Here is a 57,382-nt window from a genome sequence, read left to right on the forward strand (position 1 = left end):
GCCCCTCCCCGTCCGCATCCGGGCCTGGGACGGATCACAGGCCGGCCCTCCGGGCGCCCCGACCCTGGTCGTCCGCAACCGCCGCGCCCTGCGCCACCTGCTTTGGAAGCCGGGCGAACTCGGCCTCGCCCGCGCCTGGGTGGCCGGTGACCTCGGCGTCGACGGCGACCTCTACACCGCTCTCGACCTCGTCGCCGGCCTCGTCTGGGAACGCGACGAGGACGCCCGTACCCTGACCCAGGCCCTGCGCGACCCCGACTTCCGCTCCGCCGCCCGCGGACTCCTCGCCCTCGCCGGCCCCCCGCTGCCGCCCGCCCCGCCCCGCGAGGAGGCCCGCCGCCCCCGCCGCGGACTGCACACCAAGCACAGCGACCGGCGCGCCATCAGCCACCACTACGACGTCGGCAACGACTTCTACGAGATCGTCCTCGGCCCGTCCATGGTGTACTCCTGCGCCTACTGGCCCGCCCCGCCCCCGCGGGGCACCCTCGAACAGGCCCAGCACGACAAGCTCGAACTGGTCGCCCGCAAGCTCGCCCTGAAGCCGGGGCAGCGTCTGCTGGACGTCGGCTGCGGCTGGGGCTCCATGGCCATCCACGCCGCCCGCGACCACGGCGTGCGCGTCGTCGGCGTCACCCTCTCCCAGGAGCAGGCCGCCTACGCCCGTAAGCGCGTCGCCGACGAGGGCCTGACCGACCGCGTCGAGATCCGCGTACAGGACTACCGCGACGTCCTCGACGGCCCCTTCGACGCCATCTCCTCCATCGGCATGGCCGAACACGTCGGCTCCGAGCGCTACCTGGAGTACGCCACCGCCCTGCGCCACCTCCTCAAGCCGGGCGGACGGCTGCTGAACCACCAGATCGCCCGCCGCCCGCAGCGCGACGAGTCGTCGTACCAGGTGGACCCCTTCATCGACGCCTACGTCTTCCCCGACGGCGAACTCGCCCCGCTGGGCACCACGGTGACCCTGCTGGAGCGCGCCGGGTTCGAGGTGCGCGACGTCGAGTCGATCCGCGAGCACTACGCGCTCACCCTGCGCCGCTGGGTGGAGAACCTGGAGGCCGACTGGGCCCGCGCGGTGGCCCTCACCAGTCCGGGCCGGGCCCGCGTCTGGCAGCTGTACATGGCCGCGTCCGCGCTCGCCTTCGAACGCAACCGCATCGGCGTCAACCAGGTCCTCGCGGTCAGGACCCCCGAGTCCGGCGCCTCCACCCTCCCGCTGCGCGCCCGCACCTGGAACTGACCCCCACACGACGGCGGGCCCCGCTCCGGAAGGGAACGGGGCCCGCGTCACGCCGTACGCCTACTCGGCCTTGATCGCCTGCAGCATGTTCAGGCGAGCCGCCCGCCGGGCCGGCCACAGCGCCGCCAGCACACCCACCAGCGCGGCCAGCAGCAGGAAGACGGCCATCCGGCCCCAGGGCAGGACCAGTTCGTACGTCGCCATCCTCGTGCCCATCAGCTCACCCGCGGCCCAGCCGAAGAACACGCCCAGACCGATTCCGAGCACCCCGCCGAACAGCGAGATCACCAGGGACTCCAGCCGGACCATCCGCTTGATGCCCTTGCGGTCCAGGCCGATCGCCCGCAGCAGGCCGATCTCCTGGGAGCGCTCGAACACCGACATCGCCAGGGTGTTGATGACGCCGAGGACCGCCACGATCACCGCCATCGCCAGCAGGCCGTAGAGCATGTTCAGCATCAGGGTGAACATCTGGGCGATCTCGTTGGAGAGGTCCTTCCTGTCCTGGACCTGGATCCCCGGGTTGGTGCCGAGGGCCTTCTCCAGGGACTCCTTCACCGCGCCGGACGCGCCGTCGGCGGTCTTCACCATGACCATCATGTCGGCCGGTTCCGACTCGTGCGGGGCGAGGGTCGCGGTGTCGATCATGATGCCGCTCATCATGTCGTTGCCCTGGTAGAGGCCGGCGACCGTGAGCTTCTGCTTCCGGCCGTCCTCGTAGGCGACGGTGAAGGACGAACCGGCCTTCCAGCCGTAGGACTTCGCGGTGGCCTCGTCCGCGACGACCCGCGTGCCGCCGACCTCGAAGGCACCGGAGAGGGTCTCGAACTCGGTCAGGTCGTCGAACGTGGCGCCGTTCACGCCGGTCAGGTACTCGGTCCGGCCGTCGATGCGGGAGACCGCGGTGCGCATCGGGCTGGTGGCGGTGACGCCGTCGGTCTGCCTCAGCTTCCTCTCGACGTCCGGCGACAGCGCGTTGCCGTTCCTCATGGACACCACGTAGTCCGCCTCGATCGCGGCGGCCGCCATCTTGTCGATGGACTTCTGCAGACTGCCCGCCGCCACCGTCATACCGGTGATCAGGGTGAGCCCGATCATCAGCGCGGACGCGGTGGCGGCGGTACGGCGCGGATTGCGCACCGAGTTCTGCCGGGCCAGCTTGCCGGGCATCCCGAAGACGCGCAGGACCGGAGCCGCGGCGGCGATCAGCGGGCGGGACAGCAGCGGGGTCAGGATGAAGACGCCGGTGATCAGCAGCACCGCGCCGATGCCCATGGGGGCCTGGCCGTCGGAGCCCTTCATCGTCGTGGCCGCGAGGACCACCGCGACACCGGCCGCCGAGAACAGCGCGCCCAGCGTGTTGCGCAGCACCAGGGACTTGGTGGTCGCCTTGGCGTGCACGGAGCTCATCGCCGCCACCGGCGGGATCTTCGCCGCCCGGCGGCCGGGCAGCCACGCGGCGAGCATGGTGACGAGGACGCCGACGGCGAACGCGGTGCCGATCGTGCCGGGCGAGACCACCAGCGGCCCGTCGGGCACGGTCGCGCCCAGCGTCCCCATCAGGGAGCGCAGCCCCACGCCGATGCCGACCCCGGCGAGCAGTCCGGCGACGGCGGCGACCGCGCCGACGACGAACGCCTCGATCAGCACCGACCGCGTGACCTGACGGCGGGAGGCGCCGACGGCGCGCATCAGCGCCAGCTCCCGGGTGCGCTGGGCGACCAGCATGGTGAAGGTGTTGGCGATGATGAACGTGCCGACGAAGAGCGCGATACCGGCGAACACCAGCAGACCCTGCTTCAGTCCGCTCATCGAGGAGGCGATCGTCTCCGCCTGCTCGTCGGCGAGTTCCGCGCCGGTCGTGGTCTCCACGACGCCGGACGGCAGCGCCTTCTCCAGCTGGGCCCGCAGCGCGGCCTGGCTGACGCCGTCCTTCGCCTTGACGGCGATCTCGTCGAACGTGCCCGCCTTGCCGAACAGCTTCTGCGCGCTCGCCGTGTCGAACAGGGTGAGGCTGCCACCGGCCGCGACATTGCCGTCGTCGGTGGTGAAGATGCCGGCGATCACCGGCTCCAGGACCGGACCGTCGACCGACATCCGTACGGTGTCGCCGACCTCGTAGCCGGTGCGCTCCGCGGTCGCGGAGTCGATGAGGATCTCGCCCTCACCCTTCGGCGCGTGCCCGCCGACCAGTGGATACCGGGGGTCCTCGGTGCCCCAGTAGTTGCCGCCCTGCGACTGGAAGCCGTTGCCGATCAGCTTGCCGTCCCGGTCGGCGATCGCGGTGAAGCCGGTGACGATCCCGATCGCCTGTGCGGCGCCGGGCACCCGGGCGCTGTCGTCGACCAGGGCGCGGGTCAGCTCCTGGACCTCGCCGACCTTGTCGCCCTCGGCCTCCTTGAAGTCGGGCGTGACGGCGACGTCGACGTGGTCGAAGCCCTTGGCGGACTGCTTCTCCAGGGCGGCGGAGAGGGTGTTGGTGAAGACCAGGGTCCCCGACACGAAGGCCACGCCGAGCATCACGGCGAGCACGGTCATCAGGAGCCGGGCCTTGTGCGCGAGCACATTGCGCAGGGCGGTACGGAACATGGGTGTCTACTCGAGTCCAGAGGAGGGAGGGAGCGCGGACGGAGGGCGGACGCGGGAGCCGCCGAGGGGTCAGCTGGTGCGGCCCTTGGCGTCGAACCGCTTCATCCGGTCGAGCACCGAGTCGGCCGTCGGCCCGTACACCTCGTCCACGATCCTGCCGTCCGCGAGGAAGATCACCCGGTCCGCGTAGGCGGCGGCCACCGGGTCGTGGGTCACCATGACCACGGTCTGCCCCAGCTCGCGCACGGAGTTGCGCAGGAAGCCCAGCACCTCGGCGCCGGAGCGGGAGTCCAGGTTTCCGGTGGGCTCGTCGCCGAAGATGATGTCGGGCCGGGAGGCCAGCGCCCGCGCCACGGCGACCCGCTGCTGCTGACCGCCGGACAGCTGCGAGGGCCGGTGGCTCAGCCGGTCGGACAGGCCGACCATCCGGATCACGGTGTCCAGCCACTGCTGGTCCGGCTTACGGCCCGCGATGTCCATCGGGAGGGTGATGTTCTCCAGGGCGGACAGCGTCGGGAGCAGGTTGAACGCCTGGAAGATGAAGCCGATCTTGTCCCGGCGCAGCCTGGTCAGCTGCTTGTCCTTCAGCGAGCCCAGCTCGGTCTCGCCGATGCGCACGGAACCCGAGGAGAAGGTGTCGAGGCCGGCCACGCAGTGCATCAGCGTGGACTTGCCGGAGCCGGAGGGGCCCATGATCGCGGTGAACTCGGCCTGCCGGAAACCGACGGAGACCCGGTCCAGGGCGACCACCTGGGTCTCGCCCTGGCCATAGATCTTCGAAAGGTCCGTGGCGCGCGCGGCCACGGCGGTGGTCCGGTCGGCGATGGGTGCGGTGGTCACGGGATGGACTCCTGTCGGGACGACGTGTTCTCGGGGGACGCCGTCCATCGTTCCGCCGCTTCGCCGCCGTGTAGTCACCCGCTGCTCCCGTTCCGGGGGGCGACCAGGGGCGGACCGCCAAACGCGCCGTCATACCTGGGGATGACGGCGGACCCTGACGCGGGGCGCGCCGGGAACGGGTGGAGCGCCCTTGTTCGGACGGTGAAATTCCGTCATTCCGCATGCGTGGCGGATCGTCACACGCAAGGCTGTTGGCACGTGCTGGGAGCGACTTCGGAGTGCTGATGCACCCTCAGGCGCCAATAAAATAAGACAAGATCGGTCCATCCCGCCGCTGCTCACGGCAGGGTCCCCGATAGGCTCGGCACCTCGAAGTGGAGCCCATGGCCTGCCCGGATGGTGGAATGCAGACACGGCGAGCTTAAACCTCGCTGCCCCTCAGCGGGCGTGCCGGTTCAAGTCCGGCTCCGGGCACCACTCGCATGTCGCTCTCGCTCGACGACGACGGCCTGTCACCGCCGCGTCCCGCGGGACCACGGCCGGGAGTACGGCCCTCTCCGCGTGCGCGCCCCGCATCTCGTCCCCGCCGCGACGCCCCTTTCTCCCACGCACCCGGCCGGACGGCCAGGGGAGCGCCTCACACCCTCGCGCCGCCGGAACCGACCTCGCCGAGGCCTGCACCGGGTTCCCCCCGGCGTGAGCAGGGCGCTCTCCGGCCGGTCGCGGGCGGCCCCGGCCGGGCTCCGGGCAGGTGCCGGGCAGGTACCGGGCAGGTGCCGGGGCGGTCACGGTTCGCTCACCGGCGGTGAAGGGAATCACCAAGCCGCGTAGCGTGTTGCGCAGCACAACGAGGGAAAGATCCTCCCCAAGCATTAGGGTCATTCCTTTGCCTACCTATTACTCTTGAGCCAAGGCCGCGCTGTGTGGCCATGGAGGAGTGAAATGAGGAGCAGAAACCCGGTCTTCTCGCGACGGGGGTTCAGCCGCGACAACGGCTACGCGGGCTTCAACACCGCGCCGCAGGCCGGGGGTCCCGCTGTCGCCACGCAGGCCAACCCGTACGCGCAGCCGACGGGCAACCCGTACGCGCAGAACCCGTACGCCCAGCAGGACCTGCAGCACGGCGCACCGCCGCAGGCGCCGGCCGTCACCGGCCGGATGACCATCGACGACGTCATCATGCGCACGGCGAGCACCCTCGGTGTGCTCATCGTCACCGCCGCGCTCTCCTGGGCCCTGCTGCCGGTCGACGACGCCAACATCAGCCGGTCCTACGGGATCGGCATCGGCGCCGCGCTGGTCGGCATGGTCCTGGCGCTCGTGCAGTCCTTCAAGCGCAAGGCCTCGCCGGCGCTGATTCTCACGTACGCCGCGTTCGAGGGTGTCTTCCTCGGCGTCATCTCCAGCATCGTCGACAACCGCATCGCCGACGGTGCGGCCATGCAGGCCGTGCTCGGCACCATGGCGGTCTTCGCCGGTGTGCTGGTGGCGTACAAGGCGGGCTGGATCCGCGTCAACCGCCGCTTCTACGGCTTCGTGCTGGCGGCGGCGCTCGGCTTCATCCTGCTGATGGCCGTGAACCTGCTGTTCGCGGTGTTCGGCGGCGGTGACGGCCTCGGCTTCCGCAGCGGCCCGCTCGGCGTCATCTTCGGCGTCGTCGGCATCATCCTCGGCGCCTGCTTCCTCGCTCTGGACTTCAAGCAGGTCGAGGACGGCATCGCCTACGGTGCGCCGCGCGAGGAGGCCTGGTTCGCCGCCTTCGGCCTCACGCTGACGCTGGTGTGGATCTACATGGAGTTCCTGCGCATCATCTCGATCCTCAACAGCAACGACTAGCGGACCGCACCAGCGGGACGCCGGCCGTACCGACAAGGGCCCCGGGTTCACCCGGGGCCCTTGGTCGTGCAGACGCGCGCTAGAGCAGTTTGCGCGCGGCCCTCCTCAGGTCGTATTCGTGGACGATCGCCTTGGCGTGGCCGTAGGCGAGGTCGTACTCGTGACGGAGCCAGCTGACCTTCTCCTCGAAGCGGAAGAGCGCCGGGCCTTCTTCGACGGTGCGCAGCCAGTCGGAGATCTCACGACCGGTGCAGTGGGGGATGCGGGCGAGCATGTTGCGATGGGTCTCTGCGGAGAAGACTTGGGACATCGGCGCCTCCGGACGCATGGGATGTAAGCCGGTCCTTCACGTCACCGTGCCTGAGCGTCCGCCCGTTGGCAACAGTCCTGCCGCGCCGCGTACGCTCGCCGCGTGGTTGATACGACGCCCTTCACCCGTGCAGTGGATCATTTCGCCGACCGCCTGCGGGCCGCGCCGCAGAGCCGGCTGCAACGGGGCGGGGCGGCCGAGGCCCTCGCCCTGGCCAGGGAGCTGGCGCGGCGCGCCCAGCGGGTCGAGGAGCCGGATGCCGAGCCCCGCGAGATGCCCGACGCCGGGATGTTCGCCGCCGCCGACCAGATCACCGTCGCCGGGCACGACCTGGCCCTCGTACTGAAGAACGACGACGAGGTGGAGGAAGCGGTACGGCTGGTGGAGGAGGCGCGAGAGCGCGCCGGGGTCTAGGGCCTGTCTGACATTCCCGCCTGCCTCGCGACGCCCCTAGCACCCCCGCACCTCCCCGGGGACGGTCGGCCGGGCGGTGGCTAGAGGGACGCGATGACGCGGTCCGCCAGGATGTAGACGTTCTCCTCGCCGCAGGAGAAGGTCAGCGTGTACGCCCCCGAGATGCCGGAGCCGCCCAGCAGGAACGGGGTCTCGCCCGCACACAGGGCGGCGGCCAGGCGCTCCGCGGTCTCGCGGTGGCCCGGCGTCATGCACAGCGTCGTACCGTCGGCGAAGACGTAGACGTCCAGGGTGCCCAGCGGGCCCGGGCGGACATCGGTCAGCTCGGTCCGGGAGGCGGCGAGCTCCTCGAGGGCGGCCACGGTGCGCTCGTGGTCGTTCACGACCGGCGAGGAGTTGGGTACGAAGTCGGGGTGCGAGGGGTGACGGCGGCGGGCCGCGGCCAGCTCCGGGGAGTCCCCGGAGTGCTCGTCGGCGTCGGCGCCCGGCTCGGTCACCGGCTCCAGACCCACGAAGTCGGTCTGCCGGGGCAGGAACAGCTCGCTGTCGGCCAGGCCCAGCAGGGACGGCGCGTCGGAGGCGTCACGCGACTCCTGGGCGGCCCAGAAGGCCCGCGCCTCGGCGAGCTCGCGCTCCCGCTCCTCGGCGAGCGCGTCCGCCACGGCGGCGCGTATCTCGTCGGTGTCGGCCGCGCGGGCGGAGGGCACGTGCGCGCGCGTGGCGGCGCAGCTCCCGGCCAGCTCGGTGTGCAGGGCCGCGACCTGTCGGCGCAGCACCATGATGCTGCGCAGGACAGCGACGCCCACGGCGCCGGTGGCGGCCGTGGTGATCAGCAGGGCGATCGGCATGGCGCTCACTGACGTACTCCCGGTTCAAAGTCGACCCCCGACTTCCTACATCAGCTTGAAGGGCGGACTAACCATCTGTCAGTGCGTAACATCACGAAACGGACAGGGCTTTGGTGTCGGGGGTGGTAGAGGTGTGACGTTGACCTGCGGTGATCCCTGCGGCACGAGGGATAGGTCACATCCTGAGGGAGATTGGATCACAAAACGGCCCGGAGCCCCGGGGATTCCGGGGTTCCGGGCCAGTGCCTCACGGACGGTGCCGGCACGGCTACGGCGTGGTGCTCAGCTGAGGCGCTCGATGACCATCGCCATGCCCTGGCCGCCGCCGACGCACATCGTCTCCAGACCGAACTGCTTGTCGTGGAACCGGAGGGAGTTGATGAGCGTGGTGGTGATGCGCGCGCCGGTCATGCCGAAGGGGTGGCCGACGGCGATGGCGCCGCCGTTGACGTTCAGCTTCTCCAGCGGGATGCCGAGGTCGCGGTAGGAGGGGATCACCTGGGCGGCGAACGCCTCGTTGATCTCGACCAGGTCGATGTCGTCGATGGTGAGACCGGCGCGGCGCAGCGCCTGCTTCGACGCCTCGACCGGGCCGAGGCCCATGATCTCCGGGGAGAGACCGGAGACGCCGGTGGAGACGATCCGGGCGAGCGGGGTGAGGCCGAGCTCGCGGGCCTTGGTGTCACTCATGATCACGAGCGCGGCGGCGCCGTCGTTGAGCGGGCAGCAGTTGCCGGCGGTGACCAGCCCGTCGGAGCGGAACACCGGCTTCAGGCCCGCGACGCCCTCCATGGTGACGCCGGGGCGAGGACCGTCGTCCTTGCTGATCACCGTGCCGTCGGGGAGCGTCACCGGGGTGATCTCGCGCTCCCAGAAGCCGTTCTTGATGGCCTCCTCGGCGAGGTTCTGCGAGCGGACGCCGAACTCGTCCATGTCCTGCCGGGTGATGCCCTTGGCACGGGCCAGGTTCTCGGCGGTCTGGCCCATCGCGATGTACGGGTCGGGCAGCAGGCCGTCCTCGCGCGGGTCGTGCCAGGTGGAGCCCTCCGACTCGGCGACGGCGGCGGTGCGGGCCTCGGCCTCGGCGAACAGCGGGTTGCGCGTGTCCGGGAGGCTGTCGGAGTTGCCCTTGGTGAAGCGGGAGACCGTCTCGACACCGGCCGAGATGAAGACGTCGCCCTCGCCGGCCTTGATGGCGTGCAGGGCCATGCGGGAGGTCTGCAGCGAGGAGGAGCAGTAACGGGTGACGGTGCAGCCGGGGAGGTGGTCCATGCCCATCTGCACGGCGACGATACGGCCGAGGTTGTTGCCCTGCTCGCCACCGGGCAGGCCGCAGCCGAGCATCAGGTCGTCGATGTCCTCGGGGTCCAGCTCGGGGACCTTGGCGAGGGCGGCCTGGATGATCGTGGCGGTCAGGTCGTCCGGGCGGAGGTCCTTCAGGGAGCCCTTGAAGGCGCGGCCGATGGGGGAGCGGGCGGCTGAGACGATCACGGCTTCGGGCATCACGGCTCCTGGGGGAAGGGGCGGCGCACAGCGCCTCGTCGAGGGGTGTGGTCGGGCGGCGGGAGGGCATACCGGGTGGTTGGTGCGGGACTGCTTGGGAAGTTACCCGGACGTATGAGCCGGGTCACGCCTGGCGCGGTGTGACATGGACCGCAACTGTCCAAGCGCTTGCTTGGGTGATGTGGTCGAGGGCAGTCGCGCCGCGGGGCGGCGCGGGCCGGCGCGACGGCACCCCGCCGGCGCCGGACCGCGCGACCCGCCCCCGCCCGACGGCGGCATCGGCCGCCTACGCGGCCGGCGGCGCCACAGGCTCCGCCTCCGGAACCCGCCTGCGCCTCCTGCGCTTCAGGAGAGCCCACGGCCCCCGAGGCCCCGCCGGCATCGCCGCCGTGACCTCCGTGCCCGCCTCCTCCGCCGCCTCCGCCGCGGCCCGCGCCACCGGCAGGAAGCCCTCGCGGCGAGCCGCGTCCGGCCGCTCCTCCTCCGCCGGCCACAGCCCCAGGGCCGCGCACACCGTCGGCAGGACCGCCATCGCGGCCGTCGCGTACCCCTCCACGGAGGGGTGGTAGCTGTCGGGGCCGAACAGCTCCCGCGGGTTCGCGGCGAACTCGGGGCCCAGCAGGTCGCCCAGCGACACCGTGCGCCCGCCCTGCTCGACCACGCCGATCGTCTGGGCCGCCGCCAGCTGGCGGGAGGCGCGGCGGGCCAGCCAGCGCAGGGGCTGCCGCACCGGCTCGATCGTGCCGAGATCGGGGCAGGTGCCGACGACCACCTCCGCACCGGCCGTCCGCAGCCGGCGCACCGCCGTGGCCAGCTGGCGCACGGAGCGGGTGGGTGGCGTGCGGTGGGTGACGTCGTTGGCGCCGACCATGATCACGCAGATGTCGGGCACCCGGGAGGGGTCCGCCAGCGCCAGCGTCACCTGACGGTCCAGATCGTCCGAGCGGGCCCCTGGCGCCGCGACCGTGCTCAGCCCCACCGGACGTTCCGCGACCGCCGCGACGCCCGACGCCAGCAGCGCGCCCGGGGTCTGCCCCGCCCGGTGCACGCCCTGGCCGGCGGCGGTGGAGTCGCCCAGCATGGTCAGCCGCAGCGCCGGTTCCCCGGGCACCGTGTAGGCCGCGCCGTACAGACCGTCCGCGTTGGGTACGTGAGCCGCCGTGCCGTTGCCCACGCGGCGCCGCGCCAGCCGGGCCTCGGCCAGCAGCAGACCCACGGTGGCCGCGCCGGCCAGGCCGATGCCCCCGCCGCCGTATGCCGCGCCGGCCGCGATCCGCCGGGCCACCCTCGCCCTCGACATGCTCGTCATGCCTAGCCGCCACCTCCTCGAGCCTTCACACCCAGTGCTTGCCCCGTACGGACCGTGCTCCAATCCCAACAGCGAGTGAACGACCCCGAGGGGTCCCGGCCCGAAAGGGCCTAGGCTGGCCAGACCACTAGGACCACATCTTTTGCAAGCATCCGGAGACAACGGTGCAATTCCACGACTCGATGATCAGCCTCGTCGGCAACACCCCGCTGGTGCGGCTCAACAGCGTGACCAAGGGCATCAGGGCGACCGTCCTGGCCAAGGTGGAGTACTTCAATCCGGGCGGTTCCGTGAAGGACCGCATCGCCCTGCGCATGATCGAGGCGGCGGAGCAGAGCGGGGAGCTGAAGCCGGGCGGCACCATCGTCGAGCCGACCAGCGGCAACACCGGGGTCGGTCTCGCCATCGTGGCCCAGCAAAAGGGCTACAAGTGCATCTTCGTGTGCCCGGACAAGGTGTCCATGGACAAGATCAACGTGCTGCGGGCCTACGGCGCCGAGGTCGTCGTCTGCCCGACGGCCGTGGCGCCCGAGCACCCCGACTCCTACTACAACGTCTCCGACCGGCTGGTGCGTGAGACGCCGGGGGCCTGGAAGCCGGACCAGTACTCCAACCCCCACAACCCGCTCTCCCACTACCACTCCACGGGCCCCGAGCTGTGGGAGCAGACCGAGGGGAAGATCACCCACTTCGTGGCCGGCGTCGGCACCGGCGGCACCATCTCCGGGACCGGGCGCTATCTGAAGGAGATCAGCGACGGCCGCGTGCAGGTCGTCGGCGCCGACCCCGAGGGGTCCGTGTACTCCGGCGGCTCCGGGCGGCCGTACCTGGTGGAGGGCGTCGGCGAGGACTTCTGGCCGACCGCCTACGACCGGACCGTCGCGGACGAGATCGTCGCCGTCTCCGACAAGGACTCCTTCCAGATGACCCGCCGCCTCGCCAAGGAGGAGGGCCTGCTGGTCGGCGGCTCCTGCGGCATGGCGGTCGTGGCGGCGCTGCGGGTGGCCGAGCGGCTCGGCGAGGACGACGTCGTGGTGGTGCTGCTGCCGGACAGCGGGCGCGGCTACCTCAGCAAGATCTTCAACGACGAGTGGATGGCCGACTACGGCTTCCTGGAGGACGCCGGCCCCAGTGCCCGCGTCGGCGACGTCCTGCAGGACAAGGCGGGCGGCTCCATGCCGTCCCTCGTCCACATGCACCCCGACGAGACGGTCGGCCAGGCCATCGACGTGCTGCGCGAGTACGGCGTCTCGCAGATGCCGGTGGTCAAGCCGGGCGCCGGTCACCCGGACGTGATGGCCGCCGAGGTCGTCGGCTCCGTGGTGGAGCGGGAGTTGCTGGACGCGCTGTTCAGCAAGAGCGCCTCGCTCGACGACCCGCTGGAGAAGCACATGTCCGCGCCGCTGCCGCAGGTCGGCTCCGGCGAGCCCGTGGCCGACCTGATGGCCGTCCTCGGCAAGGCGGACGCGGCGATCGTCCTCGTCGAGGGCAAGCCGACCGGTGTGGTCAGCCGTCAGGACCTGCTCTCCTTCCTCGCGGGCAACGGGAAGTGACGGGGCGTCCGGGAAACCGGAGGTGAAGCGGGGCTGAACGGCCGGGTCCCGCGGTGTTCGTGATCTTCGTGGACTTCGCGGAAGTGGTACGAGCGTGTCACGTCCGCGCAGCACGCGCTTAACACGGATCCGGCACATTGGTGGGTGTCGGCAGGGCGGGAGCGGCTCCCCGCCCCGGCCGGCGGCCAAACGGCGTCAAAGGACCTCCGGAGCGGCTCCCGGACCTCCATGGACGCCTCGGACGCGCAGCCGGTTCCGACCGGCCCGCGTCCCTCGCGGGGACCGCCGTCGTCCCGCCCCCCGGTCACGGGGGTGCGGCGGTCCCCGCGCAACTCCCCCCGCGCAACTCCCCCCGCGCAACTCCCCCGCGCGCCTGAACCGGCGCCGCTCTCGCGGACCGGGTCGCTCGCCGTCGCGGTTCGACGGCTGACGGCTGCGGCAGTCGTCGCCCTGGATCGCCTCGCGCTACGGCCTCAGTCCTCCCAGTCGCTGTCCCGGGTCGGCCGACGGCGGCCGAACAGGCCCGGGTTGGTGCGGACGGCCTGGACGACGTTCACGCCGACGATGCCGGCCCAGGCTGCCAGCAGGCCGGGCAGATCGGCCACGCCGCCGCCGATGGCGGACAGCGGCACCGCCAGGACCAGCGAGACGATCCCGAAGCCGAAGCGCTCGCCCCACGTGTCCGTCACCTTCGGCGACCGCGAGTCCCGGGCCACCGTCATCTGCTGCTCGGCGAGCTGCCGGCGCACCCGGCGCTCCACGGCGCCGTCGATCCGCTGGTCGACCTTCTCCAGGAACGAGTCGACCAGCGCGGACTCGTACTCCTCCCCCAGTTCCCTGCGGGCCTGCAGGGAGGCGTCGAGTTCCTTCTTCAGCTCGGTGTCCCGCGCGTCCATTCGGCTCATGCCGTCCACGGTAGGCAGCCGGTACGCCGGTGGCACTGGGGATAACCCCCCTCTCCGCCTCGGGTGCGCCGGGCCCGGGCGGAGGTCGCGGAGGTCGCGGCGATTTCGGCGGTCCCGGCGGTGACACCGGCGGCGGTCGGGGCGGTGGTCGGGCTGTGGTCTGCGGGCTACTTCCCGCACGCCTTGTCGTCGGCGCGGGACTGCTTGACGTCCACCTTCTTCGGTGGGGCGACGGGGACGCCGGCCTTCTTGAAGTCCCGCCCGAGAGTGAGGGTCATCGGCTCCGTCCCGGCGGCGTCCGTCGTGCCGGGCTTCAGCGCCGAGGCGGGCAGGCCCATCAGGTCGGCGAGCTTGCGGGCCTGGTCGGCCTGGTTCGGCGCGTACTCCAGCCGCGTCTTGTCGACGACGGCCGGGGCGTTGCCCCGGTTCGTGGACTTGAGCACGCCCTCGCCGGTCTGCAGCCAGGCCAGGGTCTCCTGCGCGGAACCCTGCGGACCGCCGCCGTTGAAGACGTCGACCCGTACGTCGGACGCCTCGGCCCGGGGGCCCTTGAGGAGTGCGGCCTGCTTGTCCTTGGCGTCCTTCTTCTCCTTCTCCACCGCGGTGAAGGAGACGTCGTTCTGCAGCATGCCGAAGACCTTGGGGGCCTCGACCGGGTCCAGGACGACGGTGACGGGCGTGGGCTCGTCCGGGTTGTCCTTCACCGGCACCGTCATCAGGGTGATGTTCTTCAGGTCGATCTTGGCGAGTTCCCTGGCGAGGGTGAGCAGCTTGCTGGGGCTGCCGATCCCCTTGTCCACGGTGAGGGACTTGGTGGCCGCGTCGGCGACGTCGAGCATCTTCGACGGGCTGTCCAGCGTGTCCTCCTTCAGCTGGCGGATCATGGACGCGACGAACTGCTGCTGCATCTCGATCCGGTCCAGGTCGCTCTCGTTCTTCAGCCCGTGCCGGTTGCGGAGGAACGACAGCGCGTCCTCGCCCTGGACCGTGCTCTCCCCGGCCGGCAGGTCGAGTCCGGACCCGCCGTCCAGGTCCTTGATGGGCTTCTCCAGGCACACCTTGACGCCGCCGACCGCGGTGGACAGCGTCTTGACCGCGTTGAAGTCGAACATCATGAAGTGATCGACCTCGAGGTCCGTGATGTTCTCGACGGTACGCATGGTGCAGCCCGGGTCACGGCCGTCCACACCGTAGGACTCGTTGAACCGGGTGGTGCCCGTCGAACCGGGAACGACCTCGGTCGAACCGTCGGACTGCTTGGTCTCGCAGTCCGGTATCTCGATCTTGAGGTCCCGGGGGATGCTCAGCACGGTCGCGTTGCTGCGGTCCTCGGAGACGTGGAAGAGGAGGGTGGTGTCGGCGTGACCGGTGACGTTGTCCCGGTTGCCGTAGTCCTCGTTGCCCTTGCCGGTGCGGACGTCGTTGCCGATGATCAGGATGTTGACCGGCCCGTCCGCCAGGACGGTGTCACTGCCCACGTCACCGATGTCGACGGTGCTGATGTTGCCGTAGAGGCGCTCGTACCAGTAGTACGCGAACGCCGAGCCGCCGACGAGTACCAGGGAGAGGGCGCCGCCCGTCCACATCAGCGCCTTCTTCCTGCCGCCCTTCTTCCGCTCCTCGCGCTTGCGGCGGCCGGAGCCGGGCGCGTCGTCCGGGGCGGATGCGGCGCGGTGGCCGCGCTGGCCGGGGACGCGGCCGGGGGAGGCGGAACCGGGGCGGGGGGCGCCGCGGGGGCGCGGTGTCCTCGGCTGCTCAGGGGAACTGCTCGGCCGCAGCTCGTACTCGCCGGTCTCCGGGTTGAGTACCCACTGGTCGGCAGGATCGGTCCCGTCCGCCTGTCCACGACTCCGCGCATCCACGCTAGTTTCCAGTCCTCCGTCGGGTGCCACATGGGCCGCCTGCGTCTCAAAACGCTTGATTGTTCGACGCGTTACGCTATCCGGCCCATCGGGCATGTGGTGACGTCGTAGCGAAATCGTCGAGGTTCGGCAGCGGTTCGAAGGCGGTTTCGGAGCGGTCCGGGACCGGTCCGCAGGGCCCGGAAGCGGTCCGGAGCCGGGCAGAGCGTGTGATCTCCCCCATCGCGACGCGCGTACGGCGCGACCCCGCGGTGGCCTGTATAACGGCATGCAGGAGTTGCGATGGGTGAATAGTCCGAGGGGGAGCCACGTCATGAGCGGCACCGAGAGCCCTGCCGCGCGCCTCCAAGCGCTCTTCGAGGGACACCGGCTGACGCCGACCCAGCGGCGCATCGCGCACAGCATGGTGCGGCGCGCCGCCGACGTGCCGTTCCTGTCCAGCGTGGAGCTGGCCGAACTGGCCGGGGTCAGCCAGCCCTCGGTGACCCGGTTCGCCGTCGCCCTCGGCTTCGACGGCTACCCCGCCCTGCGCCGGCATCTGCGCGAGGTCGCGCCCGCCGAGCCCGCGCCGGAGACCGGTGCCTTCAACGAGTACCAGCAGGCCGTCGAGGCCGAGATCGAGAACCTGCGGCATCTGGCGGAGGTGCTGGCCGACCCCCGGCCCGTGCGGCAGGCGGGCCGGGTGCTGGCCGGGAGCCGGCCGCTGCCGGTACTGGGACTGCGGGCCGCGGCGGCCCAGGCACACGGCTTCGCCTACTTCGCCGCCAAGGTCCATCCGGACGTACGGCTGCTCAACGAGGGCGGCACGATGCTCCACGACCGCATCGACGCCGCCGCCCGGGCCGGGGCGAGTGCCCTGCTGTGCTTCGCGCTGCCCCGGCATCCCCGCGAGGTCGTCGACGCCCTCACCCATGCCAAGGAGACGGGCCTGACCGTCGTCACCGTCGCCGACTCCCCGTTCGCGCCGGTCGCCAAGGTGTCCGACCTGCTGCTGCCCGCCGCCGTCGGCACCGGGCTCGCCTTCGACACGGCGTGCGCGCCGATGCTGCTGGGCCGGGTGCTGCTGGAGGCGATGTGCGACGACCTGCCCGACGCGCAGGCGCGGCTGGAGGAGTTCGACGCGAAGGCGGCGGCGCGCGGGCTGTTCGTGGAGTGACCGCCCCGGGCCGCCCCGCGTTCGTTCTCAGACTCGTCTCACCTTGCGCCGCTACGGTCCGTCCCCTAAGACACAACCTCAGGGAACGTCCTGAGACATCGGACGCAGCACTGACGTGAGACACGGGAGGCTGGACGTGACGCGCGGAGGACAGGGGCTGGCCCGGGTGGCCGTCGTCGTGCGGGCCGGGGCCGCGCCACTGTGGTGGCTGGGAGTTTTCGCGGCGGGCACCGGAGTGCTGGTGCCGGGACTGACCGGGCGCCGGATCGGTGTCCTGGCGGGCGCCGCGCTGTGTGTCGTGGCGGCGGCCGTCGTGGCGTACGGGCGGCGGGGGCCGTACCGGGCGCTGGCCCGCACGGCGGCGCGGGCGGGCAGGCACGACGTGCTCCAGGACCGCGCGGTGACCGCGCGCAACTGGCGCCGCGGGCACCGCTGGTGGCTGCTGCTCGCCTTCCTCGCCGCCGTGGGCGCGGCGTTCGCGGTGCCCGCCGCCGGTGGACTGCTGCTCGCCGGGTGCGGGGTGGGCCTGTGGCTGAAGGCGGCCTGGATCGGCCGCCTGGAGCAGGCCGACGAGGTCCTGCTGTGGGTGCGCGTCGACTGGCTCAGCGGCGGCGCGGGCCGCCCCGCCGGCAAGGCGGTCAAGGCCTACCGCACCACCGGTATCGCGGCGGGCGACGCCGCCCCGGGCGGCGCCCGGCGCCGGACCCCCTCACTGGTCTGACCGCCGCGAGGCACCGGATCCGTGCCTCGCCCCGTGCCTCGAAAGGGCAGGGCACCCGCCCTTGGCGCCCTCGGGTGTCCTACGGCCGGTGCGGGCGCCGGGCGGTGACGCGGACGCCCTCGACGGGGCGTCCGCGCCCCCCGTGTCCGCGCTCGGGGAACCGGGCCGGCGCCGGTCCGGAACCCGGAACCCTCAGGACGTGAGGCCCGCCGTCAGGGCGTCGGCGTGTTCGCCGCCCGACTCGGTCACGATCTCCTCGATCGTCTGGGCGCGGCGGACGACCGCGAAGGCGACCCCTCCCGCCCCGTCCGGCGCGAAACCGTGGATGGCGGGGCGGGGCAGCGAGTTGTACGCGTAGTGGTGGGCGAAGTAGTACGCGCCGGTGTCCAGCGCCGCCGCGTAGTCCCCCTGCTCCAGCAGCGGCAGCTCCTGCCCCTGCGCCAGCAGGTCGCCCGCGAAGCAGGCCGGGCCCGCCACGTCCTGCACGACCGCCGAGCCCTTCTTGGGCCGCCCCTTCGCGTCGTACGCGGCGATCCTGAGCGGCCACGACCCCGGCGCGTACACCGTGCGCGTCGCCACCTGCACGCCCGCGTGCGTCACCGCGACCGGACGCCCGCCCGCGCTCTTGGCGTACTCCACGCGCGCGACCACCGTGCCGTGCTTGGCCAGCAGCGACCGCCCGAACTCGGTGACCAGCCCGTACCGCCCGTCGAACAGCCCCGGCACCGCCTCGCTCAGCAGCCGCGCGTACCGCGTGTACGTCGGACTGCTCGCCTCGGAGGCGAAGTTCACCGGCAGCCCGCCGCCGATGTCGACGGTGTCGACCTGCTGCCGTCCCGCGCGCCGGTTGATCTCCTCCGCCAGCGCGTACGTCTCCGCCACCCCGCGCGCCATCAGCGACAGGGCGATGCCCTGGGAGCCGGTGTGCGCGTGCAGCCGGGTCAGCCACGGCCGGTCCAGATACGCCCGTACCACCCACTCCCGCGCCCCCTCGTCACGGAGCGCCACACCGAACTTCGACGTCGCCGTGGCCGTGGACAGCGCCTCGATGGAACCGCCGCCGACCTGAGGGTTCACCCGGATGCCGACGGGGGAGCGGACGTCGGAGCCGGCCGTCAGGGCGTCGATGCGGGCCAACTCCTGGGCGTTGTCCGCGTTGACGGCGATGCCCGCCGCCAGCGCCTCCCGCAGCTCGGCGGGTGTCTTGGCGGGCGAGTCGAGGACCGTCCGCGCCGGCTCCACCCCCGCCGCCCGCGCCAGCGCCAGCTCACCCGGGCTCGCCACCTCCGCGCCGATGCCCTCCTCGCGCAGCAGCCGCAGCACCGGCACCAGCGGGCTCGCCTTCACCGCGAAGGCGTGCAGCACGGGCGTGCCGGGCGCCGTCACCGCGTCGAACGCCGCCCGCAGCTCGGCCGCCGACTCCCGGATGCCGGTGACGTCGAGCAGGGCCACCAGGGGGGTGCCGGCGTCGAGGAGCCCCTGCCGCACGGCGGCCCGCACCGCCTCGTCCCGCCGGGCCGCCCGTCCGGCAGCCCGCGGGTCCCTCTCGTCCGTCCGGCCGTCGTCTGCCACGGCTTCCCCCGTCCCGCCGGTGTTCTCCGTGTCCGCGTCCATGTGTCCAGCCAAACACCCCCCGTCGCCCGAGGGCCGACACGCCGACCTCTTGACTAGTTCTATTCAGGGCCTGACGATGTGAATATCTGCAGTGACGTGGGCCGCCGGGCCCGCGGAGCCAGCCCGGAGCCAGCCGCCAGGAGGCAGACCATGTCCGGACCCCGCCCGCCCGTCTCCCGCCCCCCTCGGACGAGGCCCGACGGGCCGCCCCCCGGTCCTGTCCGGGCACCGCGCGGCACCCGGCCGAGCGCCCTGGGATGGCAGCAGGAGGCCGCCCTGCGGATGCTGCAGAACAACCTCGACCCGGAGGTCGCCGAGCACCCCGACAAGCTCGTCGTCTACGGCGGCACCGGCAAGGCGGCCCGTGACTGGCGCTCCTTCGACGCCATGGTCCGCACGCTGAAGACCCTCAAACAGGACGAGACGATGCTCGTCCAGTCCGGCCGTCCCGTCGGCGTCATGCAGACCCACGAGTGGGCCCCGCGCGTCCTCATCGCCAACTCCAACCTCGTCGGCGACTGGGCCACCTGGGAGGAGTTCCGCCGGCTGGAGGCCCTCGGCCTGACCATGTACGGGCAGATGACCGCCGGCTCCTGGATCTACATCGGCACCCAGGGCATCCTCCAGGGCACCTACGAGACCTTCGCCGCCGTCGCCGCGAAGAAGTTCGGCGGCACCCTCGCCGGCACCATCACCCTCACCGCGGGCCTCGGCGGCATGGGCGGCGCCCAGCCGCTCGCCGTGACGATGAACGACGGCGTGGCGATCTGCGTCGACTGCGACCCCCGCGCCATCGACCGCCGCATCGAGCACCGCTACCTCGACGTGAAGGCCGACTCCCTCGACCACGCCCTCCAGCTCGCCACCGAGGCCCGGGACCGGCGCGAGCCCCTCTCGATCGGCGTCCTCGGCAACGCCGCCGACCTGGTCCCGCGGCTCCTCGCCATGGGCGCCCCCATCGACATCGTCACCGACCAGACCTCCGCCCACGACCCGTTGGCGTACCTCCCCGTCGGCATCGCCTTCGACGACATGGCCGACGCCGCCGCCAAGGACCCGGCCGGCTTCACCACCCGCGCCCGCGAGTCCATGGCCCGGCACGTCGAGGCCATGGTCGGCTTCCAGGACGCCGGCGCCGAGGTCTTCGACTACGGCAACTCCATCCGCGGCGAGGCGCAGCTGGCCGGATACGACCGCGCGTTCGCCTTCCCCGGCTTCGTCCCCGCCTACATCCGCCCGCTGTTCTGCGAGGGCAAGGGCCCCTTCCGCTGGGCCGCCCTGTCCGGCGACCCCGCCGACATCGCCAGGACCGACAAGGCGATCCTCGACCTCTTCCCGGAGAACGAGTCGCTGGCCCGCTGGATCAGGTTGGCGGGGGAGCGGGTCCACTTCCAGGGCCTGCCCGCCCGAATCTGCTGGCTCGGCTACGGCGAGCGCGACAAGGCCGGCGAGCGGTTCAACGACATGGTCGCGAGCGGTGAGCTGGCCGCCCCGGTCGTCATCGGCCGCGACCACCTCGACTGCGGCTCCGTCGCCTCCCCGTACCGGGAGACCGAGGCCATGCTCGACGGCTCCGACGCCATCGCCGACTGGCCCCTGCTGAACGCCATGGTCAACGTGGCCTCCGGCGCCTCGTGGGTGTCCATCCACCACGGCGGCGGCGTGGGCATGGGCCGCTCGATCCACGCCGGGCAGGTCACGGTCGCCGACGGCACGAAGCTCGCGGGCGAGAAGATCCGCCGGGTGCTCACCAACGACCCGGGCATGGGTGTCATCCGGCACGTGGACGCCGGATACGACATCGCCGAGTCGGTGGCTCGGGAGCGGGACGTGCGGGTGCCGATGCGCGAGGGTGACGACGCGTGACCTTCCACGGGATGTGGGCGGAGCTGCTGCCGATCGGCCGCAGTTCCGCCTCCGGCGGCTACCGCAGGTTCGCCTGGACGGAGGCCGACGGCGACTGCCGGGCCTGGTTCGAGCAGCAGGCCCGCGGCCGCGGCCTGACCTACGAGACCGACCGCAACGGCAACCAGTGGGCCTGGCTCGGCGACCCCGCGCGGGGCGACGCGGTCGTCACCGGCTCCCACCTGGACTCCGTGCCCGACGGCGGAGCCTTCGACGGGCCCCTCGGCGTCGTGTCCGCCTTCGCCGCCCTCGACGAACTACGAGGCAGGGGCGCCCGGTTCACCAAACCGCTCGGCATCGTCAACTTCGGCGACGAGGAGGGCGCCCGCTTCGGGCTCGCCTGCGTCGGCTCCCGGCTCACCGCCGGGGCGCTCACCGTCGAGCAGGCCCACCGCCTGACCGACGCCGAGGGCATCACCCTCCCGCAGGCCATGGAGGCCGCCGGGTACGACCCCGACGCCATCGGCGCCGACCCGCACCGGCTCGACCGCATCGGCGCCTTCGTCGAACTCCACGTCGAACAGGGCCGCGCCCTCGACCTGTCCGGTGACCGGATCGGCCTCGCCGGCGCCATCTGGCCGCACGGACGGTGGCGCTTCGACTTCCGGGGCGAGGCCAACCACGCCGGCACCACCCGCCTCGCCGACCGGCGCGACCCGATGCTCCCGTACGCGCAGACCGTCCTCGCCGCCCGCCGCGAGGCCGAACTCGCCGGAGCCGTCGCCACCTTCGGCAAGATCGCCGTCGAGCCGAACGGGGTCAACGCCATCCCCTCCCTGGTGCGCGGCTGGCTCGACTCCCGCGCCGCCGACCAGGAGAGCCTGGACGTCGTGGTCGCAGAGGTGAAGAAGGCCGCCCGGGAGTACGCCGCCACCCACGGCGTCGACCTCGACGTCGAACGCGAGTCCTTCACCCCCGTCGTCGAGTTCGACCACGCGCTGCGCGACGAACTCGCCCGCATCCTGGACACCGGCACCGACCTCAAGGTGCCCGTCCTCGGCACCGGCGCCGGACACGACGCCGGAATCCTCTCCGGACGCGTGCCCACCGCCATGCTGTTCGTACGCAACCCCACCGGCGTCTCGCACTCCCCGGCCGAGTGCGCGGCCGAGGACGACTGCGTGGCCGGGGTGACCGCACTCGCCGACGCACTGGAAGGACTGGCCTGCACGTGACTGCCACCCAGCGGACGTACTGGCTGGAGCACGCCTGGCTCGGCACCCACGTCGGGCCGGGCGTCGCCGTCGAGGTCAGGGACGGCCGCATCACCGCCGTCCACCCGGACACCCCCACCCCGCCGCCCGGCGCCGAGATCCTGCGCGGACTGACGCTCCCCGGGCTGGCGAACACCCACAGCCACGCCTTCCACCGCGCCCTGCGCTCCACCGTCCAGGTGGGCTCCGGCACCTTCTGGACCTGGCGCGAGGTCATGTACGCCACGGCCGACCGGCTCACACCGGAGACCTACCACGCCCTGGCCCGCGCCGTGTACGCCGAGATGGCGCTGGCCGGCATCACCACCGTCGGCGAGTTCCACTACGTCCACCACGCCCCCGGCGGCACCCCCTACGCCGACCCCAACGCCATGGGCGAGGCGCTCGTCGCGGCCGCCGCCGAGGCCGGTATCCGCATCACCCTCCTCGACACCGCCTACCTCTCCTCCGGCTTCGGACAGCCGCCCACCACCCACCAGCTCCGCTTCTGCGACGGCGACGCGGACGCGTGGGCCGCACGCTGTTCACTTCTCAAGGAACGGGATCACGCACGGATCGGGGCGGCGATCCACTCCGTCCGGGCCGTACCGGCGGAGCAGTTGTCGACCGTGGCGCGGTGGGCCGAACAGCGGCGGTCCCCGCTCCATGTGCACCTGTCCGAGCAGACCGCCGAGAACGACGCCTGCCGGGAGGCGCACGGCTGCACCCCGACGCAGCTCCTGGCCCTGCACGGCGTCCTCGGACCCCGCACCACCGGCGTCCACAACACCCACCTCACCGCCGAGGACATCGCCCTCATCGGCGGCAGCGGCACCGGCACCTGCATGTGCCCGACGACGGAACGGGACCTCGCGGACGGCATCGGGCCCGCCGCGGCCCTGCAGAACGAGGGCTCCCCGCTCTCCCTCGGCTCCGACAGCCACGCCGTGATCGACCTGCTCGAAGAGGCACGCGCGATGGAGCTGAACGAGCGCCTGCGCACCCGCACCCGGGGCCACTGGACGGCCGCCGCCCTGCTGCGGGCCGCCACCGTCGACGGACACGCCGCCCTCGGCTGGGACGACGCGGGCACCATCGAACCCGGGGCCCTCGCCGATCTCACCACGATCGGGCTCGACTCGGTCAGGACCGCGGGGCCGCTGCCCCGGCTCGGCGCCGAGACGGCCGTATTCGCCGCGACGGCAGCGGACGTACGGCACACCGTCGTGGGGGGCCGGCACGTCGTACGCGACGGGGCGCACACGCTGGTACCCGATGTGCCCCGAGCTCTCGCGCAGGCAGTCGAAGCCCTGCGCGCCTGACGACCACCCACGAGGACGCCATGAGCAGCACCGCCATCACCAACATCGCCACGCTGGTCACCAACGACCCCTCCCTCGGTGACACTTCCCCCCTCGGCAAGGTCCGGGACGCGGCCGTCGTCATCGACGGCGACCGCATCGTGTGGACCGGTGAATCAAGCAAAGCACCCGCCACTGACAACCGGGTCGACGCCGGGGGCCGGGCGGTCCTGCCGGGCTTCGTCGACTCCCACTCCCACCTGGTCTTCGCCGGTGACCGCACCGAGGAGTTCAACGCCCGTATGTCGGGCCGCCCCTACAGCGCCGGCGGCATCCGTACGACCGTCGCCGCCACCCGGGCCGCCACCGACGGGGAACTGGAGGCGAACCTCACCCGTTTCCTCGCCGAGGCGCTCCGCCAGGGCACCACGACCTTCGAGACCAAGTCGGGCTACGGCCTGACCGTCCAGGACGAGGCCCGCGCCCTGCGCGTCGCCGCCGCCCACACCGACGAGGTCACCTACCTCGGCGCCCACATCGTCGCCCCCGAGTACGCCGAGGACCCGGCCGGATACGTGGCCCTGGTCACCGGCGAGATGCTCGACGCCTGCGCGCCGCACGCCCGTTGGATCGACGTCTTCTGCGAGAAGGGCGCCTTCGACGGCGACCAGGCCCGCGCGATCCTCACCGCGGGGAAGGCGAAGGGACTGCACCCGCGCGTCCACGCCAACCAGCTCTCCTACGGCCCCGGCGTCCAGCTCGCCGTGGAGCTCGACGCGGCCAGCGCCGACCACTGCACCCACCTCACCGACGCGGACGTCGACGCCCTCGCCCAGGGCTCGACCGTGGCGACCCTGCTGCCCGGCGCCGAGTTCTCCACCCGCGCCGAGTGGCCGGACGCCCGCCGGCTGCTCGACGCGGGCGTCACCGTCGCGCTGTCCACGGACTGCAACCCGGGGTCGTCGTTCACGTCCTCGGTGCCGTTCTGCGTCGCCCTCGCCGTGCGGGACATGGGCATGACGCCCGACGAGGCGGTCTGGTCGGCCACGGCGGGCGGCGCGGCGGCCCTGCGCCGCACCGACATCGGCCGGCTGACCCCGGGCGCCCGGGCCGACCTGACCCTGCTCGACGCCCCGAGCCACGTCCACCTCGCCTACCGCCCCGGGGTCCCACTGGTCAGCGGCGTCTGGCGGAGCGGCGTCCGTGTGGTCTGACCTCGTGCCGGTTCGGGTTCGGTGTTCGCGGGGTGAGTCTTCGTGCCGGTTCGGGTTCGGTGTTCGCGGGGTGAGTCCTCGTGCGGGTCCGGGTTCGGTGTCCGCGGGGTCAGCCCCTGCGCCGGTCCGGGTTCGGCCTCCGTGTGGTCGGTCACACGCGCCCGTTCCGGCCAGGGCGTCCGCATGCCCTCAGCGCCCGCGCCGGTTGCGGCCCGGCGAACGGGTCGCGCCCCGCGCCCGGCGGGCACCCGGTGCCCGGGGCGGGCATCCGGCGCCGACAGGGCGCGGGGCGCGGTCCCGTCGCTACGGGCGGGCGGCGTCCCGTCGCCACGCGGGGCGACGTCACGTCACTCCTCGACGGTCAACCCCCTGCGCAGCTTCACCAGCGTCCGCGACAGCAGGCGGGAGACGTGCATCTGGGAGATCCCCAGTTCCTCGCCGATCTCCGACTGGGTCATGCCCGCGACGAAGCGCAGGGAGAGGATCTTCCGGTCGCGCGGCGCCAGTTCGGCGATCAGCGGCTTCAACGACTCGACGTACTCGATGCCTTCGAGCCCGTGGTCCTCGTAACCGATCCGGTCCGCCAGCGCGCCCTCGGCGTCGTCCTCCTCCGGCTGGGCGTCCAGCGAGGAGGCGGTGTAGGCGTTCGACGCCGCCATGCCCTCGACGACCTCGTCGTTGCTGATGCCCAGACGCTCGGCCAGTTCGGCCACGGTGGGCGCCCGGTCCAGCTGCTGGGCCAGCTCGTCCCCGGCCTTGGCCAGGTCGAGCCGGAGCTCCTGCAGCCGGCGCGGTACGCGCACGGACCACGAGGTGTCACGGAAGAAGCGCTTGATCTCGCCGATGATGGTGGGCATCGCGAAGGTGGGGAACTCCACACCGCGCGACAGTTCGAAGCGGTCGATCGCCTTGATCAGGCCGATGGTGCCGACCTGGATGATGTCCTCCATCGGCTCGCTGCGCGAGCGGAAGCGGGAGGCGGCGAACTTGACCAGGGCGAGGTTCAGTTCGACGAGCGTGTTGCGTACGTACGAGTACTCGCGGGTGCCTTCCTCCAGCGACTCCAGGCGCTCGAAGAGGGTCTTGGACAGAGCCCGTGCGTCGACCGGGCCCACCTCGGCGTACGGGGGGATCTCCGGAAGACCGGCGAGTAGGTCGTCCGGAACGACACTCATGTCGTCCTGCTCGATGGGATCCAGATGTTCCGGAGGGGGTGTCGACGTCGCTTTCGGGGTAGGCGATGCGTCGAGCCGGGGTGACATGGTGTCCTCCATCGTTCTCGGCATATGGCTGCCGAAGCCGATACGTGCACTGCGGTGTGCGGCGCCTCCAAAGCCGGCCGTGTCGGGTACGTGTTCTTACTAGCCCTACCCGCTTTCCCGAGCCCACCGCAAGTGCGTTCTGTTTGCAAATGTCCGTTTGCGCGTGATTGTTCGGGTGTCGGAGTGCTGCCGGAAGGCGTAATGTTCGAGGGCGTCAGTAAGCAGCCACGACGTCGGGAGAGAGAGACGGCATGGACCGCGGGACGGTCGGCAGCGCACAGTCGGGCCGGCTTCTGGTCGAGGTGCGAGAAGAGGGCCCCAGTGCCGTCGTGACCCCGGCGGGTGAGTTGGATCACCACACCGCCGATCTGTTGCGGGAGCCACTGGAGGAATGCCTCGTCAAGGGATTCAAGCGGCTCGTCATCGACTGCTCCCGGCTGGAGTTCTGTGACTCCACCGGGCTGAACGTGCTGCTCGGTGCCCGGCTGAAGGCCGAGGCCGCCGGAGGTGGAGTCCATCTCGCGGGGATGCAGCCCGTGGTCGCGCGCGTGTTCGAGATCACGGGAGCGGACGCGGTGTTCACCGTCCACGCCTCTCTCGAGGCGGCGCTGGCCGACGATTCGGCGTGACCCGCGCGGGCAGGCCCGGCGGGGCCCTCCCGCCGCCGGAGGGGCCCTTCCGTCGCGCCTTTTCGCGCGAATACGGGGGTGTCCGCCCGGTCCGCTCGGGCAGGAGACATCCTGAGCGTTCCGGCTGGGGCGGTCGCGAGAGTGCCGAGAACCGGACGTGCCGTGCGCGCGTGACGGACCGAGGACGGAATTTTTTGAATCGTGAACTGGTGACACGGTGAGGTGAAGCGCTGATGAGCACCACCCGGCCCTACTCGCCGGGCGACCGCGGTCCGGAGGCCGGCGGCGCTTCCGGGGCGCCCGGGGGCGGCGCGTCGGCGGGGAGTGCGCCCGACGGCGACGTGGCCGCGTCGACCGCACCGTCGGGGACGTCCGGGCCCTCGGGGGCCTCGGGCGGTGGCCAGGTCCGCCGGCTGAGCTTCGACGGCCAGAGCGGCGTCGTCCCGCTCGCCCGCGACTTCACCCGCCAGGCGCTGTACGCGTGGGGCTGGCTGCCCGCCGCCACCGCGGACCAGCGGGCCGCCGCCGAGGACGTCCTGCTCGTCGTCTCCGAACTGGTCACCAACGCCTGCCTGCACGCCGAAGGGCCGGACCATCTCGCCCTCACCTGTGACAACAAGGTGATCCGGCTCGAGGTCACCGACCGGGGCACGGGCCAGCCGGCCCCGCGCACCCCGCACCGAGCGGGCCGGCCCGGCGGCCACGGCATGTTCATCGTGCAGCGACTCTGCCTCGACTGGGGCGTCGTACGGGCCCCGGACGTCGCGGGCAAAACGGTCTGGGCGGAACTCGGAGCCCCCGCGTAACCCGCCCTGGAGCACCCCCCTTGTTCCGTTCCAGGGCGCTCGCGGCCGTTCCGACCGCGGCCTTCCGTACCGCCGGCCGTTCCGACCGCCGCTTTCCGTACCGTCGGCCGTTCCGACCGGGGCCTTCCGTACCGCCGGCCGTTCCGACCGCCGCTTTCCGTACCGTCGGCCGTTCCGACCGGGGCCTTCCGTACCGTCGGCCGTTCCGGCCGCGGCTTTCCGTACCGCCGGCCGTCCCGCACGACGCCCGAGGGGCCTCGCATCCACCACCGGATGCGAGGCCCCTCGGCGTACCAGGGGGACGGCTCAGCGGACGTCGCCCATGAGCGCCTTGACCTTGTTGCGGTACATCCACACGGCCACACCGGCGACCACGGCGAGGGTGGCCTCCATCGCGACGATGCCCGTCTTGTTCAGGTCGACGCCGGCGATGGAGAGCAGGCCGGTCGTGGCGTCACCGGCGGTGACGGCCAGGAACCAGACGCCCATCATCTGCGAGGCGTACTTGGCGGGCGCCATCTTCGTGGTGACCGACAGACCGACGGGGGAGAGCAGCAGCTCACCGACGGTCTGCGTGAAGTAGATCGCCACCAGCCACAGCGCGGCGGCCTTGTGACCGCCCCCGGCGATGGACAGCGGGGCCAGGAAGAGGAAGAACGACACGCCGACCAGCACCAGGCCGGAGGCGAACTTCACGATCGTGCTCGGCTCCTTGCCGCGCCGGTTCAGCGCCAGCCAGATCCAGGCGAAGACCGGGGCCAGCGCCATGATCAGCACGGGGTTGACCGACTGGTACCAGGAGACCGGGAAGTCCCAGCCGAGGACGCTGTTCTCGGCCGACGAGTCGGCGAAGATCGACAGGGTCGAGCCACCCTGGTCGTAGATCATCCAGAAGATCGCGGCGGCCACGAAGAACCAGATGTACGCGGACATCTTCGACTGCTCGGCGCGGTCCAGGTCCTTGTCGCGCTTGATGCGGGCGATCACCATCACCGGGACGATCACACCGAGCAGCGTCAGCGGGACCAGGATCCAGTTCAGCGTGTAGTTGCCGGAGAAGCCGACGACGGCGTACGCGACGACGGCGATGCCCGCCCACAGCGCGGCCTTGCGCAGCGTCGAGGACCGCTCCTGCGCGGACAGCGGCTTCGGCACCACGCTGGACCGCGCGTCCAGGTGACGGCTGCCCAGCAGGAACTGCGCCACACCGAGGCCCATGCCCAGCGCGGCCAGCGCGAAGCCCAGGTGCCAGTTGACGCTCTCACCGATGGTGCCGATGATCAGCGGCGCGGCGAAGGCACCCAGGTTGATGCCCATGTAGAAGACGGTGAAGCCACCGTCCCGGCGCGGGTCGTCCGGGCCCTGGTAGAGCTGGCCGACCATCGTGGAGATGTTGGCCTTCAGCAGACCGGAGCCGATGGCGACCAGGCCGAGCCCGGCGTAGAAGGTGCCGGTGGACGGCAGGGCCAGCGTCAGGTGGCCCAGCATGATCACCCCGCCGGCGACGGCGACGGTCTTGCGGGGACCCCACACGCGGTCGCCGAACCAGCCGCCCGGCATCGTGAGCAGGTACACCAGCGAGAGGTACACCGAGTAGATCGCGGTCGCGGTGCCCGCGCTCAGGTTCAGGCCGCCCGGCGCGACAAGGTACAGCGGGAGCAGAGCCCTCATGCCGTAGTAGGAGAACCGCTCCCACATCTCGGTCATGAAGAGAGTGGCCAGTCCGCGGGGGTGGCCGAAGAAGGTCTTCTCGGAGCCGGGGGTGCCCGGAGTGACCGAGTCCTTCGTCAGGCTGGACGCCATGGTCGTTCCTTGCTGGTCGGGACGCGTCGCGCGAACGTGTACGCGCCCGGTGGGGGGCGGCCGGCACCGGCGGGTCGTCCGTCCGCCCCACGCCCGGGGGAGGCCGCCCCGGATCGCGGAGCGGTGGACGGCGACCACCGGGATCCACGCCTCGGCACGCGTCCACGCGCGGCGAGGCCCGGCCACAGGTCATTCCTTCCGGGGCCGGCGGAAAACCGGCCCGCACACAAAAGAGACCCCCGGCGTCAAATACCGCCGAAGGCCCCTGCGGTGCAACAGGCGTTGATTCACCATACGACAGGACTCTGCCGGATATGGAAGGACTTGAGACACGGATCACAGGTTTTCGCGGAACCGCGATCACTCATTCGAAGGTCTCTCCCAGGATCACACCCCACACCCGCAGGTCCGTACCGGGGCGGGCGCAGGTGAGAAGCGGGTATGCCGGAGGTAAGAATCAAGCGCGGCGATCACACCCCGGGGCGTGTCGCGGCGGGACTACCATCACTCCATGACCCGTGTACTGCTCGCCGAGGACGACGCGTCCATCTCGGAGCCGCTGGCCCGCGCTCTGCGCCGGGAGGGCTACGAAGTCGAGGTGCGTGAGGACGGACCCAGCGCACTCGACGCCGGAATGCAGGGGGGCGTCGACCTGGTGGTGCTGGACCTCGGACTGCCCGGCATGGACGGTCTGGAGGTCGCCCGCCGGCTCCGCTCCGAGGGGCACACGGTTCCGCTGCTGATCCTGACCGCGCGCGCCGACGAGGTGGACACGGTCGTCGGTCTGGACGCGGGCGCCGACGACTACGTCACCAAGCCGTTCCGGCTCGCCGAGCTGCTCGCCCGGGTCCGGGCCCTGCTGCGGCGCGGTTCCGCCGAACCCCAGCAGCCGCCCGCCACCCACGGGGTGCGCATCGACGTCGAGTCGCACCGGGCGTGGATGGGCGAGGAGGAGCTCCAGCTCACCGCCAAGGAGTTCGACCTGCTGCGCGTCCTGGTGCGGGACGCGGGCCGGGTCGTCACCCGTGACCAGCTGATGCGCGAGGTCTGGGACACCACCTGGTGGTCCTCCACCAAGACCCTCGACATGCACATCTCCTGGCTGCGCAAGAAGCTCGGCGACGACGCGGCCAACCCCCGCTACATCGCGACCGTGCGCGGCGTGGGCTTCCGTTTCGAGAAGAGCTGAACCCCCGCCGGGGTTCGCCAGTGAGTAAGAGAACATGCGCCGCCGTCTGATCCAGTCCACGCTCGCCGTGGTGCTCGTCGTGATCGCCGTCTTCGGCGTCTCCCTGGTGATCGTCGAGACCCGCACGATCAGCGAGAGCGCCCGGGAGCGCGTGGAGTCCGAGGCGGTGCGGCTGGCCAGCATCGTCGACAGCCGGCTGATCGTCGAGGACCAGGTCACCGCCGCGGTGCTGAGCGACCAGGTCACCGAGGACCGGTACGCCGTCGTCCGGATTCCCGGGAAGCCGCCCATCGAGGTCGGCACCAAGCCGGACGGCGACGTCATCAGCGCCTCGGCGCCCGGCGAGGAGGGCGAGACCGTCACCGTGCAGGAGCCGCGCTCCTCGGTGACCCGCGAGGTCGGCCGTACGCTGCTGATCATCGGGCTGGTGGCGCTCCTCGCGGTGATCGCGGCGGTGCTGCTGGCGATCCGCCAGGCGAGCCGGCTCGCCTCCCCGCTGACCGACCTCGCGGAGACCGCCGAACGCCTCGGCTCCGGCGACCCGCGCCCCCGCCACCGCCGCTACGGCGTTCCCGAGCTGGACCGGGTCGCGGATGTGCTGGACCGTTCCGCCGAGCGCATCGCGCGCATGCTGACCGCCGAGCGGCGCCTGGCCGCCGACGCCTCCCATCAGCTGCGCACCCCCCTGACCGCCCTGTCCATGCGCCTGGAGGAGATCACCCTCACCGACGACCCGGACACGGTGAAGGAGGAGGCCACGATCGCGCTGGCGCAGGTGGAGCGGCTGACGGACGTGGTGGAGCGGCTGCTGACCAACTCCCGCGACCCGCGCACCGGCTCCGCGGTCACCTTCGACCTCGACGAGGTGATCAAGCAGCAGCTCGCCGAGTGGCGCCCCGCGTACCGCAGCGCCGGCCGTGCGATCGTCACCTCGGGCAAGCGGCACCTGCGGGCGGTGGGCACGCCGGGCGCGGTCGCCCAGGTGCTGGCGGCGCTGATCGAGAACTCGCTGATGCACGGGGGCGGCACGGTCGCCCTGCGCACCCGGGTCACCGGCAACCAGGTCGTCGTCGAGGTCACCGACGAGGGCCCAGGCGTCCCCGCCGACCTGGGCGCGCGGATCTTCGAACGGGCGATCAGCGGCCGCAACTCCACCGGCATCGGCCTCGCCGTCGCCCGCGACCTCGCGGAAGCGGACGGCGGCCGGCTGGAGATGCTCCAGGCCGCACCGGCCGTCTTCGGCCTGTTCCTCTCCCGCACACCTCCGGAGAAGTCCCGGGACGAGGAGACCCGCCAGACGATCCGCTGACCGCGACCCGCGACCCGCTGACCGCGCCACCCGCTGACCGCGACCCCGATTCGCCAACCGCCGACCGCGCGACCCGCTGACCGCGCGACCCGCTGACCGCGACCCCGATTCGCCACCCGCTGACCGCGACCCCGATTCGCCACCCGCTGACCGCGACCCCGATTCGCCAACCGCCGACCGCGCGACCCGCTGACCGCGCCACCCGCCGACCGCGCGACCCGCCGACCGCGATCCGCCCATGCCGCCCGCCGGGACGGCTACGGCACGTGTTGCTTCGGGCGGCCGCCGCCGCCCTCGGGGAGCGGCCCCGACCCCGCCACCGGTTCACGCACCGGCAGCGCACGGAACACCCACGTGCGGTAGGACCAGAAGCGGAACAGGGTCGCCACGGCGATGCCGAAGAACTTGAAGATGTTGCTCTGCAGCGGGCTGTCCCAGCCGAAGCCGTACGTCGCCGTGTAGAGCACCCCGTTCTCGATCACCAGGCCGATCGCGCTGAACAGCAGGAACAGGGACATTTCCCTGGTCCGCCCGGACTTGTCGCGGTCCCGGTAGGTGAAGTAACGGAAACCGACGTAGTTGAAGATGATCGCCACGACGGTCGCGATGACGCTCGCCCGCACCACCTGGAGGTCGGTCACCTGCCGGACCAGGTTGAACACGAGCAGATTGACCAGCAGACCCGCTCCGCCGACCGCGCCGAACTTCGCGACCTCCCGGACGACCCGGTCGATGCGCTGCCGCACGGTGCCGCGCGGGGCAGGGGCCGGGGCCGTGGTCGGAGGCCCAGAGGAACCGCGTCCCATGGTCGTACCGACTCCCGTCCGTCGGTTGGCGTCAACCAGTCCATGCTAACCACCCGTCCTCGCGATCTTCCTGCCGACGGATGCCGTCACCGGGGACCGTGCGGGACGGAGGCCGGTAAACCGGCCACGGTGGCTCGGCCGATACCCTGGGGGCGTGACGTTTCCGGTAGTCGGCATGGTCGGCGGTGGCCAGCTCGCTCGTATGACACACGAGGCGGGCATCCCGCTCGGCATCAGGTTCAAGCTCCTCAGTGACACTCCGCAGGATTCCGCGGCGCAGGTCGTCGGCGATGTCGTCGTCGGCGACTACCGCGACCTGGACACGCTCCGCGAGTTCGCGCGCGGCTGTGACGTGATCACCTTCGATCACGAGCACGTGCCCACCGAGCACCTCAGGGCCCTGGAGGCGGACGGCATCCCCGTCCGCCCGGGTCCCGCGGCGCTCGTGCACGCCCAGGACAAGGGCGTGATGCGCGCGAAACTCGACGCGATCGGCGTGCCGTGCCCGCGGCACCGCATCGTCGCCGACCCGGCGGACGTGGCCGCCTTCGCGGCCGAGGGCGACGGGTTCCCCGTCGTCCTGAAGACCGTCCGCGGCGGCTACGACGGCAAGGGGGTGTGGGTGGTCGACTCCGTGGCGGAGGCCGCCGAGCCGTTCAAGGCCGGCGTCCAGGTCCTCGCCGAGGAGAAGGTCGACTTCGTGCGCGAGCTGGCCGCCAACGTGGTCCGCTCCCCGCACGGCCAGGCCGTCGCCTACCCGGTCGTGGAGTCCCGGCAGGTCAACGGCGTCTGCGACACGGTCGTCGCGCCCGCCCCCGGCCTGGACGAGACCCTCGCCCTGAAGGCCGAGGAGATGGCGCTGACCATCGCCAAGGAACTCGGCGTCGTCGGCCACCTCGCCGTGGAGCTGTTCCAGACCCACGACGGCCGCATCCTCGTCAACGAACTCGCGATGCGCCCGCACAACTCCGGCCACTGGACCCAGGACGGCGCGATCACCTCGCAGTTCGCCAACCACGTCCGCGCCGTGCTCGACCTCCCGCTCGGCGACCCCCGCCCGCGCGCGAAGTGGACGGTCATGGTCAACGTCCTCGGCGGCGACTACCCGGACATGTACTCCGCGTACCTGCACTGCATGGCCCGCGACCCCCAGCTGAAGATCCACATGTACGGCAAGGACGTGAAGCCCGGCCGCAAGGTCGGACACGTCAACACCTACGGCGACGACCTGGACGACGTGCTGGAGCGCGCCCGTCACGCAGCCGGATACCTGAGAGGCACGATCACCGAATGAGCCCTGTAGTCGGCATCGTCATGGGGTCGGACTCCGACTGGCCCGTCATGGAGGCGGCGGCCAAGGCCCTCGACGAGTTCGAGATCGCCTACGAGGTCGACGTCGTCTCCGCGCACCGCATGCCCCGCGAGATGATCGCGTACGGCGAGCAGGCCGCGGACCGGGGGCTGAAGGCGATCATCGCGGGTGCGGGCGGGGCCGCCCATCTGCCCGGCATGCTCGCCTCGGTCACCCCGCTGCCGGTCATCGGTGTACCCGTGCCGCTGAAGTACCTCGACGGCATGGACTCCCTGCTGTCCATCGTGCAGATGCCGGCCGGTGTCCCGGTCGCCACCGTCTCCGTGGCCGGCGCGCGCAACGCGGGTCTGCTCGCGGCCCGTATGCTCGCCGCCCACGACGAGGAACTCCTCGGCCGGATGCGTGAGTTCCAGCAGGAACTGAACGACCAGGCCACCGAGAAGGGCAAGCGGCTGCGCTCCAAGGTCGAGGGCTCCGCGGCCGGATTCGGTTTCGCGAAGTGACCGGGGCGACGTCCCTGGAGCGGGCCCGGGAGCTGCTGCGCGAGTTCCCCGTCGTCGACGGGCACAACGACCTGCCCTGGGCCCTGCGCGAGCAGGTCCGCTACGACCTCGACGCCCGGGACATCGCCGCCGACCAGGGCGCCCACCTGCACACCGACATCCCCCGGCTGCGGGCCGGCGGTGTCGGCGCGCAGTTCTGGTCGGTGTACGTCCGCTCGGACCTGCCGGGCGCGGTGACGGCGACGCTGGAGCAGATCGACTGCGTACGGCGGCTGCTCGACCGGCACCCCGGGGACCTGCGCGCCGCGCTGACCGCCGCCGACATGGAGGCCGCGCGCGCCGAGGGCCGGATCGCGTCGCTGATGGGCGCCGAGGGCGGCCACTCCATCGACAACTCCCTCGCCACCCTGCGCGCCCTCCACGCGCTCGGCGTGCGCTACCTGACCCTCACCCACAACGACAACGTGGCGTGGGCGGACTCGGCGACCGACGAGCCCGGTGTCGGCGGCCTGTCGGCCTTCGGCCGGGAGGTCGTGCGGGAGATGAACCGCGAGGGCATGCTGGTCGACCTGTCACACGTGGCGGCGACGACGATGCGCGACGCGCTGGACACGTCCGCCGCGCCGGTGATCTTCTCGCACTCGTCCTCCCGGGCCGTGTGCGACCACCCGCGCAACATCCCCGACGACGTCCTGGAGCGGCTGCCCGCCAACGGCGGCATGGCGATGGTGACGTTCGTGCCGAAGTTCGTGCTCCAGGCGGCCGTCGACTGGACGGCCGCCGCCGACGAGAACATGCGCGCCCACGGTTTCCACCACCTGGAGACCACCGCCGAGGCGATGAAGGTGCACCGCGCCTTCGAGGACGCCCACCCGCGCCCCGTCGCCACCGTCGCCGACCACCTCGACCACATGCGCGAGGTCGCCGGCATCGACCACCTCGGCATCGGCGGCGACTACGACGGCACCGCGTTCACCCCCGACGGCCTGAACGACGTCTCCACCTACCCGAACCTGATCGCCGAGCTACTCGACCGCGGCTGGTCGACGTCCGACCTGGCCAAGCTGACCTGGCAGAACGCGGTCCGGGTGCTGGGTGCGGCGGAGGACGTCTCCCGCGACCTCCGGGCGACCCGGGCGCCGTCCCACGCCACCCTGGAGTCGCTCGACGGCTGAGCCCCGTGCGAGCCGGGCGGCCGTACCGGCCCGGCGCCGCGTCGTACCCCCGAACGCCGCGTTCACCGGGAAGGACTCGGGGGCGGCGTGCGACGGTGACCGTATCGCGATCACGCGCCGAGGTCACGACGTACGGAGCCCGTTATGGCCGATCTCCAGGACGACCTGCACCCCGCCGCCGAGGTCGGCCGGGTCGACGAGCCCGCCCCGCCGTACCCGGAGGAGGCGGTGGCCGTCCCGCCGGAGGCCCCCGGGCCCGTCTCCGACCCGGACGACGCCCCGCTGACCCGCGCCCGTGCCATCCTCGCCGCCCATCCCGTCGCCGACGGCTACAGCGGGCTGCCCCGGGCGCTGCGTCAGCTGCCCTGGTACGACCTCGACCTCGGCGAGAGCGCCCTCGACGCGGACCTGCCCCGGCTGCGCAAGGGCCGGGTCGGTGCGGTGTTCTGGTCGCTGCACCTGCCCCCGGGCCATGACGGCGACCGGGCCGTCGGCGCCACCCTGGAGCAGCTGGACCTGGCGAAGGCGGTGGTCGCCGCCCATGACGAGAGCCTGAGCCCGGCACGCACCGCCAGTGAGACCGCCGACGCCCGCAACCGCGGCCGGGTCGCGGTCCTGTTCGGGCCGGCCGGGGCCGCCGCCCTCGGTGATTCCCTGAGCGTCTTGCGCTCGCTGCACACCCTCGGGCTGCGCGTGCTCACCCTGACCGACGCCGGCTGGGCGGGACCCGCCGGGCTGACCCGGTTCGGCGAGGAGGTCGTCCGCGAGATGAACCGGGCCGGCGTGATCGCCGACCTCTCGTACGCCTCCACCCCGACGATCCGCCGTGTCCTCACCGCCTCCAAGGCGCCCGTGCTGTTCAGCCGCTCCGCCGCCCACGCGCTGCGCCCCCACCCGGCCAACCTCCCCGACGAGCTGCTCGCCGACGTGGGCCGTGCCAAGGGCCTGTGCATGGTGCCGCTGACCGCCGAGCAGGCCGGCCCGACCGTCCGGGACGTCGCCGACCACCTCGACCACATCCGCGCCCTCGCCGGAGCGGAGTGCGTCGGCCTGTCCGGCACCTACGACACCGGCAGCGCCCATCCGCAGGAACTCGGCGACACCTCCTGCTACCCGAGGCTGATCGCCGAGTTGCTGCGGCGCGGCTGGGACGAGCCCGAGGTAGCCCTGCTGACCTGGGGCAATGTCCAGCGGGTGCTGCGCGGCGCCGATTTCACCGCCCACGCGGCCCAGCAGCGCAGGCCACCCTCGACGGCGACGATCGCCGACCTGGACGGCTGATCCACCGGCGGACGGTGGGGGTTGGCCGATGCGTCACCGGCGGACGGTGGGGGTTGCCCGATGCGTCACGGACGGTCGGGGCGGCCGGATCCGGCACGGGCGGACGGCCGGGGCTGCCCGACCGCGCACCGGCGGACGGTCAGGGCTGCTCGATCCGGCACAGGCAGAACGGGTGCCCGGCCGGATCGGCGTACACCCGGAAGTCCTTCGTCTCGTAATCCTCCCGGTCCAGCACCCGTGCCCCCAGCGCCAGCACCGCCTCCTCGGCCGCGTCGACCTCCTCCCACGTCCCCCCGGCGTCGAAGTCGAGGTGGAACTGCTGGGAGTCGTGGTCGGCGCGCGGCCAGTCCGGCGGGGCGTACCCCGGCGCCCGCTGGAAGGCCAGCCGCGGACCCGCGGGGATCTGGAGCACCACCCAGTCCGGACCCTCCTCCTCGGGCACGCCGCCGCCCACGGCCGCGTAGAAGACGGCCAGTTCACGCGGCTCGGGGCAGTCGACGACGACGGAACGCAGACGGGCCACGGCGGCCATGGGTCCTCCCGGTGTCAGCGGGCGCACGGCGAAGGGGTCAGCAGGCGCACAGGCAGAACGGGTGCCCGGCCGGATCCGCGTAAACCCGGAAGGTCCGCGAGCGGTCCTCCGCGTCCAGCGGCTTCGCGCCGAGCGCCAGCGCCTCCTTCTCGGCCGCGTCCAGGTCCTCGACGGTCAGGTCCAGATGGAACTGCTGCGAGTGGTCGGCCGCCGGCCACTTCGGCGGTACGTGCCCGGGGGCCGCCTGGAAGGCGAGTGACGGACCGCCGGGTACCCGCAGGTCCACCCAGTCGTCCTCCCCCTCCACCGTGCCGCCCACGAGGCCGGCGTAGAAACCGGCCAGCGCACGCGGGTCGGGACAGTCCAGGACGACGGAGCCCACCTTGGCCACGGACATGACTTCCTCCTCGAAGTCCGGGGTTACCCGTAGAACCGGGTAACCGGTAACGGTTACCGTATCCTGCCCCACAGGGGGTAACGCCGCAAGGGGACACGGGGACTTCGAGAGGTACGGTCCAGGCATGAGTGAGAGATCGGCCCCGCCCGGTGGGCTGGCCCTGGTCCAGGCCCTGGTCAACACGCTGGATGTCGCGGGGGGCGGCGACGCGCTGGACAGCGCGCAGGGACGCGCGCCCTTCGGGCTCACCGAGGACACCGTCGACTCCGCCCGCGAACTGCGCGAGTCCCTGCGCGCGACCCTGCTCGCCCACGCGGGCCACCCCCCGCACCGCGCGGTCACCCCGCTCGGCGACCTGCTCGCACGGGCGCCCCTGGTGATCACGATCGACGCCGCCGACGGCTCCGCCGCCCTCGCCCCCGTGGACGACGGGCCCTTGCTGTCCCGCATAGCAGCCGCCGTGGCCGAAGCGGTCACGGCGGGCACCTGGAACCGGCTCAAGGCCTGCGAGGCCGCCGACTGCCACTGGGCGTACTACGACCGCAGCCCCGCCGGCCGCGGCCGCTGGTGCTCCATGCAACTGTGCGGCGCGCGCGCGAAGATGCGCCGGTACCGGGCGAAGGACGCGTAGCCGCACCGGCCCCGCGCCCGGTGCGGCAGAATGCGGCGAGACGCCGGTTCGGCCGACTGAGCCTCGGCCGAACCGGCGTCACCCGGTCTCGCTCGCGGTGTTCCGTCAGGCGGTGGGCCGCCCCATCGCGCGGTAGCGCCACCCGGCCCGCCGCCACGCCTGGGCGTCGAGCGCGTTCCGCCCGTCCAGGACGAGCCGGTCCGTCACGACCTCGCCCAGCTCCGCCGGGTCCAGCTCGCGGAACTCCCGCCACTCCGTCAGATGCAGGACGACGTCCGCGCCCCGCACCGCCTCCAGCGCCGAGTCGGCGTACCCCAGGGTCGGGAAGATACGGCGGGCGTTGTCCATGCCCTTCGGGTCGTACACCGTGACCTGGCCGCCCTGGAGGTGGATCTGCCCGGCCACGTTCAGCGCCGGCGAGTCCCGGACGTCGTCCGAGTCCGGCTTGAAGGTCGCGCCCAGCACCGCCACCCGCCTGCCCAGGAACGGCCCGCCGCCCAGCGCCTGCCGGGTCAGCTCCACCATCCGGCCGCGCTGGCGCATGTTGATCGAGTCGATCTCCCGCAGGAAGGTCAGCGCCTGGTCGGCGCCCAGCTCACCGGCGCGGGCCATGAACGCCCGGATGTCCTTCGGCAGACAGCCACCGCCGAAACCGATCCCGGCCCGCAGGAACTTCGCGCCGATCCGGTCGTCGTAGCCGATGGCCTCCGCCAGCTTGGCCACGTCACCGCCCGTGGCCTCGCACAGTTCGGCCATCGCGTTGATGAACGAGATCTTGGTGGCGAGGAAGGAGTTCGCGGAGGTCTTCACCAGCTCCGCGGTCGGGAAGTCGGTCACCACGAACGGCGAGCCCTCCTCGACCGGTGTGGCGTACACCTCCCGCAGCAGCTTCTCCGCCCGCTCGCTCCGGACACCCACCACGATCCGGTCCGGGTGCAGCGTGTCCTGGACGGCGAAGCCCTCGCGCAGGAACTCCGGGTTCCACGCCAGCTCCGCGTCCTCGCCGGCCGGGGCGTGCTCGGCCAGATAGGCGGAGAGCCGGTCGGCCGATCCGACGGGCACCGTCGACTTCCCGACGATCAGCGCGGGGCCCTTGAGATGCGGGGCGAGCGAAGCGATCGCGGAGTCGACGTACGACATGTCGCAGGCGTACTCGCCGTGCCGCTGGGGCGTGTTGACACACACGAAGTGGACGTCGCCGAACTCCCCGACCTCGGCGAAGTCCATGGTGAACCGCAGCCGCCCGGTGGACCCCTCGAACCCGGCCACATGCCGCCGCAGCAGCTCCTCCAGCCCCGGCTCGTACATCGGGACCTCACCGCGCCGGAGCTTGTCGATCTTCTCCGGTACGACATCCAGGCCCAGCACCTCGAACCCCAGCTCCGCCATGGCCGCCGCGTGGGTCGCGCCGAGATAACCGGTGCCGATCACGGTGATCTTGAGGGCCATGAGTGCTCCAGGGGTATACGGCATGCAGTGCGGGCCCGAGCATATCCGGGGCCCGTGGAAGGCCCCCGCCCGGTGGCCCCGACGCTGTCGTCAAGCTCACCTATCCACGACCGCGGGCGAAGCCCTAAAATTCGAGTTACTTAACGGTAGTTAGCGTGATCAGCATCGCAGCGTTTTGGAGCGTGAGAGACCTTGGCCGGATCGGCTGACTTCGACCTGTACCGCCCGTCCGAGGAGCACGACATGCTCCGCGACGCCGTCCGCGCGCTGGCCGAGGCGAAGATCGCGCCGTACGCCGCCGCCGTGGACGAGGAGGCCCGCTTCCCGAAGGAGGCGCTCGCCGCCCTGGTCGCGAACGATCTGCACGCCGTCCACGTACCCGAGCAGTTCGGCGGCGCCGGCGCGGACGCCCTCGCGACGGTCATCGTGATCGAGGAGGTGGCCCGCGTCTGCGCGTCCTCCTCCCTCATCCCCGCCGTGAACAAGCTGGGCTCGCTGCCGGTCATCCTGTCCGGCTCCGAGGCGCTGAAGAAGAAGTACATGACGCCGCTCGCCAAGGGCGACGCGATGTTCTCGTACTGCCTCTCCGAGCCGGACGCCGGCTCCGACGCCGCCGGCATGAAGACCAAGGCGGTCCGCGACGGCGACACCTACGTCCTCAACGGCGTGAAGCGCTGGATCACCAACGCCGGTGAGTCCGAGTACTACACGGTGATGGCCGTCACCGACCCGAGCAAGCGCTCCAAGGGCATCTCGGCCTTCGTCGTCGAGAAGTCCGACGAGGGCGTCTCCTTCGGCGCCCCGGAGAAGAAGCTCGGCATCAAGGGCTCGCCGACCCGCGAGGTCTACCTCGACAACGTCCGCATCCCCGCCGACCGCATGATCGGCGAGGAGGGCACCGGCTTCGCCACGGCGATGAAGACCCTGGACCACACCCGCATCACCATCGCCGCCCAGGCCCTCGGCATCGCCCAGGGCGCCCTCGACTACGCCAAGGGCTACGTCCGGGAGCGCAAGCAGTTCGGCAAGCCGATCGCCGACTTCCAGGGCATCCAGTTCATGCTCGCCGACATGGCCATGAAGATCGAGGCCGCCCGCCAGCTGACGTACGCGGCCGCCGCCAAGTCCGAGCGCGTCGCCGCCGGAGGGGGAGAGAGGGACCTCACCTTCCAGGGCGCCGCGGCCAAGTGCTTCGCCTCCGACGTCGCCATGGAGGTCACCACGGACGCCGTCCAGCTCCTCGGCGGCTACGGCTACACCCGCGACTACCCGGTGGAGCGCATGATGCGCGACGCGAAGATCACCCAGATCTACGAGGGCACCAACCAGGTCCAGCGCATCGTCATGGCCCGCAACCTGCCGTAACTCCTGGTGAGCCAATACCGAAGGGTGCCCGGCGGTCGGGCACCCTTCGGTCCTTCAGGCCACCGCCCCAGTCGACACAGGACATGACATCCGACCCGAGGTCACGCCGCTGATCGCCGGGAACCGCCGGAAGCGAGAGAGGGCACGCACCGGGGTTCGGTCCGTCCTGTGGTGGTCTTGGGGTGGGGGGCGTAGGACGGAGGGGCGGGGGCCGATCGCCGGCCCTCGTCGGCCCCCTGGGAGGAATCATGACCCAGCAGCAACCCACGACCACGGCACCGATGAGCAAGGAGATGCAGGACTGCGTCAACGCCTGCATGTCCTGTCACGGTGTGTGTGAGGAGACCATGAGCTCCTGTCTGCAGATGGGCGGCCAGGCCCAGATGCGGATCATGCGGGCGCTCATGGACTGCTCGGAGATGACCCGCATGTGCGCCGACATGATGATGCGCCGCTCGCCGCTGGCGAACGAGATGTGCATGATGTGCGCGCAGGCGTGCGACATGTGCGCCGAGGCGTGTATGTCCATGCCGGACGACGACCGGATGCTGCGCTGCGCCGAGTCCTGTCGTCGCTGCTCCGAGATGTGCCGCGCCATGGCGGGCGCCACGATGTGACGCACCCGCCGATACGACCGAGGGGTACCCCGCACCGGGATGCCCCTCGCCGACGTCAGGGCTCAGTTGCCGGAGACGGTGACCTTCTCGTCGTTCTTCAGCTGGTTGACCAGCTGCTTCACCTTCGGCATGTCCCACTGCAGATTGCCGCCGGTGCTGCCCGAGATCGGCATGTTCATGGACGTGCCCTCGCCGCCGCTGACGCCCTTCATCGCCCAGAACATCCCGGCCAGGTCGAACAGCCCCATGTCCTTGTCGACGACCAGGGAGTCCAGGCCCGCACCCATCGTCGGGTAGAGCGTGAAGGGGTTGAGGACCGTGCTCGGCGTGGCCACCTGGTTGGCGAGGGCGGAGAGGAACTTCTGCTGGTTCTTCGTACGGTCCAGGTCGGAGCCGGCCAGCGCGTACCGGGTGCGGACGAAGGCGAGGGCCTCCTCGCCGTTCAGGGTCTGCTTGCCCTTCTTCAGGTCGGCGCCGGACTTGGTGTCCTTGATGTCCTGCGGGATGTCCATCTCCACCCCGCCGACCGCGTCCACGATGTTCGCGAAGCCGCCGAAGCCGATCTCGACGTAGTGGTCGATGTGCAGGCCGGTGTTGAACTCCACCGTCCGCACCAGCAGCGTGGGGCCGTCGACGGAGTACGCGGCGTTCAGCTTGTTCGCGCCCATGGCGGCCCTGGTCTTGCCGGACTCGGAGCCCTTGAACTCCGGGATCGTGACGTTGGAGTCACGGGGGAGGGAAATCAGGGTCGGCCCGTTGTCGCCGGTGTGCAGGATCATCATCGAGTCCGTGCGCTTGCCCTCGGCGGACCCGGTGTGCAGCTTCTTCTTGTCCTCGTCGGTCATGCCCTCACGGCTGTCGGAGCCGACGATGAGGTAGTTGGTGCCCTCGCCCTTCTCGGGCCGGTCGATGACCGTGGAGAGGTCGACGTCGCGGTTGAGCTTGGAGTCGGCCCAGAAGTAGGTGCCGACGGTCGTCACGACCAGCACGGTCACGACGGTGATCGCCGTCAACTTGATGCGGCGGCGCCAGTCCGGCGCGGGACGCGGGCCGTGACCGGGCCCACCGCCCTGCCCACCGGGTCCGCCGCCGCCGGGCGTGCCGTAGACCTGGCCGGTGTTGTAGCCGCTGTCGTAACCGTCGGGGCCGCCGTGGCCCCGGCCGTCCACGTACGACGGCTGTTGCGGGACACCGCCGTAAGCGCCCTGCCCGGGAGGGGCCGCCTGGCCACGGCGGACCTGCCGCATGACGCGGGCACCCTCGGGCTGCGCGCTCGCGCTGCCGCGTCCGTAGCGTCCGCCGCGGTTGTCGTCGGACCTTGCCTCGGGCCAATCAGTCATGGGAGACAGTGTGCAGGCCCGGGCTGTGTGTCATACAAGGGTCGTCGGAAAATCAGAGCGCCGCTGTTGCGAAGCTGACACAAATCACACCTATGTCACCTCGGCATAAGGTGGAGGCCATGACAGACCAGGCCCCAGCCGCACCGACGGAGAGTCCGGACATCCCGGGCAAGCCCACTTCGGCGTCCCGTACGACCCTCAGCCACATCATGACTCACGGCGACACCAACCTCCTGGGCACGGTGCACGGCGGAGTGATCATGAAACTGGTGGACGACGCGGCGGGAGCCGTCGCCGGCCGGCACTCCGGGGGGCCGGCCGTCACCGCCTCCATGGACGAGATGGCTTTCCTCGAGCCGGTCCGCGTCGGTGACCTGGTCCATGTGAAGGCCCAGGTCAACTGGACCGGGCGGACCTCCATGGAGGTCGGGGTGCGGGTGCTGGCCGAGCGCTGGAACGAGTCCACGCCGCCCACCCAGGTCGGCTCGGCGTATCTCGTGTTCGCGGCCGTCGACGCCGACGGCAAGCCGCGCCGGGTACCGCCGGTGATACCGGAGACCGAGCGGGACGAGCGCCGTTACCAGGAGGCCCAGATCCGCCGCAGCCATCGGCTGGCCCGCCGCCGGGCGATCATGGAACTGCGGGAGAAGCGGGCGGCGGAGGGCTTCGAGGACTGACCGGTCCGTAGGGGGCGCGGACAGCCGACCGGGCCCCGGGTTCGGGGAGGACCGACCGGGCCCCGGGATGCGGACCGCTGACCGGCCCCCGGCTCAGGAGCAGCTCACCTCGTCGCCCCGCACCACCCCGAACTCGTCCTGCCCGGGGTCCTGGGCCCGCACCGTGCGGACCTTCTCGAAGTCGGCGCCCGCGATCACCTTCAGCGTGGCGCCCTGGCCCTCCACCGCGCGCAGCTCGCTGCCCGGCAGGGCCGCCGCGAGGGATGTCGCGGAACGGCGGTAGCTCGGGTCGTAGACGACGATCGTGCGCTTCACGCTCCGGTCGGCCGCGTTGGCCGGGGCGTGGGTGGTGTCGAAGCCGGTCGCCGCCAGTGCCGCGTCCACGCGCCGGCCGAGGCCGGCCGTGTGGGTTCCGTTCTCCACCTGGACCCGGATCCGCCGGGGGTCGACCGGCACGCGCTGCGCCGCGTCGCGCGCGTGCCGCACGGTGAGCGGCTGGTCCCGGCGCAGCGCCTCGAAGACGTGCTCCGACTTCTCGGTGTCCCACTTCAGCGTCAGACCGACGCCCTCGACGACATGTCCCATCTCCGTGATCGGCACGGTCGTGAACTCGGAGGAGGAGGGCGAGAAGTTCCGCATCGCCCGGCCGAGGTCCAGCAGTTCGTCGGTGCCGAAGCCCTGGTCGGCGCGGACCGAGCCGAGCACCGCCCGGGTCACGTCCCGGAACCTCATCGGGTTCAGCAGGATCCCGGAGGAGGTGGCCCGCTCCACCAGCGACGCCATGAAGTGCTGCTGGCGCTTCATCCGGCTGAGGTCGGAGGCGCTGTCGACATGCCGGGAACGGACGTACTGCAGGGCCTGGCCGCCGCGGAGGGTGTGCCGGCCCGCCGGCAGGTCGAGGCCCGTGTGGCTGTCCGTGATCCGCCGGTCGGTGCAGATCTCGACGCCGCCGACCACGTCCACGGTCTTCATGAAGCTGGTGAAGTCGACCTCCAGGTAGTGGTCGATCTTCACCCGGGTCATCTTCTCGACCGTGCGCACGGTCAGCTGCGGCCCGCCCTCCGCGTACGCCGCGTTGAGTTTGAGGGGGTGCCCCTCGTGCCGCTCGCCGCTCACGCGGTCGGTGTGCGGGGGCGTCTCGGCGTAGGAGTCGCGGGGCAGGCTGACCACGCTGGCGCGGTCCCGGTCCGCAGAGATGTGCACGATCATGATCGTGTCGGTGCAGTGGCAGGGGGCCCCGCCGAGCCGGTACTTCTCCCGCTCCTCCCTGCCGATCCCGTCGCGGCCGTCGGTGCCGACGAGCAGGATGTTCATGCCGTGACCGGCCTCGGGGCGGTTCTTCATGTCGCGGAACGGGTCGACCCGGGCGATGTCCTCGTCGAGGCTGGTGATCACCGCGTGCCCGATCCCGGCGGAGGCGAGCACCACGACCGAGAGCGTGGTGACGGTGCGCATGGCCCAGCGCGGCTTCCGGCGCGCGGGCGCGGGCGGTCGCGGGCCCCGGCGGGGTGGCCGCGGAGGCTGCTGGGATGCGGTGCGGGGCCGGGGAGGCCGCGGCGGCGTGGACAAGGGGACACCTCCGGACGACGGCCGTGCGTGCGATCGTGAGCACCGTAGGCCGACAGGATCTGGCGCCCGGCGCAGCGCCCCCGGCGCGCGCACCGGTGTCCCCCGTTCGCGGTAACGTGAGCCCCCTATGAACGCCAATCCCGACGTGCGGCTCCCCGCCGTTTCCGTGATCATGCCCGTGCTCAACGAGGAGCGGCATCTGCGTGGCGCCGTCCGCGCGATCCTCGCCCAGGAGTACGCCGGCGAGATGGAGGTCGTGATCGCCCTCGGTCCGTCCACGGACCGCACGGACGAGATCGCCGCCGAGCTCGTCGCCGAGGACCCGCGGGTGCACACCGTGCCCAACCCGACCGGCCGCACCCCGGCCGCCCTCAACGCGGCGATCAAGGCCTCGCGCCATCCCGTCGTCGTCCGCGTCGACGGGCACGGGATGCTCTCACCGAACTACATCGCCACCGCCGTGCGGCTCCTGGAGGAGACCGGCGCGCAGAACGTCGGCGGCATCATGCACGCCGAGGGCGAGAACGACTGGGAGCACGCGGTCGCCGCCGCGATGACGTCGAAGATAGGCGTGGGCAACGCCGCCTTCCACACAGGTGGCGAGGCCGCCCCCGCCGAGACCGTCTACCTCGGTGTCTTCCGGCGGGAGGCGCTGGAGCAGCAGGGCGGCTACAACGTGGAGTTCATCCGCGCCCAGGACTGGGAGCTGAACTTCCGCATCCGTGAGGCCGGCGGGCTGATCTGGTTCTCGCCCGAGCTGAAGGTGTCGTACCGGCCCCGGCCGAGCGTGCGCGCGCTGGCCAAGCAGTACAAGGACTACGGCCGTTGGCGGCACGTGGTGGCCCGCTACCACGCCGGCTCCATCAACCTGCGCTATCTCGCCCCGCCGACCGCCGTGTGCGCGATCGCCGCCGGGATCGTGGTGGGCGCGGTGCTCACGCCGTGGGGCTTCGTGGTGCCCGGCGGTTACCTCGCGGCGATCGTGCTGGGGTCCGTACCGGCCGGCAAGGGGCTGTCGCTGAAGGCGCGGCTGCAGATCCCGGTGGCGCTCGCCACCATGCACATGTCGTGGGGCTGGGGCTTCCTGACCAGTCCGCGATCGCTGGCGCGGAAGGTCATCGCCTCCCGGCGCCCCGCCGTCCACGCGGACGCGCCCGCCGCCTGACGTTCCCGTCACGAGGGCCTCTCCCCGGCCGGGGAGAGGCCCTTCGCGTTCACCAGGTGTAGTCGGGGTTGACGTGCATGCAGGCCTTGTCGTCGGCCCCGTTGAGGGCCTGTGCCGACTCGGGGGTGGTGTTGTCCTCCTCGGGCACCTTGTACTCCGTGCCCTCGCGCCAGTCGGCGCCCACCACGAGCGTGACACCGGACACCTCGGTGGACCGTTTCACCGAGTCCGCCGGGATGCCGAGGGCCCGGGCGACGCGCCGGGCGTCGCCCTCCAGGTCGGCGCTCGGGTAGCGCACCACCGTCCGCTTCTCGCTGAGGGCGCTGGTGGTGTCGGCGGTCGTTCCGGTGAAGCCCTTCTCCTTCAGCACCCCGGCGACCGTGCCGGTCCGGCCGGAGGCGGCCTGGAGGGTGTCGGTGCGGGTGCCGTTGAGGACCTGGACGGCGATCTCGGCGTCGTCGGCGGCCGGGTCGGACGGCACCTTCTCCTCGGCCTTCGCGGGCTTCGCGTCCTTGCCGTCGAGGGCGATGTCGTCGCGCACCAGGCGGAACAGCTTCTCGGCGTCCTCGGTCGGCTCCACCCGGGCGCCCACGTACCGGTTGGGCATCGTGGTCATGGTGATGCGCTCCGGCTTCACCTTGCGCAGTTCGGAGCTCAGGTCGTAGAGCTTCTTCACGGTGTCGAGCCCGGGGTCGACGGTGAGGGCCTCGGTGGCCTTCTCGGCCAGCCTGCGCAGCTTGTTGGGGCTGCTCAGGGTGGCGTTCGCGCGCAGCTCCCGGACCAGCGAGTTCATGTACATGTGCTGCGCCTCGGCGCGGGCGAGGTCGCTGCCGTCCTCGAAGCCGTAGCGCGTGCGCAGCCACTGCAGGGCCTGCTCGCCCTTGATCGGGTGGGTGCCCTTGGACAGTTTCAGCCCGGAGCCGTGGCCCTGGCCGTCGCGCGAGTGGATGTTCGCGTCGACGCACACCGGGACTCCGCCGACCGCGTCGGCCATGGACACCACGCCCGCGAAGTCGACCATGACGAAGTGGTCGATGTGGATGCCGGTGAGCTCCTGCCAGGTGGCCACGGTGCAGCCGGGACCGCCGTGCCCGAGGCTCTGGTTGGTCATCGTGCGCCCGTAGCTCGCCGGGTACACCGTCCCGTCGTCCGGGTCGGTGCACTTGGGGATCTCGACCAGGGTGTCGCGCGGCATGCTGATCACGGACATGTTGGACCGGTCGGCGGACAGGTGCACCAGCATCTGCACGTCGGCGAGCGGGGTGGCGCCGAACGTCTCGCGGGCGCCGCCGAGTTGCTGGTTCTCCTCGGTGTCCCGCGCGTCGCTGCCGATGAGCAGGATGTTCAGCGGGGTCTGCCCGGCCGCGTTCGGCGTCGGCTCGGCGACCTTGGTGTCGCCCAGGTTCAGGGGGTCCTTCTTGATGTTGTCGTTCAGCTGCCGGTAGTAGAGGTAACCCGCCCCGGCCGCGCCGATTATGAGCAGTGCGAGGACGGCCGCGGACCACTTGAGCAACCGGCGTGCGCGGCGCGGGCGGGGGCTGCTGTCGCCGTCGGACGGGCCCTCGTTCCGGTCGTCCGGCGGCGGGCCCTCGTCCGGGTCGTCCTCGCGCTCGTCGTCACGGAGCGTCTCCCGCGCGGCGTTCTGCGTCACTGCACCCGGCCTCCCCACCCCTGGCAACTCCTCGCCTCGTCACGCAGGCCCGTCCTGCGTCCTGTTAGACGCACGACGAGCCCGTCAGTTGCCCCGAGAATCACACCGACTTCAACAAGTTTCGTCCGCCGCGAAACCGTCTTCGCCGAACGGAACGGAACCGTCCTCCGGACCGGCCTGAGTCCGCTACCAGCGGTAGGGCCCGTACACGTCCATGCAGGGGCCCTTCTCGGACCCGTTGAGCGCGTCGGCGTCCTTCGGCAGGTCACCGGCCTCGGGCGGCGACTGCTTCGGATAGGCCGTGCCCTCCCGCCAGTCCGCGCCGACCACCACCGTGACACCCCGGACGTCGGCGGACCGGCTGACCGAACCGGGCGGAATCCCCAGCGACTCGGCGACCCGCCGGGCGTCACCCCGCGACGCGGCGTCCGGATAGCGTACGACGGTCCGCTCCTCGGCGACGGCGCCGGAGGTGTCCGGCACGGCCCGCGTGAAGCCCCGCGCCACCAGCGACCGCGCGATCGCGCCCGCCCGGCCTCCGACCGGGCCGAGGGTCGCGGACCGGGTGGCGTTTCGCACCAGGACGCCGATCTCCCCGTCCGGTGCGGCCGGGTCCTCGCCGGCCGCCTTCCTCCCGCCCGTCTTCCCCCCGTCCCCCTTCTCGCGGCCCGCCGTGGCGCCCTTGTCGTCGAAGGGCACGTCGTCACGGAGCATGGTCCACACCCGCTCGGCGTCGGCACCGGCCGCGACCAGGTGGTTGCGGTTCCGCGGATCCTCGACCGTGGGCAGCGCCGTCATGGTGATGCGGTCCGGCGGCACCGTCTTCAGCTGCATCCCCAGGTCGTACAGCTTCTGCACCGAGCCGATCTCCTCCGAGACCTTCAGCGACCTGGTCGCCGCCTCCGCCAGGTCCGTCAGGCGGCCGGTGTCGGTGAAGACGTTCTGGTCCCGCAGGGTGCGGATCATCGAGTTCATGTACATGCGCTGCGCCCGGGTCCGCAGGACGTCACTGCCCCAGGCGTGCCGGGTGCGCAGCCACTGCAGCGCCTGCTCGCCCCCGACCTTCCGGGACCCGGCCTTCATCCTCAGGCCCGAGCCGCCGGGCACGCCGGGCAGCGGACGGTCCCAGACGTTCTGGTTGACGCAGACCTCGACACCGCCGACGGCGTCGGCCATGGTCACCACGCCGGCGAAGTCGATCGTCATCCAGTGGTCGACGTAGACGCCGGTGAGGTTCTGCCAGGTGGCCAGCGTGCAGCCGGCGCCGCCGCGGGCCAGCGAGGTGTTGATGGTGCCGTTGGTCGCCGGGTGGGTCTCCCCGGTCTTCGGGTCGGTGCACTCGGGGATGTCGACCCGGGTGTCGCGCGGAACGCTCACCACGGCCGCGCTCTCGCGGTCGGCAGCGAGGTGGATCAGCATCTGCACATCGCCCAGCGGCGGATTGCCGCGGGTGTCCCGGCCGCCGCCGAGCTCGACGTTCTCCTCGGAGGCACGGCTGTCCGAGCCGATCAGCAGGATGTTCACGGGCGTCTGCCCGGCCGCGTTCGGCCCGGCCCTGTGCGCCTTGGAGTCACCGCTGCTGCGCTCGCCCTTGTCGATGTTGCCGTTCAGGTGCTCGTAGTAGAGGTAACCGGCGCCGGCCGTGCCGAGTATCAGGACGGACAGGGTCGTCGCCGACCAGCGCAGCGCGCGCCGCGCCCGCCGCGGTCCGACGGGCCGGCGCGGGGCGGTCCCGGGCCGTGTCTCCTGCGTGCGCACACCGCTCCGCGTCATCGTCGCGTCTTCCCCCACCCCTCGTACCGCGGAACGGGCCTGTCCCGCGCCCCGTGGGACGCGGGACAGGCCCGTCAGGTCACTTGGCGCACTCGACCTTGTCCGCCGTGGACTTCTGGATGTCGTCGGGCGCCTTGTCCGGCGGCGTGAGCGAGACGCCGGCGCCCTTGAAGTCCTTGCCGAGGGTCAGTGACATCGCGGGCACGCCCTGGGCGTTGGTGACGCTCTCGCCGGGCTTCATCGCCGACCCGGACAGCCCCAGGATGTCGGCCAGGCGGCGTGCCTGGGCGGCCTGGTCGGGGGCGTACTCGAGCGTAGTCCTGCTCAGTTCCGCGGGTGCGTTGCCGGCGTTCTCGGACTTGTCGACGCCCTGGTCGACCTGGAGCCAGCTGAGCATCTCCTGGGCGCTGCCGCCGGGTGCGCCGCCGTTGAGGATGCGGACACGGACCTCGGAGGCCGGTGCCTTCTCGCCCTTCAGCCGGGCGGCGACTTCGGCCTTCTCCTTCTTCTTCTGCTTCTTGACCGCGGTGAACGACACGTCGTTCCTGATCAGGTCGAAGACCTTCGGGGCCTCGGTCTCGTTGAGGACGACGGTCGCCTTCACCTGTTCCGCGGGGTTGTCCTTCACCGGCACGGTGGTGAAGGACAGGTTCTTGACGTTGAGCTTGCCCAGCTCCAGGCCGAGGTCCCTGAGCTTGCCGATGCTGTCCAGCTGGGAGTCGACGGTGAGCGCCTCGGTGCCCGCCTCGGCGAGCTTGATCATCTTGGACGGGCTGGTGAGCGTGTCGTTCGACTTCAGTTTGCGCATCAGCGCGCTCAGGAACTGCTGCTGCAGCGCGATCCGGCTCAGGTCGCCGCCCAGGCCGACCGAGTGCCGGGTGCGGACGAACGCCAGGGCCTGTTCGCCCTCGATGGTGTGTGTGCCCCGGGACAGCTTCAGATGGGAGTCCGGGTCGTCGATGTCCTTCGCCAGACACACCTCGACGCCGCCGACCGCCGAGGTCAGCGTCTTGACGGCGTTGAAGTCGGCCACCATGAAGTTGTCCGGCTTGATCCCGGTCAGCTCGGTCACGGTCCGCATGGTGCAGCTGGGCGTGCGACCGCTCTGGCCCAGGCTGGTGTTGAAGCGGACGCCGGTGGAGCCCGGGATCACCTTCTGGCTGCCGTCCTCCTGCTGCGTCGGGCAGTCGGGGATGTCGACTATCAGGTCGCGCGGGATGCTCAGCGCGGTCGCGTTGGAGCGGTCCTTGGAGACGTGCAGCAGGATCGTGGTGTCGGCGTGCCCGGCACTGCCCGTGTCGCCGTAGCCCTCGTTGCCCGAACCGGTGCGCTTGTCGGTGCCGATCACCAGGATGTTGATCGCCTTGTCCTTGCTGAAGCCACCGGTGCCGGCGCCGTCGTCGGAGACGGACGTGATGTTGTCGTTCAGGTGCTCCAGGTACAGGTAGCCGCCCACGCCGGTGGCGAGCACCACGAACGCCATGGTGCCGCCGGTCCACAGCAGGGCCTTCTTCGCCTTCGGCTGCTTCTTCGCCGGCCGGCGCCCGCGCCGCCCCGGCGGCGGCTCCTCCGGCGCGCCCCGGCGCCTGCGCTGCGGCGGCACCTCCCGGCCGGGCTTCTCCGGCTCCGGTGCCCCACGGCCGGGCCGCTCGGGCGAACGGCCCGGTGACGCCGACCGGCCGCGCCGGGTCCTCGCACCCGAGGAGCGGGAACCGCGCGGACGGGGGACCGGTGACTGCGCTGCGGAAGGACTCAGTCGCAGTTCGTATTCACCGGTGTCCGGATTGAGTACCCACTGGTCTGCGGGGTCGATGTTCTCCGCCCGCCCACGGCCTTGCGCGTCCACGGTCGCTCGAATCCTCCGTCGGGGCCACGCGGCGCCTTTCCCCTCCCAAGGCGCTCGGGTCTCGGTCACACAGTGCGGGATCTCAGGAGGGACCTGAAGGAACGGACGCACCGGAGCGCTCACACTAACGGTCCTGGTCGCCCCCGGGCGACGCCGGTGACGAATTACACGTCCTCACAAGGGGCAATCCGCCCATTTCCCTGGATGAGAGTTCGCAGCCTTGGAGTTGGTTTGGTGGAGGCTTTACGCGCAGGTGTCCTCGGCGGCGGTGTTCCCCGAGAAGGTGGGGACGGGGGAAGCGCCGCCGGACGACTTCCCGGATTCCTTTTCCGTGGCCTTTTCGTCACCATCCGTACCGACCGCCACGGGCGCGTCCCTGCGCAGCCGCTCGAACAGTTTCTCCGCGGCGGGCTGCGCGAGCTGGTCCCGATTGACGTTCCCGGCGTACGGCTCCCGCGGAACGGTCAGGAATTGCACACCTTCCGTGGGGATCTCGCGCAGCCCCCGCACGAGTTCGTACAGCCCCCGCAAACTGGCCAGCCCCGGGTCGGTCATGAGCGACGAGGTGGCCGCGTCCAGAACGGGATACAGCTTCACCGGATTCAGCAGAACGTCATTGCTGCGCACCTTGCCGACCAGTGCGCCGAGGAACCGCTGCTGCCGCTCCATGCGGCCGGTGTCGCTGCCGTCGCCGAGGCTCTTGCGGGCGCGGACATAACCGAGCGCCTGCTCCCCGTTCAGCGTCACCCGGCCCGCCGGCAGCCTCAGTTCGGCGGCCTCGTCGTCGATGGGCTCGCGCAGGCACACGTCGACGCCGTCCACCGCGTCGACCATGTCCTTGAAACCGTCGAAGTCGACGACGACATGGTGATCGACGCGAATGTCCGTGAGTTTCTCGACGGTGCGGATGGTGCAGGCCGAACCGCCCACCTCAAAAGCGGAGTTGAACATCGTGAACATCGGTTCGGAACGTGATCCGTCCGGGCGGCGGCAGCCGGGAACGTTCACCATCAGATCCCGGGGTATGGACACCGCGGTGGCGCTGCGCCGGCCCGCCGACAGGTGCAGCAGGATCACGGTGTCCGACCGCTCCGTCCCCGGGTCCCGCCCGTAGCGCCCGTTCTCGTCCCCCGAGCGCGAGTCCGACCCGATCAGCAGGATGTTCCGGGCGTCCTTGACGAGCGAGGTGGGCCGCTCCTCCTCGAACCGTGCGAGCTCGGCCGCCGCCGCCTCGTCGGGGGTGATGTTCCCCTCCAGCTTCATGTACACCGCCCACCCGGCCCCGGCGGCCGCGACGAGTAGGGCGGTGACCGCGAGCGCCGTGCCGTGCGCCCAGCGCCGCCGCCGGCGCCGGGCCCGCCCCCGCCCGCTCGCCGAGGACCCCCTCCCCGGGCCGAGAGCACGCCGGCCCCCCGGCTGCGCGGAGGACGCGCCTGCGGTGTCGCTCATGACCGGGTCCACCCCTCACTGCGTACGGGACCGGGACGGCGTACGGAATGGCATACGGGCGTGTGGTGCGTACGGGTGTGGCCCGCGCGCGCCGGTGCGCGGGCCCGGGGTGGTCCCCGTGCGTACGGGAGTGCGGTGTGCGCGGCACGTGGCGTGTGCCGCTGATACGACGATGACCCGGGAGGGCGGCGCGGGGCGGGTGGTGTTGCGCCGAACGGGGGACGGGACGGGGCGGACGGGTGAGGTGGGAGGAGGGGAGCGGGGCCCTGGGGCCTGTCCGACAGTTCCCGCCCGCCCTGCGGGCGACGACGCGAATGGCCAGACAGGCCCTAACGGGAGATGACCGTCACCCGCTCGCTCTCCACCCGCTTGTCCAGCGCGTCGTCCCCGAGACGGTCCAGGTTCCGGCACAGCACCACGGAGCCGCCGGTCGCCAGCGGTCCGTACAGTCCCGTGTTCAGGCCCTCCCAGGTGTCGAACGGCAACGCCGACAGGACCCGCGAGCCCGGCCCGGTCAGACCGAGGTCCGCCGCCTCCGCCCGGGCCCGCTCGACCACCTCCGCCCCGGTGAACTCCCGCCCCGCCACGATCAGCGCCGGCTCCTCGGGGTCGACGGGCGCGTACGGCACGAACCGGTCGCCCTGCCCCGGCACCTCGACGGCGTAGTCGGCGAAGCCCTCCGGCGGCTGCGGGAAGCGCCCGCCGAGCGGCCTGAGCGCCAGCGCGACCCGGGCGCCCGAGCAGGCCCGCGCCGCCTCCAGCGACTCCGCCTCCGGACCGCTCACCACCACGTCCGCCGCCGCCGGGTCCCCGGCCACGTCCGCGACCACGCCCACCGACGCGCACGCCAGCAGCCAGACCGCCGTCTGCCAGTGCGCGGGGAGCAGCAGGGCCACCCGGTCGCCGGGTTCGACGGACAGTTCGTCCTGGAGGAGGTTGGCGGTCTTGGCCACCCAATTGGCGAAGGTGGCCACGGACAATTCGACGCGTTCGCCCGTGGCGTCGTCGTAGAAGGTCACCAGAGGGCGTCCCGGGTCCGCGGCCAGCGCGGAACTCAGCAGGTCGGCAGGGGTGCGGTCGGTCGCGTTCACCCGCGCAAGCGTACGCCGACCCGTCCGCGCGCACCGCCCGCGCGGGGCACCGGTTCGGAGGAACGGGCTCCGACGGCCCGTCAATTCCCCGGGTGGCAGATGTGTCTGACTGTGCCCAAGGTCGGTGGTATGCGTGGAATCCTTGCTTCCTCAATCGGTGTCACCTGCGCCGCCGCCCTCGCCCTCCCGCTCGTTCCGCCCGCCACCGCGGCGGCCGCGAGAACGGCGCCGACGGCAGATGCGGCCACGCGCGCAGCGGTGACAACCCCGCCCGACGTCCCCGGCAGCACCCAGTCGCTGCCCCTGCGGACCCTCACCCGCGACCGGGCCTCCGGCGCCGCCGTCCTCGGCCTCACCCCGCGGGCCGTACGGCACTTCTCCCTCCTCGGTGTCGTCTGGGACGACCCCGCCGCCGAACTCCACGGCCGCGTCCAGGTCCGCACCCGGGCGGCCGGCGCCGGCGCCTGGACCGGCTGGCAGGACGTGGAGACCCACTACGCCGACCACGCGGCCGATCCGGGCAGCGCGGAAGCCGCCTCGGACCGGGTCCGCGGCGCCACGGCACCGCTGTGGGTGGGGGAGTCGGACGGCGTGGAGATCCGGGTCCGGCCGGAGCCCGGCGCGTACGGGGCCGACGACCCACCGGCCGGGCTGCCCTCCGGGCTGCGGCTCGACCTCGTCGACCCGGGGTCGGCCGCTCCGCCCGCGGGTGACGCTGCGGACGAGGCCGTGGAGGAGGTCGTGGACGAGGCTGTGGACGAGGCCGTGGACGGTCGCACCGGTGTGATGAGCGCCGAGGCGACCGCCGCCTCCGCGGCCAACGACGGACTCGCACCGCTCGGCGCCACCGAGATCCCGGCGCTGACGGGCGAACAGACCCGGCAGGAACTGCTCACCCTGCGCGGGCCGGAACTGACCGAGCAGCAGCGGGCCAAGCCGTACATCGGGCCGCGCCCCGCCATCGTCACCCGGCGCGGCTGGGGGGCGGACGAGAGCCTGCGGGCGAGGCAGTTCGTGTACACCGGCAAGGTCAAGGCGGCCTTCGTGCACCACACCGCCTCCGGCAACAACTACTCGTGCGCGCAGGCTCCTTCACTGATCCGCGGGTTCTACCGCTATCACGTCAGGAGCCTGGGCTGGCGGGACATCGGCTACAACTTCCTCGTCGACAAGTGCGGGAGTATCTACGAGGGCCGGGCCGGGGGAGTGGCGAAGCCGGTCAGGGGCGCCCATACCTACGGGTTCAACACCGACACCACGGGGATCGCGGTGATCGGCTCCTACGGCTCCACGAAGCCGTCGTCCTCCGCGGTGAAGGCCATCGCCCGGCTCACCGCCTGGAAACTCGGACTGCACGGCATGAATCCGCGCGCGAAGACATATCTGAAGTCCGGTGGTGGCAATCTCTACCGAAAAGGTAAGAAGGTACGACTGAACGTGATCTCCGGTCACCGGGACGGGTTCAACACCTCGTGCCCAGGGGGGAAGCTCTACCGCAAGCTCGGCACCGCGCGTTCCACGGCGGCTCGTTACCAGGGCCGCTGAGGCGGCCCGTGCGTCCCTTCCTGCCGGAGGCACCACCGTCGCACGTGCTGTGGAACGGTCTGCATACACTGGCCGGCCGAAAGACAGTTCGGCCGGTCCCGGCAGGAAGCAGAGACGACAGGTGACAGAAGCGATCCTCCTGGTCGGCGGCAAGGGCACGCGACTGCGCCCCCTCACGGTGCACACACCCAAGCCCATGGTCCCGGCGGCCGGGGTGCCCTTCCTCACGCACCAGCTGGCGAGAGCGAGAGCCGCGGGCGTCGAACACATCGTCATGGCCACGTCCTACCTGGCCGAGGTCTTCGAGCCGTACTTCGGCGACGGGGCGGCCCTCGGGCTGCACATCGAGTACGTGACGGAGGAGGAGCCGCTCGGAACGGGCGGCGCGATCCGCAACGTCGCGTCCCGGCTGCACTCGGGACCGGACGAACCGGTACTGATCTTCAACGGGGACATCCTGACCGGACTGGACATCCGGGCGCTGGTGCGCACGCACGAGACGACGGGCGCGGACGTCTCGCTGCACCTGACGAAGGTGACGGACCCGCGCGCCTACGGGCTGGTCCCCACGGACGACACGGGACGGGTGCTCGCGTTCCTGGAGAAGCCCCAGACGCCGGAGGAGATCGTCACCGATCAGATCAACGCGGGGGCGTACGTCTTCCGCCGCTCGCTGATCGACACGATCCCGACGGGCCGGCCGGTGTCGGTGGAGCGGGAGACGTTCCCGCGGCTGCTGTCGGCCGGGGCCCATCTCCAGGGCATGGTCGACTCCACGTACTGGCTGGACCTGGGCACTCCCGCGGCCTTCGTACGGGGATCGGCGGATCTGGTGCTCGGCCGTGCGCCGTCGCCCGCGGTGCCCGGTCGCTGCGGTGACCGGCTGGTACTGCCCACGGCGACCGTGGCACCCGATGCGAAGCTCGCGGGCGGGACGGTGGTGGGCGAGGGCGCGTTCGTGGCGGAGGGCGCGCGCGTCTTCGGCAGCACGATCCTTCCCGGGGCGGTCATCGAGCCGGGCGCGGTCGTCACCGACTCGCTGATAGGCACCCGGGCGCGGGTGGGCGAACGCTCGGTCCTCACCGGCACGGTGATAGGCGACGGAGCGGTCATCGGCGCCCGCAACGAACTCCGCGAGGGCGCCCGCGTGTGGTGCGACGCCCGCATCCCGGCCGGGGCGGTCCGCTTCTCCTCGGACCAGTAGCGCAAACGCGCGGTGGGCGCCCCCCACCGCGCCACCAGCGGCCGGCCGCGCCGCCCCCACTGCGGTCAGTCACTGCCGCCCACTGCGGTCAGCCGCGCCGCCCCACTGCGGTCAGTCACTGCCGCCCACTGCGGGCAGTCGTGCCGCTCTCACTGCGGCCGGCCGCGCCGCGCCCACTGCGGGCAGTCGTGCCGCTGGGGCGGCACGGGTGGGCGCGGCGGCACCCCGCAAGCGCCGGGCTGCGCAACCACCCCCCCGGCCCACCCCCAGCACGGCCCCGGCCCACATCAGCACCGGCCCGTGCAACCCCCGCACCGGCCCCCGCGCAACCCCCGCACCGGCCCCCGCGCAACCCCCGCACCGGCCCCCGTGCAACCCCCGCACCGGCCCCCGTGCAACCCCCGCACCGGCCCCCGTGCAACCCCCGCACCGGCCCCTCGTGCCCCCCTCAACCGGCCCAACCAGCCTCACAGCCGCCCGATATCCCCGTACGGCATCCGCGGCGCCCGCCGCCCCGGCACCCGCCCGCTCAGCAGAATCAACCGCGCGGCCCGATGCCGCTGCCCCGCGTACGGCTCCAGCAGCGACAGCATCACAGCGTCATCCGCATGCCGGTCCCCCGCCAGCGCGAACCCCACGATCCCCGGCAGGTGCAGATCCCCCACGGTCACCGCGTCCGCCGCCCCA

Annotated in this window: 48 protein-coding genes and 1 tRNA gene (2 of these 49 only partly in view); 26 read left to right on the top strand and 23 right to left on the bottom strand. The window is 71.9% G+C overall.

All coding sequences use genetic code 11. The annotated features are described in order from the left end of the window. Window positions 1-1,246 carry the 3' portion of an SAM-dependent methyltransferase gene (locus IE178_RS26535; RefSeq protein WP_193514051.1) on the top strand. The gene continues 53 nt to the left of window position 1, outside the view, so only the last 1,246 of its 1,299 coding nucleotides appear in the window; its start codon lies beyond the left edge, outside the window; the stop codon is at window positions 1,244-1,246. Window positions 1,247-1,306: 60 nt separating this feature from the next. On the opposite strand, the gene IE178_RS26540 is transcribed toward IE178_RS26535, so the two are convergent. Both IE178_RS26540 and IE178_RS26545 read right to left on the bottom strand, forming a co-directional pair. Next, window positions 1,307-3,835 (bottom strand): ABC transporter permease, encoded by a 2,529-nt coding sequence (locus IE178_RS26540; protein WP_193514052.1) that lies wholly within the window; start codon window positions 3,833-3,835, stop codon window positions 1,307-1,309. 69 nt (window positions 3,836-3,904) lie between these two features. After that, window positions 3,905-4,675, bottom strand: coding sequence for an ABC transporter ATP-binding protein (locus tag IE178_RS26545; RefSeq protein ID WP_184765995.1), 771 nt, complete (start codon window positions 4,673-4,675; stop codon window positions 3,905-3,907). A 390-nt stretch (window positions 4,676-5,065) separates the two neighbouring features. Here IE178_RS26545 and IE178_RS26550 point away from each other — a divergent pair. Together IE178_RS26550 and IE178_RS26555 are read left to right on the top strand one after the other, a co-directional pair. Then, a tRNA-Leu gene (locus IE178_RS26550) sits at window positions 5,066-5,152 on the top strand. A 465-nt stretch (window positions 5,153-5,617) separates the two neighbouring features. Further along, window positions 5,618-6,511, top strand: coding sequence for a Bax inhibitor-1/YccA family protein (locus IE178_RS26555; RefSeq protein ID WP_193514053.1), 894 nt, complete (start codon window positions 5,618-5,620; stop codon window positions 6,509-6,511). A gap of 79 nt (window positions 6,512-6,590) precedes the next feature. Here IE178_RS26555 and IE178_RS26560 read toward each other — a convergent pair whose 3' ends face one another. After that, on the bottom strand, window positions 6,591-6,821 hold the full coding sequence (locus tag IE178_RS26560) for a DUF4287 domain-containing protein (RefSeq protein WP_184765993.1): 231 nt from the start codon (window positions 6,819-6,821) through the stop codon (window positions 6,591-6,593). 102 nt (window positions 6,822-6,923) lie between these two features. Here IE178_RS26560 and IE178_RS26565 point away from each other — a divergent pair, with 102 nt between their 5' ends. Then, the gene (locus IE178_RS26565) at window positions 6,924-7,235 is read left to right on the top strand and encodes a hypothetical protein (RefSeq protein ID WP_184765992.1); all 312 of its coding nucleotides are present in this window, start codon (window positions 6,924-6,926) and stop codon (window positions 7,233-7,235) included. Window positions 7,236-7,315: 80 nt separating this feature from the next. Here IE178_RS26565 and IE178_RS26570 read toward each other — a convergent pair whose 3' ends face one another. The 3 genes from IE178_RS26570 to IE178_RS26580 all read right to left on the bottom strand — a co-directional run bounded on the left by IE178_RS26570 (window position 7,316) and on the right by IE178_RS26580 (window position 10,895). Beyond that, entirely contained in the window at window positions 7,316-8,092 is a 777-nt protein-coding gene (locus IE178_RS26570) for a hypothetical protein (protein WP_184765991.1), read from the bottom strand. A gap of 273 nt (window positions 8,093-8,365) precedes the next feature. Further along, complete coding sequence (locus IE178_RS26575) at window positions 8,366-9,586, bottom strand: acetyl-CoA C-acetyltransferase (protein WP_184765990.1); 1,221 nt, start codon at window positions 9,584-9,586, stop codon at window positions 8,366-8,368. Between the two features lie 286 nt (window positions 9,587-9,872). Next, window positions 9,873-10,895 (bottom strand): SGNH/GDSL hydrolase family protein, encoded by a 1,023-nt coding sequence (locus tag IE178_RS26580; protein WP_184765989.1) that lies wholly within the window; start codon window positions 10,893-10,895, stop codon window positions 9,873-9,875. A 164-nt stretch (window positions 10,896-11,059) separates the two neighbouring features. Here IE178_RS26580 and IE178_RS26585 point away from each other — a divergent pair, with 164 nt between their 5' ends. Next, the gene (locus IE178_RS26585; protein WP_184765988.1) at window positions 11,060-12,448 is read left to right on the top strand and encodes a cystathionine beta-synthase; all 1,389 of its coding nucleotides are present in this window, start codon (window positions 11,060-11,062) and stop codon (window positions 12,446-12,448) included. Window positions 12,449-12,921: 473 nt separating this feature from the next. On the opposite strand, the gene IE178_RS26590 is transcribed toward IE178_RS26585, so the two are convergent. Beyond that, entirely contained in the window at window positions 12,922-13,344 is a 423-nt protein-coding gene (locus tag IE178_RS26590; protein ID WP_184766047.1) for a hypothetical protein, read from the bottom strand. A 176-nt stretch (window positions 13,345-13,520) separates the two neighbouring features. Continuing rightward, complete coding sequence (locus tag IE178_RS26595) at window positions 13,521-15,215, bottom strand: LCP family glycopolymer transferase (protein ID WP_193514054.1); 1,695 nt, start codon at window positions 15,213-15,215, stop codon at window positions 13,521-13,523. 313 nt (window positions 15,216-15,528) lie between these two features. On the opposite strand from IE178_RS26595, the gene IE178_RS26600 reads away from it, so the two are divergent. Next, window positions 15,529-16,371 carry a MurR/RpiR family transcriptional regulator gene (locus IE178_RS26600; RefSeq protein ID WP_184765986.1) on the top strand — a complete coding sequence of 281 codons (843 nt, stop codon included), beginning with the start codon at window positions 15,529-15,531 and terminating at the stop codon, window positions 16,369-16,371. Window positions 16,372-16,507: 136 nt separating this feature from the next. Then, on the top strand, window positions 16,508-17,092 hold the full coding sequence (locus IE178_RS26605) for a hypothetical protein (RefSeq protein ID WP_184765985.1): 585 nt from the start codon (window positions 16,508-16,510) through the stop codon (window positions 17,090-17,092). Between the two features lie 192 nt (window positions 17,093-17,284). Here the strand turns inward: IE178_RS26605 and IE178_RS26610 are convergent, their stop codons facing one another. Beyond that, window positions 17,285-18,706, bottom strand: coding sequence for a type III PLP-dependent enzyme domain-containing protein (locus IE178_RS26610; RefSeq protein ID WP_193514055.1), 1,422 nt, complete (start codon window positions 18,704-18,706; stop codon window positions 17,285-17,287). 150 nt (window positions 18,707-18,856) lie between these two features. Between IE178_RS26610 and hutU the strand changes: the two genes are divergently transcribed. The 4 genes from hutU to hutI are packed head-to-tail and all read left to right on the top strand — an operon-like array spanning window position 18,857 to window position 24,319. Continuing rightward, a complete protein-coding gene (gene hutU / locus IE178_RS26615; protein WP_184765983.1) occupies window positions 18,857-20,572 on the top strand; it encodes a urocanate hydratase in 1,716 nt (571 codons plus the stop codon). Continuing rightward, window positions 20,569-21,786 carry an allantoate amidohydrolase gene (locus IE178_RS26620; protein WP_184765982.1) on the top strand — a complete coding sequence of 406 codons (1,218 nt, stop codon included), beginning with the start codon at window positions 20,569-20,571 and terminating at the stop codon, window positions 21,784-21,786. Before hutU ends, IE178_RS26620 begins: the two co-directional genes overlap by 4 nt. Continuing rightward, the gene (locus IE178_RS26625; RefSeq protein WP_193514056.1) at window positions 21,783-23,126 is read left to right on the top strand and encodes a formimidoylglutamate deiminase; all 1,344 of its coding nucleotides are present in this window, start codon (window positions 21,783-21,785) and stop codon (window positions 23,124-23,126) included. The genes IE178_RS26620 and IE178_RS26625 overlap by 4 nt, the downstream gene beginning before the upstream one ends. Before the next feature lie 20 nt (window positions 23,127-23,146). Beyond that, window positions 23,147-24,319, top strand: a complete 1,173-nt coding sequence (hutI, locus tag IE178_RS26630) for an imidazolonepropionase (RefSeq protein ID WP_193514057.1) — start codon at window positions 23,147-23,149, stop codon at window positions 24,317-24,319. Between the two features lie 347 nt (window positions 24,320-24,666). On the opposite strand, the gene IE178_RS26635 is transcribed toward hutI, so the two are convergent. Then, complete coding sequence (locus IE178_RS26635) at window positions 24,667-25,581, bottom strand: RNA polymerase sigma factor SigF (RefSeq protein ID WP_193514079.1); 915 nt, start codon at window positions 25,579-25,581, stop codon at window positions 24,667-24,669. A 251-nt stretch (window positions 25,582-25,832) separates the two neighbouring features. Here IE178_RS26635 and IE178_RS26640 point away from each other — a divergent pair, with 251 nt between their 5' ends. Next, window positions 25,833-26,210 carry an STAS domain-containing protein gene (locus tag IE178_RS26640; RefSeq protein WP_184765979.1) on the top strand — a complete coding sequence of 126 codons (378 nt, stop codon included), beginning with the start codon at window positions 25,833-25,835 and terminating at the stop codon, window positions 26,208-26,210. Between the two features lie 233 nt (window positions 26,211-26,443). Then, complete coding sequence (locus tag IE178_RS26645; protein WP_184765978.1) at window positions 26,444-27,016, top strand: ATP-binding protein; 573 nt, start codon at window positions 26,444-26,446, stop codon at window positions 27,014-27,016. Between the two features lie 306 nt (window positions 27,017-27,322). Here the strand turns inward: IE178_RS26645 and IE178_RS26650 are convergent, their stop codons facing one another. Then, window positions 27,323-28,819, bottom strand: coding sequence for an oligopeptide:H+ symporter (locus tag IE178_RS26650; RefSeq protein ID WP_184765977.1), 1,497 nt, complete (start codon window positions 28,817-28,819; stop codon window positions 27,323-27,325). Window positions 28,820-29,330: 511 nt separating this feature from the next. Between IE178_RS26650 and IE178_RS26655 the strand changes: the two genes are divergently transcribed. After that, window positions 29,331-30,008: a response regulator transcription factor gene (locus IE178_RS26655; RefSeq protein WP_184765976.1), complete on the top strand. Its 678-nt coding sequence runs from the start codon at window positions 29,331-29,333 to the stop codon at window positions 30,006-30,008. A 34-nt stretch (window positions 30,009-30,042) separates the two neighbouring features. After that, a complete protein-coding gene (locus IE178_RS26660; protein WP_184765975.1) occupies window positions 30,043-31,317 on the top strand; it encodes a sensor histidine kinase in 1,275 nt (424 codons plus the stop codon). A gap of 257 nt (window positions 31,318-31,574) precedes the next feature. Here the strand turns inward: IE178_RS26660 and IE178_RS26665 are convergent, their stop codons facing one another. Then, window positions 31,575-32,123 carry a GtrA family protein gene (locus IE178_RS26665; RefSeq protein ID WP_184765974.1) on the bottom strand — a complete coding sequence of 183 codons (549 nt, stop codon included), beginning with the start codon at window positions 32,121-32,123 and terminating at the stop codon, window positions 31,575-31,577. Between the two features lie 154 nt (window positions 32,124-32,277). Between IE178_RS26665 and IE178_RS26670 the strand changes: the two genes are divergently transcribed. From IE178_RS26670 to IE178_RS26685, 4 genes are all read left to right on the top strand, one after another. Further along, the gene (locus IE178_RS26670) at window positions 32,278-33,417 is read left to right on the top strand and encodes a 5-(carboxyamino)imidazole ribonucleotide synthase (RefSeq protein ID WP_184765973.1); all 1,140 of its coding nucleotides are present in this window, start codon (window positions 32,278-32,280) and stop codon (window positions 33,415-33,417) included. Next, window positions 33,414-33,938, top strand: a complete 525-nt coding sequence (gene purE / locus IE178_RS26675; protein ID WP_184765972.1) for a 5-(carboxyamino)imidazole ribonucleotide mutase — start codon at window positions 33,414-33,416, stop codon at window positions 33,936-33,938. Before IE178_RS26670 ends, purE begins: the two co-directional genes overlap by 4 nt. Further along, on the top strand, window positions 33,935-35,113 hold the full coding sequence (locus IE178_RS26680) for a dipeptidase (protein ID WP_193514058.1): 1,179 nt from the start codon (window positions 33,935-33,937) through the stop codon (window positions 35,111-35,113). Before purE ends, IE178_RS26680 begins: the two co-directional genes overlap by 4 nt. A 144-nt stretch (window positions 35,114-35,257) precedes the next feature. Beyond that, window positions 35,258-36,394 (top strand): dipeptidase, encoded by a 1,137-nt coding sequence (locus IE178_RS26685; protein ID WP_193514059.1) that lies wholly within the window; start codon window positions 35,258-35,260, stop codon window positions 36,392-36,394. 139 nt (window positions 36,395-36,533) lie between these two features. On the opposite strand, the gene IE178_RS26690 is transcribed toward IE178_RS26685, so the two are convergent. After that, window positions 36,534-36,926, bottom strand: a complete 393-nt coding sequence (locus IE178_RS26690; RefSeq protein ID WP_193514060.1) for a VOC family protein — start codon at window positions 36,924-36,926, stop codon at window positions 36,534-36,536. A gap of 37 nt (window positions 36,927-36,963) precedes the next feature. Further along, window positions 36,964-37,323 carry a VOC family protein gene (locus IE178_RS26695; protein WP_184765968.1) on the bottom strand — a complete coding sequence of 120 codons (360 nt, stop codon included), beginning with the start codon at window positions 37,321-37,323 and terminating at the stop codon, window positions 36,964-36,966. Window positions 37,324-37,447: 124 nt separating this feature from the next. On the opposite strand from IE178_RS26695, the gene IE178_RS26700 reads away from it, so the two are divergent. Then, on the top strand, window positions 37,448-37,954 hold the full coding sequence (locus tag IE178_RS26700) for a CGNR zinc finger domain-containing protein (protein WP_193514061.1): 507 nt from the start codon (window positions 37,448-37,450) through the stop codon (window positions 37,952-37,954). Window positions 37,955-38,059: 105 nt separating this feature from the next. On the opposite strand, the gene IE178_RS26705 is transcribed toward IE178_RS26700, so the two are convergent. Continuing rightward, window positions 38,060-39,403: a UDP-glucose dehydrogenase family protein gene (locus IE178_RS26705; protein WP_193514062.1), complete on the bottom strand. Its 1,344-nt coding sequence runs from the start codon at window positions 39,401-39,403 to the stop codon at window positions 38,060-38,062. Between the two features lie 192 nt (window positions 39,404-39,595). Here IE178_RS26705 and IE178_RS26710 point away from each other — a divergent pair, with 192 nt between their 5' ends. Then, a complete protein-coding gene (locus IE178_RS26710; RefSeq protein ID WP_318280259.1) occupies window positions 39,596-40,768 on the top strand; it encodes an acyl-CoA dehydrogenase family protein in 1,173 nt (390 codons plus the stop codon). Window positions 40,769-41,016: 248 nt separating this feature from the next. Next, window positions 41,017-41,385 (top strand): four-helix bundle copper-binding protein, encoded by a 369-nt coding sequence (locus IE178_RS26715; RefSeq protein ID WP_184765965.1) that lies wholly within the window; start codon window positions 41,017-41,019, stop codon window positions 41,383-41,385. A 62-nt stretch (window positions 41,386-41,447) separates the two neighbouring features. Here the strand turns inward: IE178_RS26715 and IE178_RS26720 are convergent, their stop codons facing one another. Further along, window positions 41,448-42,725 (bottom strand): LCP family protein, encoded by a 1,278-nt coding sequence (locus tag IE178_RS26720; RefSeq protein WP_318280260.1) that lies wholly within the window; start codon window positions 42,723-42,725, stop codon window positions 41,448-41,450. A 119-nt stretch (window positions 42,726-42,844) separates the two neighbouring features. On the opposite strand from IE178_RS26720, the gene IE178_RS26725 reads away from it, so the two are divergent. Next, window positions 42,845-43,402 (top strand): acyl-CoA thioesterase, encoded by a 558-nt coding sequence (locus tag IE178_RS26725; protein ID WP_229876141.1) that lies wholly within the window; start codon window positions 42,845-42,847, stop codon window positions 43,400-43,402. A 93-nt stretch (window positions 43,403-43,495) separates the two neighbouring features. On the opposite strand, the gene IE178_RS26730 is transcribed toward IE178_RS26725, so the two are convergent. Continuing rightward, the gene (locus IE178_RS26730; RefSeq protein ID WP_438874415.1) at window positions 43,496-44,971 is read right to left on the bottom strand and encodes an LCP family protein; all 1,476 of its coding nucleotides are present in this window, start codon (window positions 44,969-44,971) and stop codon (window positions 43,496-43,498) included. A gap of 127 nt (window positions 44,972-45,098) precedes the next feature. Between IE178_RS26730 and IE178_RS26735 the strand changes: the two genes are divergently transcribed. Then, window positions 45,099-46,136: a glycosyltransferase family 2 protein gene (locus tag IE178_RS26735; RefSeq protein ID WP_193514064.1), complete on the top strand. Its 1,038-nt coding sequence runs from the start codon at window positions 45,099-45,101 to the stop codon at window positions 46,134-46,136. A 49-nt stretch (window positions 46,137-46,185) separates the two neighbouring features. Here IE178_RS26735 and IE178_RS26740 read toward each other — a convergent pair whose 3' ends face one another. The 5 genes from IE178_RS26740 to IE178_RS26760 all read right to left on the bottom strand — a co-directional run bounded on the left by IE178_RS26740 (window position 46,186) and on the right by IE178_RS26760 (window position 53,946). Continuing rightward, window positions 46,186-47,787, bottom strand: coding sequence for an LCP family protein (locus tag IE178_RS26740; protein ID WP_193514065.1), 1,602 nt, complete (start codon window positions 47,785-47,787; stop codon window positions 46,186-46,188). Window positions 47,788-47,973: 186 nt separating this feature from the next. After that, window positions 47,974-49,560, bottom strand: a complete 1,587-nt coding sequence (locus tag IE178_RS26745; protein WP_193514066.1) for an LCP family protein — start codon at window positions 49,558-49,560, stop codon at window positions 47,974-47,976. Window positions 49,561-49,639: 79 nt separating this feature from the next. Continuing rightward, window positions 49,640-51,406, bottom strand: a complete 1,767-nt coding sequence (locus IE178_RS26750; RefSeq protein ID WP_184765959.1) for an LCP family protein — start codon at window positions 51,404-51,406, stop codon at window positions 49,640-49,642. A 243-nt stretch (window positions 51,407-51,649) separates the two neighbouring features. Beyond that, window positions 51,650-52,855, bottom strand: coding sequence for an LCP family protein (locus tag IE178_RS26755; protein WP_193514067.1), 1,206 nt, complete (start codon window positions 52,853-52,855; stop codon window positions 51,650-51,652). A 329-nt stretch (window positions 52,856-53,184) separates the two neighbouring features. After that, window positions 53,185-53,946 (bottom strand): TIGR03089 family protein, encoded by a 762-nt coding sequence (locus IE178_RS26760; protein ID WP_184765957.1) that lies wholly within the window; start codon window positions 53,944-53,946, stop codon window positions 53,185-53,187. Between the two features lie 129 nt (window positions 53,947-54,075). Here IE178_RS26760 and IE178_RS26765 point away from each other — a divergent pair, with 129 nt between their 5' ends. Together IE178_RS26765 and manB are read left to right on the top strand one after the other, a co-directional pair. Next, window positions 54,076-55,491: a peptidoglycan recognition protein family protein gene (locus IE178_RS26765; RefSeq protein WP_193514068.1), complete on the top strand. Its 1,416-nt coding sequence runs from the start codon at window positions 54,076-54,078 to the stop codon at window positions 55,489-55,491. Between the two features lie 121 nt (window positions 55,492-55,612). Further along, window positions 55,613-56,695, top strand: coding sequence for a mannose-1-phosphate guanylyltransferase (manB, locus tag IE178_RS26770; protein ID WP_184765955.1), 1,083 nt, complete (start codon window positions 55,613-55,615; stop codon window positions 56,693-56,695). A 467-nt stretch (window positions 56,696-57,162) separates the two neighbouring features. Here the strand turns inward: manB and IE178_RS26775 are convergent, their stop codons facing one another. Next, window positions 57,163-57,382, bottom strand: the 3' portion of a protein-coding gene (locus IE178_RS26775) for a DNA-3-methyladenine glycosylase family protein (protein ID WP_184765954.1). The gene runs 782 nt beyond the window's last position; 220 of the gene's 1,002 nt are visible here — the last part of the coding sequence; its start codon lies off the right edge, out of view — the gene reads right to left on this strand; it ends in the stop codon at window positions 57,163-57,165.

Origin of the sequence: Streptomyces griseoloalbus, assembly GCA_014650015.1 — a bacterium.
In the GTDB taxonomy this organism is placed as follows: domain Bacteria; phylum Actinomycetota; class Actinomycetes; order Streptomycetales; family Streptomycetaceae; genus Streptomyces; species Streptomyces griseoloalbus.

What these genes read in the sequence shown, in the direction of transcription:
- IE178_RS26540 (WP_193514052.1), bottom strand. Translation starts at nt 3,835, where the DNA reads ATGTTCCGTACCGCCCTGCGCAATGTGCTCGCGCACAAGGCCCGGCTC.
- IE178_RS26555 (WP_193514053.1), top strand. Translation starts at nt 5,618, where the DNA reads ATGAGGAGCAGAAACCCGGTCTTCTCGCGACGGGGGTTCAGCCGCGAC.
- IE178_RS26560 (WP_184765993.1), bottom strand. Translation starts at nt 6,821, where the DNA reads ATGTCCCAAGTCTTCTCCGCAGAGACCCATCGCAACATGCTCGCCCGC.
- IE178_RS26575 (WP_184765990.1), bottom strand. Translation starts at nt 9,586, where the DNA reads ATGCCCGAAGCCGTGATCGTCTCAGCCGCCCGCTCCCCCATCGGCCGC.
- IE178_RS26580 (WP_184765989.1), bottom strand. Translation starts at nt 10,895, where the DNA reads ATGACGAGCATGTCGAGGGCGAGGGTGGCCCGGCGGATCGCGGCCGGC.
- IE178_RS26590 (WP_184766047.1), bottom strand. Translation starts at nt 13,344, where the DNA reads ATGGACGCGCGGGACACCGAGCTGAAGAAGGAACTCGACGCCTCCCTG.
- IE178_RS26600 (WP_184765986.1), top strand. Translation starts at nt 15,529, where the DNA reads ATGAGCGGCACCGAGAGCCCTGCCGCGCGCCTCCAAGCGCTCTTCGAG.
- IE178_RS26610 (WP_193514055.1), bottom strand. Translation starts at nt 18,706, where the DNA reads ATGGACGCGGACACGGAGAACACCGGCGGGACGGGGGAAGCCGTGGCA.
- hutU (WP_184765983.1), top strand. Translation starts at nt 18,857, where the DNA reads ATGTCCGGACCCCGCCCGCCCGTCTCCCGCCCCCCTCGGACGAGGCCC.
- hutI (WP_193514057.1), top strand. Translation starts at nt 23,147, where the DNA reads ATGAGCAGCACCGCCATCACCAACATCGCCACGCTGGTCACCAACGAC.
- IE178_RS26635 (WP_193514079.1), bottom strand. Translation starts at nt 25,581, where the DNA reads ATGTCACCCCGGCTCGACGCATCGCCTACCCCGAAAGCGACGTCGACA.
- IE178_RS26640 (WP_184765979.1), top strand. Translation starts at nt 25,833, where the DNA reads ATGGACCGCGGGACGGTCGGCAGCGCACAGTCGGGCCGGCTTCTGGTC.
- IE178_RS26645 (WP_184765978.1), top strand. Translation starts at nt 26,444, where the DNA reads ATGAGCACCACCCGGCCCTACTCGCCGGGCGACCGCGGTCCGGAGGCC.
- IE178_RS26650 (WP_184765977.1), bottom strand. Translation starts at nt 28,819, where the DNA reads ATGGCGTCCAGCCTGACGAAGGACTCGGTCACTCCGGGCACCCCCGGC.
- IE178_RS26655 (WP_184765976.1), top strand. Translation starts at nt 29,331, where the DNA reads ATGACCCGTGTACTGCTCGCCGAGGACGACGCGTCCATCTCGGAGCCG.
- IE178_RS26660 (WP_184765975.1), top strand. Translation starts at nt 30,043, where the DNA reads ATGCGCCGCCGTCTGATCCAGTCCACGCTCGCCGTGGTGCTCGTCGTG.
- IE178_RS26665 (WP_184765974.1), bottom strand. Translation starts at nt 32,123, where the DNA reads ATGGGACGCGGTTCCTCTGGGCCTCCGACCACGGCCCCGGCCCCTGCC.
- purE (WP_184765972.1), top strand. Translation starts at nt 33,414, where the DNA reads ATGAGCCCTGTAGTCGGCATCGTCATGGGGTCGGACTCCGACTGGCCC.
- IE178_RS26685 (WP_193514059.1), top strand. Translation starts at nt 35,258, where the DNA reads ATGGCCGATCTCCAGGACGACCTGCACCCCGCCGCCGAGGTCGGCCGG.
- IE178_RS26690 (WP_193514060.1), bottom strand. Translation starts at nt 36,926, where the DNA reads ATGGCCGCCGTGGCCCGTCTGCGTTCCGTCGTCGTCGACTGCCCCGAG.
- IE178_RS26695 (WP_184765968.1), bottom strand. Translation starts at nt 37,323, where the DNA reads ATGTCCGTGGCCAAGGTGGGCTCCGTCGTCCTGGACTGTCCCGACCCG.
- IE178_RS26700 (WP_193514061.1), top strand. Translation starts at nt 37,448, where the DNA reads ATGAGTGAGAGATCGGCCCCGCCCGGTGGGCTGGCCCTGGTCCAGGCC.
- IE178_RS26705 (WP_193514062.1), bottom strand. Translation starts at nt 39,403, where the DNA reads ATGGCCCTCAAGATCACCGTGATCGGCACCGGTTATCTCGGCGCGACC.
- IE178_RS26715 (WP_184765965.1), top strand. Translation starts at nt 41,017, where the DNA reads ATGACCCAGCAGCAACCCACGACCACGGCACCGATGAGCAAGGAGATG.
- IE178_RS26720 (WP_318280260.1), bottom strand. Translation starts at nt 42,725, where the DNA reads ATGACTGATTGGCCCGAGGCAAGGTCCGACGACAACCGCGGCGGACGC.
- IE178_RS26725 (WP_229876141.1), top strand. Translation starts at nt 42,845, where the DNA reads ATGACAGACCAGGCCCCAGCCGCACCGACGGAGAGTCCGGACATCCCG.
- IE178_RS26735 (WP_193514064.1), top strand. Translation starts at nt 45,099, where the DNA reads ATGAACGCCAATCCCGACGTGCGGCTCCCCGCCGTTTCCGTGATCATG.
- IE178_RS26745 (WP_193514066.1), bottom strand. Translation starts at nt 49,560, where the DNA reads ATGACGCGGAGCGGTGTGCGCACGCAGGAGACACGGCCCGGGACCGCC.
- IE178_RS26755 (WP_193514067.1), bottom strand. Translation starts at nt 52,855, where the DNA reads ATGAGCGACACCGCAGGCGCGTCCTCCGCGCAGCCGGGGGGCCGGCGT.
- IE178_RS26765 (WP_193514068.1), top strand. Translation starts at nt 54,076, where the DNA reads ATGCGTGGAATCCTTGCTTCCTCAATCGGTGTCACCTGCGCCGCCGCC.